We start from the raw sequence: 56,655 nt of genomic DNA, 5'->3' as shown, positions 1-56,655 counted from the left end.
GGCCAGCGGCGTACCGAAGAGGCGGACGGCGTCCGGAGCGGGGAGCAGACCGCCGACGGCGCGCAGCAAGGTCGACTTGCCCGCCCCGTTGGGGCCGATCACCGTGACCCACTCGCCGGTGGCGACGGTCAGGTCGACGCCCGCGAGGATCCGGGTACCGTCCAGGCTGATCCGCAGGCCGCGCAGGTCGACGGCGGGCGCGGCCGACGAGCCGGTCATGTCAGCACCCGCCGGGCCGAGCGCAGCACCACCACGAAGAACGGCCCACCCAGCAGCGCGGTGACCACCCCGATCGGGATCTCCTGCGGTGCGGCGGCGGTGCGCGCCACCACGTCGGTAAGCGCGAGGAAGGCTCCACCGAACAGCAACGACAGCGGCAGGATCACCCGGTAGCTCGCTCCGGCGAGCATCCGTACGGTGTGCGGCACGATGATGCCGACGAAGCCGATCAGGCCGGAGGCGGAAACGGCGGCGGCGGTGCCCAGCGAGGCGGCGGCGATCAGCAGGTACCGGGACCGCTGCGGGTGCAGGCCGAGGCTGGCCGCCTCGTCGTCGCCGACCGAGAGCACGTCCAACTCCCGCCGGTGCAGCAGGATGACCACGCTGGTCAGCAGGAAGTACGGCAGCACCAGCCGGACGTCCTGCCAACCGGCGGTGGCCAGCCGCCCGAGCAGCCAGGAGTACACCTGCTGGATGCTCTCCGCGTGCCGTTGCAGCAGGTACGTCTGCCCGGCGCTGAGGAACGCGGAGACGGCCACCCCGGCCAGGATCAGGGTCGCCGGGGAGCGGCTGCGCCCACCGGCGGCGCCGAGCAGGTAGGTCATCGCCACCGCACCGAGGGAGCCGACGAAGGCGGCCAGCGGGATGGTGGCCGGCAGCCCGCTCAACGCGCCGCCCGCGCCGACGCCCAGGGTCAGCACCACGGTGACCGCCAGCCCGGCCCCGGCCGCGACGCCGAGCAGGTACGGGTCGGCCAGCGGGTTGCGGAACACCCCCTGGTAGGCGCCGCCGGCCAGGGCGAGCAGTCCGCCGACCAGCAGACCCAGCACCGCCCGGGGCAGCCGCAGCTCGGTGACGATGGCGATCTCCCGCTCGGTCAGCCCGCTGTCCAGGCGTACCCCGGGCAGCAGGTTGAGCAGTTCGATCGCGACGCTGCCGGGCGGCAGGCTGACCGGACCAAGCGAGACCCCGGCCACCAGGGCGACGAGCACGGCGAGCACCCCGGCCGCGAGCCAACGTTTCCGCAGGCCCGCCGGCCGGGGCGGGGTGACCGCCCCGGCCGGCGCGACGGGACGACCGCGCTTCACGTCGTGCATGATCCGGTCAGCGACCGGCGGCCATCGTCACGGGGACACCTTGGCGGTGGCGTCCACGATGGTCCGCAGCAGATCCACCACGCGCGGCCCCCACCGGGAGGCGACGTCGTCGTCGAGTTCCACGATCTGGTCCTGCTGCACGGCGGTCAGCGAGCCCCAGCCACTGCGCGCCTTGACCGTCGCGGCGCTCTGCTGGCAGCACTTCACGTCGGAGAGGAAGATGAAGTCCGGGTTGGCGTCGACGATGACTTCCTGGGACAGCTGCGGGTAGCCGCCGTTCTTCCCGTCGGCGTCGGCCGCGTCGGCGATGTTCTCCAGCCCGGCGAGGCTGTAGATCGAACCGATGAAGGTCTTGCTGGTGGCGGTGTACAGCTCCGGACCCAGCTCGTGGAAGTAGGTGGGCGCCTCGGCTCGCTGCGGCACCTCGGCCACGATCTTCGTGATGTCGTCCTTCATCCGCTGGACCACGTCGGCCGCCGCGTCGGGGTTGCCGGTGAGCGTGCCCAGCTCGGTGAGCTGCCGGTAGGAGTCGTCGAGGGTCTGCGCCGCCGGAGCCTGGTAAACGGGGATCTTGAGCTTGGTGAGCTGGTCGACGATCTTGTTGCGGTCGTCGCTGAGCACCACCAGGTCGGGGTCCTTCGCGGCGATCGCCTCGGCGTTCGGCTGGTAGCCGGAGAGATCCGTCTTCGGTGCGTCCGCCGGGAAGTTGGACTGGTCGTCGACCGCGGTGACCTGCGGGCCGGCGTCGATCGCGAAGAGCATCTCGGTGGCCGTCGCCGACAGCGAGACGATCTTCTCGGGTCGCTGTTCCAGGGTCAGCGAACCAACGGTGACGGGGAAGGTGGCGGCGCTCGGGCTGCCGCCGGCGCTGGGGGTGTCGGTGGTCTTCTCGGCGCAGGCGCCGAGCGCGAGCGCAGCCGCCGCCAGGCTGGCGGCGAAGACTGCGGGAGTACGTCTGAACATCGGTCCTCCTGTCGGTCGAGGATGTGCTGCTTCGCCGACAGGGAGCCGGGGCACCCGTCCGCGAGGCGCCCTTCCTCGAGAGCGCGGATCGCGACCGCGCCCCAGGCGACCTGGCTCGTCCCCGGTAACGGGGCATCACAGTTGCGGGACAGCGCCGGTGTCGCACCGGCTTCGCTGGAACGGGTCGGTAAGACCGTAGCGCACGTCGCGTCGGCGCCCCGTTGAGCAGGCCGGTCGCGTTGCCGTAGGCCCGGCGGTGGGCCGCCGGGAGAAAGCCGGTCTGCCCGTTTGGTCCCTGGACGGGGCCCCGCGCGAGGGGGATGGCGGGGCCCCGTTCATCTCAGGAGGAGGTGATGGTGACGTTGTCCACAGCCGCCTCGACGAGGCTGGCGGTCGAGGTGTCCGCGGCCTCCACCAGGATCCGGATGGACTGGCCGGCGTACGGGGTGAGGTTGAGGTTCGACACCGTCCAGGCACCGTTGCGGTTGCTGGCCGCGCCGGACTGGGTGAGCAGCGCCGTGGTGCCGCCGTTGTGCACCACGCTGACCCGGAAGTAGTCCGCCGACGACGCGTTCGAGCCGTGCGCGAGATACCAGGCCAGCGACAGCGTCAACGTGCCGCTGGACGGCAGTGCGACGGCCGGTGAACGGGCACTTGTCGCCCCGCCGTCGATGTCGTAGTCACCCGCGCCGCTGCCCGCGAGCCGGCCGGTCACCAGGTCGTTGCTGCCCGCGTACGGGGTGAGTTGCTTGGCTCCGCTGGAGTTGGTGGCCTGCGCGGCGCCCCGTTCCCACTGGCCGGTGGTCGCGGTGTCGGTGCCGTTGGGGTTGATCGTCCAGCCGGTCGCGGTCTCGAAGGTGTCCGACCAGACCGTGGTCCCCCCGCCACCGGTGCCGCAGTACTGAGCCTGCTTGCCGATGGCCCGGTACGGGCAGTCGGCGTACTCGGAGAGGATCAGCACCGCCTCCCGGTTGCGCGAGGTCTGCTGCGGGATGACCTCGTCGGGCGGGTAGAAGCCGCCGCCGGAGGCCGAGCCCGGGTACAGCTCGAAGGTGTAGGCCCAGATGCCGTGCGTCGCCCACATCCAGTCGATGCTGCTGCCGTCGGTGATGTACAGGTCACTGGACTGCTGCGGGGTGAAGCCGTTGGTCGCCGCCATCTGCTGACCGATGGTGGCGAAGGTGTTGTACTGGTCGGCGCTCATCCCCGGCGCGGTGTTGTTGTACGTGTAGCCGTACGGCCAGAGCACCAGCTCGGAGTAGGTGTGGAAGTCGATGTTGGCCTTGATCTGCTGCACCCCGCCGACAACCCGGCTGTTGACGAAGTTGCGCAGCGCCTGCGTCTCGGGCGCGGAGAACGCCGACGGACCCCGGTAGGTGTCCGAGGAGGTGGAGCCGGACGAGCCGCCGCAGCACCCGAAGTTGTAGCTCCAGTTCCGGTTTAGGTCGGTGCCGACGTACGACGATCCGCTGTTGGGTTGGCGGTTCTTGCGCCACGACCGGTAAGAGCCGGTGGCGATGTCGTACTCGCTGCCGTCCGGGTTGACCGAGGGCACCACCCAGATCTCCCGGCCGTTGACCAGGCTGGTGATCCGCGAGTCGGAGCCATAGTTGTCAGTGAAGAGGTTGAGCAGGTAGATCGCCATCTCGACGGTCAGGTGCTCGCGGGCGTGCTGCTGCGCGTTGAACAGGATCTCCGGCTCGTTCTCGTCGGTGGCGACGTTGTCGGAGATCTTCACCGCGACCAGGTCACGGCCCTCGTACGAGCTGCCGATGCTGATCTTCCGCGCGATCGTCGGGTGATCGGCCACCACCTTGTTGACCGCCGCGATCATCTCTGGGTAGTCGTGGTAGTTGGAGTCGGCCGACGGGAAGCCGAGGACACCGACGTCGCCGTCGGCCTGTCCCCGGTCGGTGGGCAGCGCGGCGATCGCCTCCAGCCGGAAACCGAGCCGGGTGATGGCGGCGGCCTCGGCCCGGGTGGCCGAGACGTGCAGCACACCGTGCTCGGAGTAGTCGATGGCGGCACCCGTACGGGCGACCGCGTTGCGGTCGGCGAGGGTCTTCGGGCCGAGCACCCGGTAGGGCACGGCGGCCGGTTGTTGGTCCCGGTCGGGCGCCGGTTCGGCGGAGACCGGTGGCGCGGCGACGATGAGCAGGCCGAGCCCGGCGGCGACGATGAGCGCCAGGGCACGACGGACGGGAACGGAACGGAAGGCCATGGACAACCTCCTGGAGGCGCGGGGATCCCCCGCTCGGTAGCGGACAGCCCACCACCTGTCACATGGTCATATCAATATTGATCGTTGTTGGGTCCATCCCAACCGGATACTCATGTCGGCGACATGTTTCCGCCCACCGGAACGCCAGATGACCGGAGACCCGGTCACCGGAGCGCTCAGCCCTTCCCGTCGGTCGGCCGATCACCCGTCGCGTCGTCGTCGGCCTGGTCGTCGCCGGCCAGGGCGGACCGCAGCCGCTCCTTCTCCCCGCGACGACGCTCGGCGGCGGCGGCCATCTCCTCGGCCATCTCGTCACGCCAGCCCTTGAGCAGGAAGAACGAGAGGGCTGCGGAGAACAGCAGCGCCAGGATCAACTTGAGGAAGATGTCCATGTCGACCGGCCAGAGGGCCGCCACCACGACCACGAACAAACCGATCCGGCCGAGCGTGTACTTGACCGCCGCACTCACGTTCGTTCGCTCCGCTCGCTCACGTCGTCACTCTGCCTCAGCCGGTCCGGTTGGCCAGCCAGCGCACGCCGGGAAACCAGATCATCGCGTACACCACGGTGAACGTGGTCGCGGCGAGCACGCCGGACAGCAGCGGCGGCAGCGCCCTAGCCACCCCGGCCACCAGCAGCCCGGAGACCACCGCCATCGCCACGGCCACCAGCGCGGCCACCACCCGGGGCGCACCGAAATCCCACGCCCGGAAGTCCTCCCAGAACAGCCAGGCGGGCAGGATCACGGCGAGCCAGCCGTTGGCCTGGCCAAACTCACCGGCACCGAACCAGGCGAAGGCGACGTCGAAGAGCACCAGCACGAGCAGCCCGATGACCACCCCGGCCAGGCCGACACCCACCAGGTCGCCCAGGGTGCGGATCCGCCCCTCGGCGTCCCGGCGGGGAAACGCGCTCTGCTGCTCGGTCATCGTCGTGCCAGGGTACGCGTCGGATCAGGCCCAGACCTGCTGCGGCTCGGCCCGACGCTCGGCCAGCGTGGTGGCCGCGTCGTACTCGCGGACCACCTCGTAGCGGGTGTTGCGCTCGACCGGGCGGAACCCGGCGTCCCAGATGAGGTGCAGCAGGTCGTCGCGGTGCATGGTGTTCGGCGTCCCGTACGAGTCGGCGTCGTGGGTGATCTTGTATTCCACGACCGAGCCGTCCAGGTCGTCGACACCGAAGTTGAGCGAGAGCTGAGCCACCGACAGGCCGTGCATCACCCAGAAGCACTTGACGTGCGGGACGTTGTCGAACAGCAGGCGGGAGACCGCGAAGGTCTTCAGCGACTCGGCCGGCGAGGCCATCGTGGTGCGGGCCTGGATCCGGTTACGGATCTTCCCGTCCGCCGAGTCGACGAAGTCGTGCTGGTAGCGCAGCGGAATGAAGACCAGGAAGCCGCCGGTCTCGTCCTGCAACTCACGCAGCCGCAGTACGTGGTCGACCCGGTGTCGGGGCTCCTCGATGTGGCCGTAGAGCATGGTTGACGGGGTCTTCATCCCCTTGCTGTGCGCCAGCCGGTGGATCCGGGACCAGTCCTCCCAGTGGCAGGCGTGGTCGACGATGTGCTGGCGGATCTCCCAGTCGAAGATCTCCGCGCCGCCGCCGGTAAGCGACTCCAGACCCGCGTCCATCAACTCGTCGAGGATCTCGTCGGCGCCCAGTCCGCTGATCTTCTCGAACCACTGCACCTCGGTCGCGGTGAACGCCTTGAGCTTGACGTTCGGCAGCGCGGCCTTCAGCTCGCGCAGGACCTTGGGGTAGTAACGCCAGGGCAGCGTCGGGTGCAGGCCGTTGACGATGTGCAGCTCGGTGAGCTGCTCGTCCTCCATCTCCTTGGCCTTGCGAACCGCCTCGTCGATACGCATGGTGTACGCGTCCTTCTCGCCCGGCTTGCGCTGGAAGGAGCAGTACGCGCAGCTCGCGCTGCACACGTTCGTGAGGTTCAGGTGCCGGTTGACGTTGAACATCACCCGGTCACCGTTCATCTCGGTGCGCCTGTGGTGGGCCAGCCGCCCCAACCAGGTCAGGTCGTCGCTGGAGTAGAGGGCGATCCCGTCCTCACGAGTCAGCCGCTCCCCCGCGTACACCTTCGCTTCGAGTTCGCGCTTGAGTCCGGCGTCCATCGAAAGCCCCGTCCCCTTCCACCTGCGGTCGCGACCGGAACGCGGTCGCCACCCGAGCCTACGTCGGCCGCGTCGGCAACTCACACCGTGGTGGTCAGCAGCGAACTCTCAGCCTCCCGTTACCCGGCCAGACATCGACAGCAGTGCACCACGTGAGGTAAGACAGGGTGGGGCACGACACACACTGGTAGCGTCCCGAACCGCCGCGCCGACCGGGCGTGGCAGAGCAACGCCGGACGGGGAGCGGAATGATCGACAGCGCGGACGGACGGCAGCGGCGACGAGGCCCGGTGGTCTCACCGGTGCTCCGGCCGGCGCTCTGGTCCGCCCTGCTGGCCGCGGTCGCCAGTACGGTCCTCGCCGCACCGGCCTACGCCGAGCCCGGCATACCCGTGACGGTGCCCGACACCGGTTCCCGTCCCACGGCCACCGGGCCTCTCCAACTGCCCGGCATGCCCGCCGGGACGACCCCGGGCCTGACGCCACCGACGCTCGGCACTCCGGGCGCCAGCGCGTTGGAGACCCGGATCACCGCCGCGGAGGCGCGGGTCGCCGAGTTGGGCACCCGGCTACTCGAACTCGAACAGCAGCGCAACGAGGTGCAGACCCAGTTCCTCACCGCCGAGCGTGATCTGGAGTTTGCCCGGGGCACGGCCCAGCAGGCGCAGCAGCGTGCCGACCAGGCCGCCGCCGAGGCGATCAAGGCCGCCGCCGCGCTACCACCCGGCGGTTTCGCCACCGACCTGCGCGAACTGGACCTGCTCAGCCGGGCGAACCGGGGCGAGAAGGTCGGGCACGACACCGGCCCGGCCACTGGCGAGCTGACGCGCGCCCGCGCCGCCGAGCAGGTGGCGACGCAGGCGCACGCGGCCGCCCAGTCGCGACTTCAGGGCGTTCAGCAGCAGTACACCGCCACCCGGCAGGCGCTGCGCGAAGCCGAGGCGGAACTGATCAAGCTGCGGGACGAGAACTCCGCGCAGTTGGTCGAGTTGGCTCGCCAGCAGGAGGCCGCCGAGCAGCAGATCGGCGCCGACTACGTCGACCAGTCCGCCGGTGGGCTGGCCGCGCACCCCACGGCAAAGGCCGCCGTCGCGTACGCCCGGAAACAGCTCGGCGACCCATACGTCTGGGCGGCCGAGGGCCCGAACTCGTTCGACTGCTCGGGCCTGATGTGGGCGGCGTACCGATCCGCGGGCTACCGACAGCTGCCGCGGGTCTCCCGGGACCAGTACCGCGCAACCAGCTCACGGACGGTGCCTCGCACCGCGCTGCTTCCCGGCGACCTGCTCTTCTTCGCCTCGGGCAGCAGTTGGCAGAGCATCCACCACGTGGGGATGTACGTCGGCGGCGGCAAAATGATCCACGCGCCGACCACCGGTGACGTGGTCAAGATCTCCACGGTTCGCTGGTCGCGGCTCTACGCCGCAACCCGGGTGGTGGGTGCCGTTCCGGCACCGACCTCCTCGCCCACCCCGTCGCAGCCGCCGGCCCCCAAGCCGACGCCCAAGCCGACGCCGACCAAGACGCCGACGCCGACGCCGAAGCCCACCAAGACGCCGAAACCCTCGACCACGCCGTCGGTCAGTCCGACGCCGAGCCCATCGGGATCCACCACCCCGTCGGCAACCCCGCCCGCGACCACCTCGCCCCCGGTGACCACCTCCCCGCCCGTGACCACCTCCCCGCCCGTGACCACGTCCCCGCCGGAGGACACCGAACCGACCCTCGGGGCCAGCAGCGTCGCGCCGCCCACCGCCGCCGGCACCACCGATCCGGCGGCCAGCAGCGCGGCACCCGAAGACAGCGTCTCGGCCAGCCCGTCAACGGTCGGCGGACGGTGACCTGAGCCGACACCGCAGCCGCCCGCAGGCGCCACGAGGCCGAAGCCCATCCATCCCAGTCGATGTCCGAGACGCCGGGCGGCCGGTGACACCGCGACGCGGTAGCGCGCTCCGGGTGTGCCGCACGGGTCGAATGTGGCACGGTGTCACTCAGGCACTCCCGGTCCGACGGTACGGGCCCGGTGGCGAGCGTGGCGCGGAGGCGACGATGACGGAGCAAGAGGTTCCGGCGGGGCCGGTGGGTCCGCCGCCTGCCCCCACCGCCACCGCCGAGCCGGAAGCGACCACCGGCAACGCCGCAGACCAGGCAGTCGACGAGGCACCCGCAGAGACTGCCGGTTCGTCGTCGACCGCCGACCGGCCGACGACGGACGCCGTTGCCCGCCCGACGACGGGTGCAGCCGACCGGCCGACCGGTCCGGTCCAGGGTCGGGCAGGCGTCGCCCAGGTGACGTCACCCGGCGCGGTGGCTCATGGCCACCCATCGGCCACCGCCGGACTTTCCGGAGCAGGAGCAGGCACCACGTACCGGGCCACGGCCACCGCCGGACCGGTCGGCGCGAGCGGAGGTGTCCCGCCCGCCGGATCTGCTTCGGTCACCGGCCCGGCCGGCGTACCGGGGCAGCGGGAGGCAACCCAGCCGGACCGGAAGCCGCACGTGTCGAAGCCGGCCCACGTGTCGAAGCCGGCCCGGGCCAGCGTCCGGATACCTGGACTCAGCCGGGTGAGCGTGGACGAGGCGCAGTCCGCCAGCGGCGGGAAGGCACCCGGCGTATACCGATCCGCTCCGACCGAACCGGAGCCGATCGAGCCTCCCGAGCCCGCTCGGCCACCGGCGCCGGCCCAACCGCCGACGCCACCCGCACCCGAGCCGGAACCCGCACCCCACCCTCCGGTTCCCGGGCCGGTCCCACCTGGGCCGACCCCGCCGTCGCCGGCACCGCCCTCGCCAGCGCCGACTCCACCGACGCCCGGGCCGTACCCGCCCGGACCGGCCCCCGCTCCGCCGCCCGGCCCTCGGCCCACGCCGCCGCCCGGCCCTCGGCCCACGCCGCCGATGCCGGGCCCACCGACACCACCTCCCGGTCCCCCGATTCCGGCCCCACCGCCGCCACCGGGTCCGATGCCGGCACCGCCGTTTCCGCCGCCGCCAGCCGCCGACACCCGTTTCGCTCCGGCGGCCGCCGACACCCGGCCCACGCCGTCCGCTGTCGGGTCCCGAAGCGGCTCGCCCGCCGGCCCTGGCGAAGCCGCCGCGGCTCCCGTCGTGCCGGCACCGGCGCTACCGGTCTGGCCGCCACCAACCAATCCCGGCGGCCGCCGGGACGAGCCCACCCCCAGCTCTCCGGGGGTAGCGCCCCGACCCTCGTCCCGCCCGGGCCTGCGTCCGGGCTCCGCCGGCTCGATCGCCGGCTCCGGATCGCTCGCGAATCCCGCCGGATCGGTCGCACGCCCCGCCGGCTCCGGGTCGATCGTGGGTTCCGCCGGATCGGTCGCAGGCTCACCCGGGTCGCTCGCGGCGGTGGACGTGCCGGGCGGTGATCCGGGTGCGACGCGAAACCAGAGCAGCACGTCCGAACCCGCCGCGTGGGCCGGGACTTCCGCGACCGGGGCGATGGCGGGCGCCCGGCCGCCCGGTGAGGCGGATCACGCGCACCGACCGACCGAGGCAGAGCACACGCACCGACCGGCCGGGACGGAGCGTTCGCACCGTCCGGCAGGGGTAGCACCGACGCAGCGTCCCGGCGGCTCCGACCTGAGCGCGTACTACGCGGGGTTGGAAAGTTCCGCGACGGTGGCCTTCCCGACCGGGGAGCAGGAGACCTCCGGCTCGTTGACCGGGCACATCCTGGCTCAGGGTTGGGCGGACACGGCGGCGGAGCGGTCGCGCAGCACGCTCCGGGTCGTGATCCTGATGGCCGTCGCGCTGGGGGTGCTGGTGGCGATCAGCGTCATGGTGGTGCTCGTCGCAAACGACGCGCTGCCCAGCGCCAGCAGTGGCCTGCCAGGCGACCGACGGCTTCCGGATCGTTGGTGAGTCCGCCCACTACCCGACTCCGGCGCGGGTGGACCCGCGCCGACCGCCGTACACTGGTCGCTGATCATTGACCTGGCGCGTGCACACGCGCCCATGGGCGTTCTTGCGGAAGATCCGGCGGCCACGGCCGCAGCGGGACATCGCGAAGATGCGCCCCGCTCGAAAGGCATTTCTTGACCACCTCCGCTGACCTCGGCATGCCCCCGTTCTCCCCCGACCTTCCCGCCGCGCCGCAGCCGGCCGGCACGACCACCCCGGTCACCTTCGACTCGCTCGGGCTTCCCCGGCAGTTGGTCCGCGCCCTGGACCGGCAGGGCATCACCACTCCGTTCGAGATCCAACAGGCCACCGTGCCGGACGCGCTCGCCGGGCGCGACGTGCTGGGCCGTGGACAGACCGGCTCCGGCAAGACTCTCGCGTTCGGGCTGCCGCTGCTGGCCCGGATCGCCGCCGGTGAGCGGGCCCGGCCCCGGCATCCACGGGCCCTCGTCCTGGTGCCCACCCGGGAACTGGCTATGCAGGTCAACGACGCGCTGCTGCCGCTCGGCAAGGCCGTGGGCGTGTTCCTCAAGACCGCCGTCGGCGGCGTGCCGTACGACCGGCAGATCGATGCCCTGCGGCGCGGCGTCGAGGTGGTGGTGGCCACCCCGGGTCGGCTCGCCGACCTGATCGACCGTGGTGTGTGCCAGCTCGACGACGTCGAGATCACCGTGCTCGACGAGGCCGACCAGATGGCCGACATGGGTTTCCTGCCCGAGGTCACCGAGTTGCTGGCGAAGACGCCGGCGGATGCGCAGCGACTGCTCTTCTCGGCCACTCTGGACGGCGACGTCGACGCGCTGGTGCGGCGGTTCATGACCGACCCGGTCACCCACTCGACCGCCCCGCCGACCGCGGCGGTGTCCACGATGGACCACCACCTGCTGCTCATCCCGCCGCAGGAGAAGTTCCCGGTGACCGCGTCGATCGCCGCGCGGGCGGGCCGGACCATCGTCTTCGCCCGTACCCAGTTGGGCGTGGACCGGCTGGTCACGCAGCTCGCCGCCGTCGGCGTACGGGCTGGCGGGCTGCACGGGGGCAAGACGCAGCGGATGCGCACCCGCACGCTTGCGGAGTTCCGCGAGGGCCGGACCAACGTCCTGGTCGCCACCGACGTCGCGGCGCGGGGCATCCACGTCGACGGGGTCTCCCTCGTGCTGCACGTCGACCCGCCGAAGGACCCGAAGGACTACCTGCACCGTGCGGGGCGTACCGCCCGGGCCGGTGAGGCCGGCGCGGTGGCCACTCTGGTGCTGCCGAAGCAGCGCCGCACCACCCTGGCCATGCTGGAGAAGGCCGGTGTGGAGCCGGCCCAGTCCCGGGTACGCGTCGGCGACCCCGTACTGGCTGAGCTGACCGGGGCGCGGGAGCCGAGCGGGGTGCCGGTACGCGACGAGCCGGAGCAGCAGCCCCGGCGCGGCAGCCGGCCAGGTGGCCCCCGTCGCTTCGGCGACCGGCCGACCGGCGAGCGCCGCTACGCCGATCACGGTCACCGGGGCGAACGTCGCTTCGCGGAGCAGGCACCGGGCGACCGCCGGTACCACGACAACCCGCGCGGCGAACGCCGCTTCGGCAGCGACCGGGGCGGCCGGTCGGACGGTTGGAACACGCACGACCGGCCACGCGAGGACCGCCGTGGGACGGGCGGCCGACCACGGGTTCGCAGCTACTGACCAACCGCGTTCCGCGCGCGGTGCTGATCCTCGGCGCATACGCTGCCCGGCTCCGCCGGGTGGCGTAACGTCCGGCTCATGCCGACCACGCCGAAGTCACTGCTATGGACCCGTACGGACACCGCCGGTGCCGAGCACGCCCTGGTCGACGACGGCCACGGCTTGGCGGCGCAGGGCACCCAGTTGGCCGTCGACCCGGTTCCCTACACCTGCCGCTACCAGGTGACCACCGATACCGACTGGGCCAGTGTCCGTCTTGAGGTCGAGGTCGAGGGCGCCGGTTGGCGGCGCAGCGTACGGCTGGAACGGGCGACGCAGCGGTGGCGGGTGACCGCCGCCGAGCAGGGTGACCTCGACGCGGTCCTGACCGCCGCCGGGCACGCCCCGGCCGGGCTGCCCGGCGTGGAGGACCCGGATCGGCTCGCCGACGCCCTCGACGTGGATCTGGGTGGCTCCCCGCTGTTCAACACCCTGCCGCTGCGCCGGCTCGGCCTGGACTCGGCACCCCCCGACACCGCGCACTCGATAAGCGTTGCCTGGGTGTTGCTGCCCAGCCTCACCGTGCTCCCCACCGAGCAGCTCTACACGGGGTTGGGCCCGAACCGGTTCCGGTACGCCAGCGGCGGCTTCAGCGCCGAGGTCGAGGTGGACGCCGACGGCTACGTCCTGCGTTACCCGGGTCTGGCCGAGCGCGCGGCCCCCCGCTGAGCCTTCCGCCGCGGGCCGCCGTGCGTCCCGGCCCTTCGGCTGCCAGCCGTCGACGGACAGCCCACACCCGCCCGCAGGCGGGATCGCTCTTCCCCTCCTTGCGGTGCCGCCTGCCCGCACGTCCGATGACCACCCGACCACGGTCGGGGAAACGTTATCCACCATTCGGTGATTGACAGCGCCGATTGCTTCTCAGAAAAAGCAACAATTGCAGCGTTGTCACTTTCCCGACAGTCCCGTCGGTGGGACCGCATCGATTGCCGGAGTAGGGTTCGCGTAATCAATTCGCACCCGGCTTATCGCTTCTGACTTGAGATGCAAATGCATCACCCAAGTCGACGGCCCGACGCGCAGAAGGGGGAGCAAACGTGACGGAGCATTCCGGCGTCACACAGATTAGAGTCAACCGAGCCACCTTGTGGATCGGCGGCGACGTTTATCAGCTCAGCAGCATCGCTCGCGTCCGATCGCTGATGTCCGAACCGGACCGTCGGGGCATCGGGCGCGCGATCGCCCGAGCCTGTGGCTGGTTCGCCGGCGGAGTGCTGCTGCTCTGCTGCGTCGGGCAGATGGAACTTCCGGGTTTCGCGCTCGTCCTGGTCGCCGCCGCCGTGCTCGGCGTGATCGCGTATCACGTCTGGCAAGCGATCCGGCTAGCCCGCCAGGCGACCCAGTACGCATTGGTGGTCGAGACGAACGGGGCTACCAGTGCGGCGCTTGTGAGCACCGACCGCGCCATGGTTGAGGGTCTGGTCAACCTGATCGCGAACGCTCTCGAGAATCCGCCGACCCGGGAGATCGTCCAGAACATCGACAACCGGAAGCTGGTATTCGGAGACGAAATCAACATGATGGGCGGCGGCGTCCAGATCGGGAAGGTAGCACGCGGTGACTGAGCATGTCCACGGCGACCAGATAAACATGAGCAACGGCCAGGTACAAATCGGCAAAATCGTCGGACCAGCGTTGTCCGAGCTGATTGAGCTGATTGCCGTGCTACAGGAGAAAGGACACGTCGACAACCACGGCAACGTCGTCGACCCAACAGCCGCCGCCGCTCACGTCGGCGCGGAGAAGGGCCGCTTCGGCAACCTCGGTCGGGCGGTCGGCAGCGGATTGGGGCCGGTGTTGCAGAACACGATCGCCGGCACCGCGGCCCAGTTCATCGTGCGGCTGTTCCAGTGAGCGCTCCTGGCCGGCGGCTCAGGTCGGCGGTCAGGTCGGCCAGGAGCCGTCGGCCAGGAAGCGGTCGACGGTGGCCAGGTGCGGCGTCAGGTCGAGGCCCTGCCCGGCCACCCACTCGTCGGCGTAGTAGGTGTCGGCGTACCGGTCGCCCGCGTCGCAGATCAGGGTGACCACCGAGCCCGTCCGGCCGGCGGCCAGCAGTTCGGCGATCAGGCCGAAGGCACCCCACAGGTTGGTGCCGGTCGAGCCGCCCACCCGCCGGCCCAGCACCGCCGAGGCGGCTCGCATGGCCGCCAGGGAAGCCGCGTCGGGCACCTGCACCATCCGGTCCACCACCGAGGGCAGGAACGACGCCTCGACGGTCGGCCGGCCGATGCCCTCGATCCGGGAGCCCCGACCGGTGCGCACCGACCAGTCGGCCGCCTGCCAGGCGGGGTAGAACGCGGAGTTCTCCGGATCGACCACGCAGAGCTTGGTGGGCAGCCGCCGGTAGCGGGCGTAGCGGCCGATGGTGGCGCTGGTGCCGCCGGTACCCGCGCCGACCACGATCCAGGCCGGTATCGGATGCCGTTCCAGGGCGAGCTGCGCGTAGATCGACTCGGCGATGTTGTTGTTGCCCCGCCAGTCGGTGGCCCGCTCCGCGTAGGTGAACTGGTCCATGTAGTGCCCGCCGGAGTCCTCGGCGAGCCAGCGTGCCTCGATGACCACCTTCGCCGGGTCCCGGACGAGATGGCACCGGCCGCCCTGGAACTCGATCTGGGCGATCTTCTCGGGCGAGGTGGAGGCGGGCATCACCGCGATGAAGGGCAACCCGAGCATCCGGGCGAAGTACGCCTCGGAAACCGCAGTCGAGCCGGAGGACGCCTCGACGATCGTGGTGGCCGGTCCGATCCAGCCGTTGCAGAGCCCGTACAGGAACAAGGAGCGGGCCAGCCGGTGCTTCAGCGACCCGGTCGGGTGGACCGACTCGTCCTTGAGGTAGAGGTCGATCCCCCAGTGCCGGGGCAGCGGGAACGGCAGCAGGTGGGTGTCGGCGGACCGGTTCGCGTCCGCCTCCACCGCCGCGATCGCCTCGGTCACCCACCGCCGGCTGGCCTCGTCGCACCGGTCGAGATGAGTCACGCTCGGAAACCTAGCAAGCCGACCTGGGGTGCGCCGGCTCAGGCCGTCGGCGGAGCCACCGACTGCGGGCGGTTCTCCCACTTGGTCGACAGCGCGATGCCGGTACGGGTGGAGGCGACCCCGGGTGTCCGGTTCAGCCGTACGATCAACTGCTCCAGCTCGGCGATGGTGCCCACCCGGGCCTTGAGCAGGAAGGACTCGACGCCGGCCATGAAGTAGCAGGATTCGATCTCGGGTATGGCCCGGAACGCCTCCAGCACGTCGTCGGTGTCCGCCCCGGAGTCCTCCACGATGCCGATCAGAGCGGTCACGCCCAGCCCGATGGTCTCCGGCTCGACCTCCGCGCGGTACGCCCGGATGACGCCCCCGGCCTCCAGCTTCCCGACCCTTTCGTGCACCGCCGGAGCGGAAAGGCCGACCTGGCGGGCCAACTCGGCGTACGACAGGCGAGCGTTGCCGCGGAGCAGGTCCACGAGATTGAGGTCGATGGCGTCCACGGACTGTGACCCTAGTCGGCGCTGCGTGACACCCGGACTCCGGTATCCGTTTGATCTGGCGGCGGGTGACAGTTCGCATACCCGGGGTTCGGAGGGCGCGACGCCGGTACCATTTACTAACTTCCCACTCAGTGCGTTTTTCGCGTTTGGCGGACACGCCAGGTCGCTGGTGCTGTAATTGCCATACGTCCCTCATGACGGCTCTGGGCTCGCACCGGCCGGGGGCAGTGTGTTCAGCCGGGGGCTTCGTCGACGCGAGGAGGGGGCTGTGGACACTGGAGATCGCCTGCTGACACCGGGTGAAGTCGCCGCACTGTTTCGGGTGGACCCGAAAACCGTGACGCGATGGGCGGCGGCGGGCCGGATCGGGAGCATCCGGACTCCAGGAGGGCATCGCCGGTTTCGGGAATCCGAGGTGCGAGCCCTGCTTGAAGGGGAGGGCATGCTGGACGAGGCGGACGAGATGGGTAGACCGCGCAATGCGGGCCCGGCCGCTTCGACCGGCCCTGCGGGCCCGGCAAATGCCGGCATGTACTGAAGTGCGGGTCGGGACGCGGACCGGCCGTCAGGTCCGGTCCGCGTTCAACTTTCCGGCCCACCGCTTGAACAGGGTGTGCGGTACATCGAGGGCGTCGAGCACCTTGCCCGCCACGAAGTCCACCAACTGGGCTCCGGAGGCGGCGGCACCCGCACCGTAGAAGCCGGGACTGGCCGGCAGCACCACCGCGCCGGCGTCATGCAGCGCGATCAGGTGTTCCAGGTGACTTCGGGTCACCGGCGTCTCCCGGGGCACCACGACCACCCGCCGACGTTCCTTGAGATTCACCTCGGCGGCCCGCTGCAACAGGTCCTTGGACAGGCCGATGGCGATGCCGGCGCAGGCCGCCGTGCTGGCGGGCACCACCACCATCCCGCGTACCGGGTAGGAGCCGCTGCTCGGTCCGGCGGCGAGGTCGCCGGCGGGCCAGTGGCGCAGGTCCGCCGTGGCGGTGTCCCGCCCGAGCCAGACGGCCAGGTCCTCGGCCCAGTGGGCGTCCCGGAACGGCCGTCCGGTCTCGTCGAGAACGGTCAGCCGGGCGGCCCGGGAGACGATCAGGTCCACCGGCTCCCCGGCGTCGAGCAGCCCCCGTACGACTGCGGCCGCGTACGGCGTGCCGGATGCCCCGGACACCCCGACCACCCATGGTTCGCGCATGCCCTCAGCCTGCCTGGTCACCGTCGGCTCCGGTCGAGCACCCCGGGAACCCTGTCCGAGGTGCCCATGATCGCCGCAGGCTGAGCCGTTACGCCACCGTTGCCCGGCGGGTCTGCGGCGACCACCGCAAGCTGGCATGCTGCCGGGGACCGAAAGCACCGTGGGGCCGACCGGAAGGACGTGGGACCATCTCGTCGTCGGCCGGCTCCGCCCGCCACATCCTGCCGTCGCTGCGTGCCGCCTGCCCCATCGCGCCACAGCTCTCCCGGTACGCCGACGAGGTGCAGGCTTGGCTGGTGTCCGGGCTGCCGTTGGACACGCCGACGCGGGAGCGGCTGGGGCGGGCCGGTTTCGCCCGCTACGCGGGGCGGCTCTACCCCGATGCCACCGAGGCCGACCTGCGTACCCTGACCGCGCTGTTCACCTGGTTCTTCCTGGTCGACGACGCCTGCGACGGGCCCGAACGGACCGGCCCGGACGAGATCCGTGCCCTGCGGGACGGCGCGGTCGCGCTGCTGCGCTTCCGGCTGCGGCACCCGGGGCTGACCGGTCCGCTACGCCAGTTGCTGGTCAGCGCCTGGCGGGAGCCGCACCGTCGGATGCCGGCCCGCTGGCGGCTGCGCTTCGCCGATGCGGTCGCCCATCACCTCGACGGCACCTGGCGGGAAGCGGTCAACAAGGTGACCGGGTACGCGCCCGACGTCGAGGAGTACGTCGAGCTGCGCCGGGCGACCTCGGCGGCGTACGTGTCGTATCCGCTGGTGGAGTTCGTCACCGGCCGGCCGCTGCCCGAACCGGTCTATCACCATCCACGGCTGGCCCAGCTCCGCGACGCCGGCAACGACCTGCTCTCCTGGTTCAATGACATCGCCTCTCTGGATCGGGACGCGGCCGTGTCCGGCGGGCACAACCTGGTGCTGGCGCTGGCTGCGGCACATCGGGTGCCGGTCCCCGCCGCCGTCGAGCTGGCGGCCCAGCGTTGGCACGAGTCGATGCACCGGTTCGTCACCCTGCGCGCCACGATGCCCTCGTTCGGTCCGGCGCTGGACCCGGCTGTCACCGCCCATCTCGACGGGGTGTCCCGGGCCGTCCGCGGCACCATCGACTGGACCATGGAGAGCGCCCGCTACGCCGTGCCGTCCGGCAGGTGATCGGGAGACGGCGAGCCGGTCAGGCGCGCAGGCCGAGCCGGAAGACCAGGTCGAGCAGGGCGAAGGCGAACAGTGCGATGCCGACGAAACCGTTGGCGGTGAAGAACGCCCGGTTGACCCGGCTCAGGTCGGCCGGCGTGACCACCAGATGCTGGTAGCCGAAGGCGACGGCGGTGAAAGCCAGCCCGATCCACCAGAGCCAGCCGAAGCCGACCAGCACGCCGAACCAGCCGAACAACGCGAACGTGACCACGTGCGCGACGGTGGAGGCGTGCAGGGCGAAACGCAGCCCGTAGCGGGCCGGCACGCTGTGCACGCCGATCTCGCGGTCGACCTCGGCGTCCTGGCAGGCGTAGATCAGGTCGAACCCACCGATCCACAGGCCGACGGCGGCACCGAGCAGCCAGGCCGGTCCCGAGCCGGCGAAGGTGCCGGTCACCGCGAGCCAGGCACCGACCGGCCCGACCATCTGGGCGACGGCCAGGATGGCGTGCGGCCAGTTGGTGAACCGCTTGCCGTACGGGTAGACCACCAGCGGCACCACGGCCAGCGGCGCGAGCGCCAGGCAGAGCGGGTTGAGCAGGGCGGCGGCGGCGAGGAAGACCGCCAGCGCGACGCCCGCGCCGGTCCAGGCCGTCCGCAGGCTCACCGCCCCGGTCACCAGTTCCCGATTGGCGGTACGCGGATTCCGCGCGTCGATCCGCCGATCCAGAATCCGGTTCGCCGCCATCGCGAATGTCCGCGCCCCCACCATCGCCACAGTGATCAGGAGCAGATCCACCCACCGAACCCGCCCCCCGTCCACCCACATCGCCGCCAGCGCCGACAGATACGCGAACGGCAACGCGAACACCGAGTGCTCAATCGCCACGAGCTTGAGGAAGGACTTCACGCGCCCGGGGCGCTCGGTCGGCTGCACAGCGGCGGCGGTGGCCATCAGATGCCGTACTCCTTCCAGCGCTTGTCGACCAGGGAGACAACCTCGGGGGCCATGGTCATTTCTTCGGGCCAGCCGCGGTGGTAACCCTCCTCGGGGAGCTTGCGGGTGGCGTCGATGCCGGCCTTGCCGCCCCAGAACTGCTGGTACGACGAGTGGTCCAGGTGGTCCACCGGGCCCTCGGTGAGCAGCAGGTCCCGGGCGTAGTCGACGTTGCCGAACGCGCGGAAGGCGACCTCGCGGTAGTCGTGCACGTCGCAGTCCTCGTCCACGATCACGATCAGCTTGGTCAGCGACATCATGTGCGCGCCCCAGATCGCGTTCATCACCTTCTGGGCGTGCTTCGGGTAGCGCTTGCGGATCGACACGATCGCGCAGTTGTGGAAAACGCCGGCAGCCGGCAGGTCGTAGTCGACGATGTCCGGGATCAGGAACCGCAGCAGCGGCGCGAAGATCCGCTCGGTGGCCTTGCCGAGCCCGTGGTCCTCCTGCGGGGGCTTCGACGTGACGATCGAGTGGTAGACCGGGTCGCGCTGCATGGTCATCGCCTCGACGTGCAGCACCGGGAACGGTTCGACCGGCGTGTAGAAGCCGGTGTGATCGCCGAACGGCCCCTCCGGCAGCCGCTCGCCCGGTTCGAGGTAGCCCTCCAGCACCACCTGGGCGTGCGCCGGCACCTGCAACGGCACGGTGAGGCAGTCGACCATCTCCACCCGCTCGCCGCGCAGGAAGCCGGCGAACAGGTACTCGTCGATGTCGGCGGGCAGCGGAGCGCTGGACGCGTAGCTGACCACCGGGTCGCAACCGATGGCGATCGCGACCGGCAGCCGCTGACCGAGTCGCTCGGCGACGGCGTGGTGCGCGGTGGAGTTCTTGTGGATCTGCCAGTGCATGCCGAGGGTGTTGTGGCTGTGCTGCTGGAGCCGGTAGAGGCCCAGGTTCCGCTTGCCGGTCTCCGGGTGCTTGGTGTGGGTCAACCCGAAGTTGTGGAAGATCCCGCCGTCACCCGGCCAGACCTGGAGCCCGGGCAGCCGGTTGAGGTCGACGTCGTCACCCCGGTAGACCACCTGCTGGCAGGGCGCGGTCTTGACCTTCCTGGGCGGCATCGACTTGAGCTGCATGACCTTGCCGAGGCCGCCCATCATGCCGGAGAAGCCCACCGGCAGCTCCGGCTTGAGCATCTCGCCGATCCGGTTGCCGATCTCGTCAAGCGACTCGACGCCGAGCGCCATCGCGGTGCGCTTCTCCGTGCCGAACAGGTTGATCGCCAGCGGCATCTCGCCCCGGGTGGGCTGCTCGAACAACAGCGCCGGCCCGTCTGCCCGCACCGTCCGGGTGACGATCTCGCTAATCTCCAGCGTCGGGTCGACCGGGACGCTGACGCGCCGCAGTTCGCCCGCGCGCTCCAGCGCCGCGAGAAAATCCTTCAGATCGGTGTACGGGAAGCCACGAGCCGCCATGCCCGCAAGTCTGTCCTACGCTCTCTGGTCCTGCCCACGCCGGGTGGCCGTACGCCCTGTGGCGCGCCCCACCCCCGCGGCGCTCGGTACCGGCCGGGTCGGGCTGGCGGGGTCTCGTGCGGCCGGGCCGGCTGCGACGGAGCCAGCTCGCACGGACTGAGCGGGTTCGACCCGGTCGAGCTGAGCGCGAACGCATCGCGGGGGACACCGCGACACGGCAGATCCTGCGATGCTTGCGTCGCCCGCCTGCGGTGCCGCAGCAGGGATCTCTGCGTTCCGCCGTGGCCGCATTCTCCCGAGGAGTGACAGATGGACCAGGACCGGACGAACCTCTCCCGCTTCGCGCGGCCGGGCCGACTGACCTCCGCCGGGCCGTTCGCCGCGCTGCTCGAAGCGGTGCCGTCCGACCCGGCGGAGATCGCCCGGACGATCCAGGGGCTGCTGATCCACGAGCACATCGCCGGGGCGTACGGGGTCACGTTGACCGAGGCCGAGCGGCAGACCGTCCACCTGCGGCCCGCCGACGAGATCCTCGCCCGCATCGCGGATGGGCCGGACGACCCGCCGCTGACCGTTGCGCGGATTCCTGAGCAGCGGGTGGCCGGCAACTGCCGGCACTACTCGCTGCTGCTGGTCACGGCGCTGCGCGCCCGGGGGGTGGCGGCCCGTGCCCGCTGCGGGTTCGGCGACTACTTCATCGACGGCAGGTACGAGGACCACTGGGTCGCGGAGTACTGGCATGCCGAGCAACTGCGCTGGATCATGGTCGACGCACAGCTCGACGAGCGCCAGCGGGAGCTGTTCGGGATCGACTTCGACACCACCGACGTGCCCCGGGACCGGTTCCTGGTCGCCGGTGAGGCGTGGGTCCGCTGCCGGGCCGGTGCGGCCGACCCGGACGCCTTCGGGCTGAGCGTGATCAACGAGGGCGGCTGGTGGTGGATCGCCGGCAATCTGATGCGCGACGCCGCCGCGCTGCACGCGGTGGAGCTGCTGCCATGGGACGTCTGGGGCGCGATGCCCGCCCCCTTCGAGAAGCTCGACGATGAGCGGATGGCCCTCTTCGACGAGCTGGCCCGGCTCACCCGCGAGCCTGACGAGCACGCGGAAGAGCTGCGCCTGCTGTACGCGGACGAACGGCTCGTGGTCCCCGCCACCGTGCGCAACGAACTACGCGACCGCGACGAACCGATCTGAACCGCTGCGGCAGCCGGTGCCGGCACCGGATACTGCCCGAGGTGCGGTCGGAGACGGCTGGCGGTCAGGGCCGGGACGTCGACCGCACGAACGCCCGCCAGGCCGCCGGGCCGAAGGTCAGCACCGCGCCGTCGCGGTCCTTGCTGTCCCGGACCGCGACCAGGCCGGGCAGGTTGTCGGCCACCTCGACGCAGTCTCCGCCGTTGGTGCTGCTCCGGGTGCTGGTACGCCACCGGGCGTCGGTCAACTCCGCCATGACTCCGCCACCTCCGTCAACAACTCGATCGACTGCCGGGGCGGCAGCGCCTCGCCCTGGATCGCCTCCCAGGAGGCCCGGATCGCCAGCACGTCCTCGGTGTGGTCGATCACCTGGCCCTTGAGCTGATCGTCCAGATAGGCCACATCCTCCCCACCGGGAAGGGTAGCCAGCACGAAGGCCCCGGCAACACCCGGATACGCGCCGACCGAGGCGGGCACCACGTGCAGCCGTACCCGGGCGTGCTCGGTGGCCAGCTTGACCAGCCGCCACAGTTGCTCGCGCATCACCACCGGCCCGCCGACCGGCCGGCGCAGCACGTGCTCGTCGAGCACGGTGACCAGCTGCGGCGGTCGCTCGCCGGTGAGCACCGCCTGCCGGGCCAGTCGCGCCTCCACCCGCCGCTCCACCTCCGCCTCGTCGTAGAGCCCGACGCTGCGGAACAGCGCGCGGGCGTACGCCGAGGTTTGCAGCAGCCCCGGCACCACCGTGTTCTGGAACGAGCGCAGCACCGTGGCCTGCCGCTCGTTGGCCTCCCACTCCCGCATCCACTGCGGCGAGCCGAACCGGGCCAGCATCCGGACGAACGCGCCGCCGGTGTCGAGCGCACCGTCCACCAGCTCCCAGAAGTTGGGCGGCGGCTTACGCGCCTCGGTCTCCACCATGGCCACAGTGGACGGCGAGTAGTTGATCGCCCGTGCCAGGTCCTCCTGGGTCACCCTGCGCGCCGCCCGCATGTGCCGCAGCTCCTCAATCAGCACCCGCGACCGCTCGTCCACCCGCACCACTCCTCACCAGCACGCCCGCCGTTCTCACCGCCCTCACCGGCGGCCACGCCAGGCACACAGGGCGATCGGTTGCCTTCCGAGCGTAGTCGGCGTTTGCCCAGACTGTCCCCATCGGAACCGCCCGGATCCGACCCGAAAAGGACGGGCGCAACCGAAGCGGGGCCGTCCGGCACGTCGGCGACGGACGGCCCCGCCTCCAGCCCGGGTCACGGCGGGTGCCGGCCGACGCACCGACCCAGGTCATGGACGTCGAGCCGGCGCTCGGCGGCGCATCGTGCGGGCGGACCCCACCGCACCCCGCGAGACCCACGCCACGCAGGAAGGAGGACCCGGATGACGCCGCAGCTTCACGCACCGCTTCGGCCGCTCTGGCTGTGTCGGGCCTGCGCCGCACCATGGTCCTGCGCGACGGCCCGGCTGACTCTGCTGGCCGACTACCGGGACAGCCCGGTCGTCCTGTCGATCTACCTCGGCGGGATGCTGTACGACGCCGTCGAGGACCTGTACCGCCTCAACCCGCACGACGCACCGAAGCCCGCTGCGCTGCACGACCGCTTCCTCGGCTGGGCCGCCCCACGAGCCCTTCGCCCACAGCCCACCGACTGACCGCCGCCGCACCGCGATTGGTCGTACGCTCGCACCTCATGACGATCGTCCCTGCCGACCGGCCCCACTCCGACACCGAGCCGGCGGTGGTCGAGGAACTGGGCGCGGCGGTCACCTCCCCGGAGTCTGTGGCCGAGGCGGAGCGGATCCAGCAGGAGTTGCGGCAGCGCCTCGACCTGGTCGACTGCCTGGACGTCGCGCCGAGGCTGGTCGCGGGTGTGGACGTGTCGTACCACAAGGAATCGTCGCGGATCGTCGCCGCCGCCGTCGTCGTCGACCTGAGCACCGGCGTCGACGTGGAGTCGGCCGTGGTACCCGGCACGGTGAGCTTCCCGTACGTGCCGGGGCTGCTGGCCTTCCGGGAGGTGCCGATCCTGCTCACGGCACTGGGCGGGCTCCGCCATCGTCCCGACGTGGTGGTCTGCGACGGGTACGGCATCGCCCATCCCCGGCGGTTCGGGCTCGCCTGCCACCTGGGCGTGCTGACCGGGCTGCCCACCTTCGGGGTGGCGAAGACGCCCTTCGTCGGTGCGTACGACGATCCGGGCACCCGGCGGGGCGACTGGTCGGCACTGTGCGACGGCGACGAGGTGCTGGGTCGGGTGCTGCGTACGCGGACCGACGTCAAGCCGGTGTTCGTCTCGGTCGGTCACCGCACCAGCCTCGACCAGGCGACCACGATCACGCTCGACCTGAGCCCGCGCTACCGCCTGCCCGAGGTGATCCGCCGAGCCGACTTCCTCTCCCGCCGAGCCCTCCGGTGACCGCCGGCACTCACTATGTCGAGCAATTCTTGGACACTTTCCGTTAGCGAATAACGGGAAATGTCCAAGATCTCGACGCACCTGGGGGAAATCTCACCAGTGGTGGACCGGGACGGCGGGCGACGACAGCATTGGGCAATGCCGGATGCGTACGTCGTGGGTCAGCCGGACGGGCTGTCGCCGCTACAGGTCGAGCTGCGCGACGCCATCGCCCGTGAGTTGCACGCACAGCTCGCCCTGCGGTCCGAGCGGATCGAGCTGTCCGATGTACCGGAGGTCGCCTACCAGGTAACCCTGCGGGTGAGCGACACGCTGCACCGGCCGCTGTCGGCCCGACATTGAAGCTGAGACGGCAGCATGGTGCCCATGGGTGCGCGCCTCACCGCAGCATCGGGCGGAACATCGACAGATCCAGGTGACGGGTCAGTCGGCGGTGTAGAGACGCGTGGGGTCGACGAGAAGCACGTCGGACCGGTGGCGGCTGGCCGCCCACAGGTCATCGGTGAACCCCGCGCCACTGGCCAGCAGCAACCGGGTGTCCCGGGCGTCCAGACCGGGACGAGCGACGAGCAGGTCTCGCGCCCGGGCGAGCCGGTCCAGGTCAGCCAGGCCCAACATCCGCCCCCACTTGACTTCGCCGACGGCGAGCAGCGGTCGTGGCCCGTCGCCGAGTGGCGGCTCGCCGAGCGCGACGAGGTCCAGTTCCAGACCGGTCCGGCTGACCGGATCGACGAGAACGGCGGGACTCGCCTCGGCGGCGATGCCGCCAAACGTCTCGGGAGCGGCGAAACGTACTGCCCACTGCCGGACGACCTCTTCGAACGACGGACCGAGCACCGCGCTGGCGTACCGCCGCTGGGAACGTCGCCAGACCTCCGGGCCCCGCCGCTGCTCCAAGGCAGTCCAGGCCGGCCGCATGACCGCCTGATAGAAGGTGATCAAGGGCTCGTTGATGCGGTAACGGCTACGGCCGCTACGCAGCGGGTCCGGCTCCCGAACCAGGAGGCCGGCATCCTCCAGCACGGTGAGCGGGTGGTGCAGGTCAGTGCTCTTGCGCCCGATGAAGCCAGCGATCCCGCCGCGCGTGCCGTTCCCCTCGGCCACCGCCGCGAGAACGGAGTGATAGAGCGCCGCGTCCCGCAGATCCGGATCCTCAGCGAGGAGATACCGCGCCTCGCGGAAGAGCGGCCGGGCGGGATTCAGCACGGCACGCACCACCCAGTCATCGAAGTCGTCAGGCCCTTCCGGTGCGTCGTCCTGGACGTACTCCCGGCGATAGGCCGGTGTGCCACCCACGATTGCGAACACCTTGGCCGCGAGCAACGGATCACTGATCTCCCAGAAGGCCGCGGCCGCCCGATAGTCGAGGGGAGCGACCGGCAGTTCGAGCCCGGCCCGCCCCCGGAGCGGCGCGGAGCCGGCCAGCAACCCGCCCATGAAGGAAAGCGCGGAGCCGCAAAGTAGAAGGCGGGTATGCGAGCCGGTCCGCTCGGGTCGGCCCGGCGTGAACGCATGCTGGATCACCGACGGCAGGTCGCGACTCGCCCGAGCCAGGTAGGGGAATTCGTCGATCACCACCGGGACCGGCCGAGACCGGCCCAGGGCCAACAGCGCGTCGACAGCACTCGACCAGTCCGCCAGGTGCACCGGACCTGGACTGTCCGTGTACCGGCCAAGCGCCTCCCCGAGCCGCCGAAGCGATTCCGTCGAAGTCGCCTCGGTAGCCCCGAAGTAGAAGCCGCCCGTGGCGCGAGCCAACTCGTACAGCAGGAGGGTCTTCCCTTGCCGGCGGCGTCCGCTGACCACGCCCAACGTGGCGCCGGGCCGTTCGTCGGTGGCGAACCGGGCCAACTCGGCCCACTCGACGTCTCGATCGAAGATCTCCGGAGGCTTGATGAGGCTCACGACCACCACCCTGCAAGATGTATAACCACAGTTATTATAAGTGCAGTTATACCTCTTGCGGGTCAGAGGCCGCCGTAGGAGTGCAGGCCCTCGAAGAAGATGTTCACGCCGAAGAGGTTCATCAGCACGGTCAGGAAGCCGAGGATGGCCAGCCAGGTGGCGGTGCTCCGGCGCACGCTCGGCGTGGCGCGGGCGTGCAGGTAGCCGGCGTACACCACCCAGGAGATGAACGCCCAGGTCTCCTTCGGATCCCAGCCCCACGGGCGGCCCCAGGCCGCCTCAGCCCAGATCGCCCCGGCGATCACCGCGAAGGTGAAGATCGGGAACGAGAAGGCGTGCAGCACGAAGGTGAGCCGTTCCAACCCGGCCGCCGCCGGCAGCCGCTTCGCCAGCGTGTACGGGAAGCTGCGCTTGCCGTTCTCGTACCCGGCCCGCATCAGGTACGCCGCCGCCGGCACCACGCCCAGCAGGAACAGGCCCGAGGCGAAGACGATCGTCGACACGTGCACGACGAACCAGTACGAGTTGAGCGCGGGGACCAGCGGCACGATCGGGGTGTAGAGCACCAGCTCGGCGGTGGCCACCAGCAGCACCATCACCAGCGTCAGGAACAGCCCGAGGCGGCGCAGGAACGGCCACTTCACCAGCACTGTCAGCCAGGCGGCGACCCCGATGAACGAGACCGTGAGCACGAACTCGTACATGTTGCCCCACGGCATCCGGTCGGCGGCGAGGCCGCGGGTGACCAGGGCCGCCAGGTGCAGCGCGGCGGCCACGGCGGTCAGCCCAACCGCGATCCGGCCGCCCAGCTCCGCCCGCCGCGCGGTGCGCTCGGCCCGACTCGACGCCGCCGTGCTCCCCACAACGCCACCGCTCGTGCCACCAGCCACCAAGGTGTCGCCGGCCGCCACCGAACCGGCCGCCACCGTGCCGGTCGAGACTGCGCCCACCGCCGCGCCGGCCAGCTCGCGGGCCGGTGCCGCGACCGCCCTGGCGCGCGAGTTGCCCAGGGCGTACTCGACGGCGTGACTGATCATCGCCAGCAGGTACACCAGCGTGGCGATCGACACCAACTGATCGGAGAGTGCGGACATCACTCGGCTCCTTCCCGCGCCCGGGCCGGCGTGCCCGGGTCGGTGCCGGCGTCGCCGGTTCGTTCACCGGCGCCGATCGCGGCGACCAGTTGGGCGAACTCGGCGGCGAACCCGGGATGCTCGGTACGCGGCAGACCAGCCACCTCGACCAAACTACTACCGCCCGTCGGAGATCCACCGTCGGGGTCGCCCGGACCGGCGGGCAGCAACCGGACGAACACCCGCCGACGCCTGACGAAGAGCGAACCCATCAGCCCCAGCACCAGCCCGATGGAGCTGACCAGCAGCAGCATCGTGCCCGGGTCGTGCCGTACCGACAGCACGATGTACCGTTCCGTGCCCACGAACTCGACTGTGGTGCCGTCGTCAAGCGTCCAGCTCTCGCCGATCCGCAGTTGCTTCGCCCCGATCTCGGTGAGCCGGCCGTTGCGTAGCTGACGCTTGTCGAGCTGGTAGACCGAGCCGGGGATACCGGCGTCGAGCCCCAGATTGCCCCGGTACCCGACCAGGTCGAGCAGCGGGTTCTGCTCGGTCGGATGCTCCGAGCGGACGAACGGCGGCTGCTGCGGTGCGGTCGGCAGGTACAGCCCGGAGAAGGCCACCTGGAGGTCCGGGTTCCGCTCGCCGGTCTCCGGGTCGACGTTGGCATCCGGGAAGGCAGCCAGCCCTTCACCGGTCAGCCCGATGTCGCCGGTGGTGAGGAACGGCACGGCGCTGGTCTGCGTGCGCCCGAACCGGTCGGTGTACCGGATCAACGGGACGTAGCCGTGCCCGAGCAGGTAGACGTTCGCGCCGTCGAGACGCAACGGCGAGTTGACCGAGAACTCGGCCTGGCGCGGCGCGCCGCCGTCCTCGTCCACGGTCACCTTCGCATTGAACGAGGACGCCTGGCCGTTCGGCAGGAACTGCGCGTCGAACTCGTCCAACTGCATGCAGAACCGGGGCAGGTCGTCGCCGACGCGCGGGCCGAGCTTGGCCTCGGCATACTGCTGGCGGGTGTTGCAGAAGACCTGGTCGGCACCGGCGACGAGGAGCCGGTTGCCGTGCCAGCCGTACCACGAGCCGAGCGCGACACCGACCAGCACCAGCACCATCGAGGTGTGGAAGATCAGGTTGCCGGTCTCCTTGAGGTAGCCCTTCTCGGCGGAGACCTCGTCGCCGCGTACCGCCACCCGCCACCGCCGTCGCCGCAGCGTCTCGGCGACCGCCGCCGCGCCGCCCTCGGACGCGGGCACCACCGCGTGCTGCGGCAGCCGCTCCAACCGCTTCGGTACGGCCGGCGGACGCGCCCGCAGCGCCCGGACGTGGTCGCGCAGCCGGGGCGTGATGCACCCGATCAGCGAGGTGAACAGCAGCAGGTAGATCGCGGAGAACCAGGCCGAGCTGAACGCCTCGAACGCGCCCACCCGGTCGAGCACCGGGGCCAGTTCGGGGTTGGCGGTGTAGAAGTCGCGTACGTCCTCCGGGTTGACCCCACGCTGCGGCAGCACCGAACCGGGAATCGCCGCGACCGCGAGCAGGAAGAGCAGCACCAGCGCGGTACGCATGCTGGTCAGCTGCCGCCACGAGTTGCGCAGCAACGCGAGCAGCGGGTTGGGCCGGCGGCGGGGTGCCTCGGCCGGTGTGGCGGGCCGGTCCTCGACGGCGGTCATCAGATGCCCACCTCGAAGTTGCCCACCCCGACGGTGGTCTGCAGCCAGATCACGACGTTGGTCCAGCCGCCGGTGACCAGCGCCAGCCCGATCAGGATCAGCAACGCCCCGCCGATCCGGGTGACCCAGCGGCTGTGCCGGCGTACCGTCCGGAAGACCCCGAGCAGCCGGTTGAAGCCCAGCCCGAAGATGACGAACGGCAGACCCAGCCCGAGGCAGTACGCCACGGCCAGCACCACCGCCCGGTCGGTCTGCCCGCTGGTGGTGGCCATGCCGAGCACCGCGGCCAGCGTGGGCCCGGTGCAGGGAACCCAGCTCAGCGCGAACACGGCACCGAGCACGGGCGCGCCGACCAGGCCGGCGGCGGGCAGCCTGTTGATCCGGAACTCACGCTGGAACCCGGGCAGCGCACCGAGGTAGCCCAGACCGAGCACGACGATGAGCCCGCCGACGATGATCTCCAGTGTCCGTTCGTGGTCGAAGAAGACCCGACCGACGCCGCTGAACAGGACCGCGGTGGCGGTGAACACGACGGTGAAGCCGGCGATGAACAGCAGCGTCCCGGCCAGCACCCGACCCTTCACCGCCGGGGCGACCCGGGCGCGCTGACGTACGGCGGTGCCGACGCCGCCCCCGTCGCCCGGTGTCTCGTGCACGGCGGGCGACTCGCGACGGCCTTCGAGGTCCGTCCCGGCCAGCCCCGTGACGTACGAGAGGTAGCCGGGCATCAGCGGCAGCACGCACGGGGACAGGAAGCTGACCAGACCGGCCAGCGCCGCCGCGCCCAACGCCAGCAGCAACGGGCCGGACTCGGCGAGCTGACCGAATGTCGTACCCATCAGCGCTGACCGGCCGGTGCGCCCGCCTCGGCGGCGATCCGCTCGACGATCGGTTGCAGCCCCTCCTGCCGGACCGCCGCCCGGACGACGGTGGCGATGCGTCCCTCCCGGTCCAGCACGATGGTGGCCGGGATGGTGTTCGGCGGGATGTCCATGTCGAGGGCGAGCCGGCTGCCCGGGTCGAAGATGCTCGGGTAGCTGACCCGGCCCTCCTCGAAGGCGATCGCCTTGTCCCGGCTGTCCTGCACGTTGATGCCGAGGAAGGTCACTCCGGCGTCCTGCGTCGCCTGGTAGGTGTTCTCCAGGTCGTCGGCCTCGGCCCGGCACGGCGCACACCAGGAGCCCCAGAAGTTGACCACCACGACCTTGCCCCGCTGGTCGGCCACGTCGTAGGACCCGCCGGCCAGCAGCTCACCGGCGATCTTCGGGGCGGCGGAGCGCTGCTCCGGGGCACACTCGACGATGCCGCCAGCGCTGTCGCAGTCGGATCCCCGGCCGTCGCCCGTACAGCCGGTCAGGAGCACCGCGGTGGTCGCGGCGGCGAGCAGGCCGGCAGCCAGCCTCCGGACGCCCATCTCAGGCCCCCTTGGCCGTCCGCGCGGTCGGCGACATCGCCACCAGGTGTGCGGCCGGCTCGGAGTAACCGATGCCGACGATCTTGGCACCGTCGAAGTGGAAGGTGGTGAGCGAGGCCAGCGCACACTGCCGGCGACGCGGGTCGTGCCACAGCCGCTTGCGCTCCACGTAGCGGCGCAGCGTCCAGATCGGCAGCTGGTGCGAGACCAGGACGGCCTCCCGGCCCTCGGCGGCGATCCGGGCGGCGTGCAGCGCGCCGAACATCCGCTCGGCGATGGCCCGGTACGCCTCGCCCCAGGACGGGGTGACCGGATCCCGCAGCACCCACCAGTTACGCGGGTCGCGGAAGGAGCCGTCGCCGGGCGAGACCTTCTTGCCCTCGAACCAGTTGGCGCTCTCGATCAGCCGCTCATCCACCCCGACCGGCAGCCGGAACTGGGCGGCGATCGGCTCGGCGGTCTGCTGGGCGCGTTCCAGCGGGCTGGCCGCCACATGCACGACCTCGCGTTCGGCGAGCCCCTGCGCGGCGGCCTTGGCCATCTGGACGCCCAGTTCGCTGAGGCGGAAACCGGGCAGGCGGCCGTAGAGGATGCCATCCGGGTTGTACACCTCGCCGTGCCGGAGCACGTGGACCACCGTCTTGCCCATTGCTACCCCCCGTGACCTGCCGCTGCCGCCGCGTTGGCCGCCGTCGGCAGCGCGGCGGCGATCTGTTCCAGGGCGGCATCGTCGATCGCCGCCGAGACGAACCAGGACTCGAACGCGCTCGGCGGCAGATAGACCCCGGCAGCGAGCATCGCGTGGAAGAACGCCTTGAACGCCGGCACCTGCTGGGTGCGGGCGCTGTCGTAGTCGACCACGTCGGCGTCGGTGAAGAAGATCGAGAACATGTTTCCGGCGTACGACAGCCGGTGCGGGACCCCGGCGGCGGCCAGCGCGTCGGCGGCCAGCCTGCCCACCACGGCGGCGGTGTCGTCCAAGCGGCGGTAGAGCGCGTCGTCGGCGAGCCGCAGCGTGGTCAGCCCGGCCGCGCAGGCGAGCGGGTTCCCGGAAAGGGTGCCGGCCTGGTAGACGGGACCGGCGGGAGCCAGTCGCGACATGATCTCCGCGCGCCCGCCGAACGCCGCGGCGGGCAGGCCGCCACCCATGACCTTGCCGTACGTCCACAGGTCCGCCTCGACCGGGTCGAGGCCGTGCCAGCCGGCGCGGGAGACCCGGAACCCGGTCATCACCTCGTCGATGATCAGCAGTGCGCCGTGTGCGTGCGCGATGCGGGCCAGCTGTGCGTTGAACCCGTCCCGGGGGGCGACCACACCCATGTTGCCCGGCGCGGCCTCGGTGATCACCGCGGCGATGTGCTGGCCCTCGGCGGCGAAGGCGGCCTCGACGGCGGGCACGTCGTTGTACGGCAACACGATCGTCTCGCTGGCCGCCGCGCCGGTGACCCCCGGCGAGTCGGGCAGACCGAGCGTGGCCACGCCGGAGCCGGCGGCGGCCAGCAGCGCGTCGACGTGCCCGTGGTAGCAGCCGGCGAACTTGATGATCTTCGAGCGTCCGGTGTACCCGCGCGCGAGGCGGATCGCCGACATGGTCGCCTCGGTGCCCGAGTTGACCAGCCGGACCTGCTCGACCGGGGTACGCGCGACGATCTCGTCGGCCAGTTCGACCTCGCCGGGCGTGGGCGTACCGAAACTGGTGCCGTGCGCGGCGGCTGCCTGCACGGCCGCGACCACCTCGGGGTGGGCGTGGCCCAGAATCAGCGGACCCCAGGAGCAGACCAGGTCGACGTAACGGCGACCGTCCGCATCGTGGAGCCAGGGTCCCTCACCGCGGACCATGAAGCGTGGTGTGCCGCCGACCGCCCGGAAGGCGCGCACAGGGGAGTTGACCCCGCCCGGCACGATGGCGCAGGCGCGGTCGAACAGGGCCGCTGAGGCCGGCGCGTCGACCGGGTAGCGGTCGGATCCGGCGGTAAACACCTCGGTCACGATGCCGCCATTGTGTCAGCGCCCGGTGGCGGATCGGCAGCCACCCCGGCACGGGGTTACCGGGCTCACCCCCGGCACGCTGCACGGGGACGGCGCGCCCTCGACAGGCCGGTCGACGGAGATCGCGATAGGCTGACCCGGTGGATCGTGCCGAACTGTCCATCACCGTACACCGAACGGGCGACGAAGCAGTCCTCCGCCTTGCCGGTGAGATCGACATGCAAACGGCCGCCCAGCTATCGACCGTCGTCAACGAGGTTCTCACCGAGCCCCCGCCCCGGATCGTCCTCGACCTCGGCGGCGTGACGTTCTGCGACTCGCAGGGCCTGGGCACCCTGGTCGTCCTCAGCCGCAAGGCCAGTCACGCGCAGAGCCTGCTCGTGCTGACAAATGTCGGCGAGTTCCTGCTCCGCGTCCTGGACATCACCGGCCTACGCAGCGCCCTGATGATCCGCAACGACACCCCCACCCCCTAACCCGCACCCACCCACTGACGTGCGTTGATCATGAGGTTAGCGGCGATTTCGATCTTCAAATCTGCCGCTAACCTCATGATCAACGGGGAGGGTTTGGGGGGTGGGAGGGGAGGGTGGGGTGGGGGTTGAGGGGTGGGGTATCAGTCGGGGGTGGTGCCCCAGCGGGCTTGTTCGAGGAGGGCTACGGCGCGGGCGTGGGCTTCGGGGTTGTCGGTGTTGCGGAGCAGGGTGGTGGCCTCGTCGACGGCATCGGTCAGCATCCGCCACTGGGCGTCACGCTCGCGGACCATCTCGGACTGTGCCGCCAACTGGCGGGTCTTGGTCCACAACTCGACGAAGACGGAGACCTTGGCCCGCAGCACCCACGGGTCGAACGGCTTGGTGAGGTAGTCCACCGCACCGGCCGCGTAGCCGCGCAGGGCCAGTTGAGCGTCCCGGTCGGCAGCGGTCAGGAAGATGATCGGAACGTGCCGGGTACGCTCCCGCCGCTTGATGTGGCTCGCCGTCTCGAACCCGTCCATGTCCGGCATCTGGGCGTCCAGCAGGATCACCGCGAAGTCGTCCACCAGCAACTGCTTCAGTGCCGCCTCACCGCTCTCCACGGCGACCGACTGCACCGGCAGTCCCTGGAGGATCGCCTCCAGGGCCATCAGGTTCTCCCGGCGATCATCGACCAGCAGCGCCTTCGCCACCTGCGTCACGAGCCCTCCTCGGTACGGCTGCCACTGATCCAGGTACCCATCAGCTCGATCAGCTGGTCCAGGTCGACCGGCTTGGTGATGTAGTCGCTGGCCCCGGCCGCGATCGCCGACTCCCGATCCCCTGGCATCGCCTTCGCCGTCAGGAACACGATCGGCAGGTCCGCGAACCGGTGATTGCGCCTGATCTGTCGAGTTGTCTCGTATCCGTCCTGATCGGGCATCATCGCATCCATCAGGACGATATCGACCTCCGGGTGTTCGGCCAACAGGCGAACCCCGTCGGTGCCGTTGTCGGCGTACAACACGGTCATGCCGTGCAGTTCGAGCGCGCTGGTCAGCGCGAAGACGTTCCGCACGTCGTCGTCGACGATCAGCACGGTCGCGCCGTCCAGCTGACGGGTCTTCGGCGCCTCGGGCGCCTCCGACAGCAGCTCCATCGGCGGCATCAACAACGACGACGGCAGACCCGCCCGCTGCGGTGACGGTGGCGCGGGTGCCACCACCGCGTCCGGCGCCAGTACGTCCGGCAGGTACAGCGTGAACGTCGAGCCCTGGCCCGGTGCCGACGCGACCGTGATCGTGCCTCCGATCAGCCGGGCCAGGTCGCGGCTGATCGACAGGCCCAGCCCGGTACCGCCGTACCGGCGGCTGGTGGTCCCGTCCGCCTGCTGGAACGCCTCGAAGATCAGCGACAGCTTGTCGTCGGAGATCCCGATGCCGGTGTCGATCACCGTGAAGGCAATCACCTGCCGGGCGTTGGTCAGCGCCGGCACGTCGAACACCGCGTGCTCCGGCGCCCGGGAGATACGCAGGGTCACCGCGCCGTTGTCGGTGAACTTGACCGCGTTCGACAACAGGTTACGCAGCACCTGCTGAAGCCGCTGCGCGTCGGTCACCACGGCCGGCGGCAGGTCCTTGCCGATGCGTACCTGGAAGTCCAGGCCCTTCTCCTCGGCCTGCGGGGCGAACGCCTGTTCCACGTAGTTGCAGACCTCGGTGAACCGGACCTCGGTCGGCTCGACGTCCATCCGCCCGGCCTCGATCTTGGAGAGGTCCAGGATGTCGTCGATCAGGCGCAGCAGGTCCGATCCGGAGCCGTGGATCGTGCGGGCGAACTCGATCTGCTTCGGCGTGAGGTTCTGCTCGGAGTTCTCCATCAGCAGCCGGGCCAGCAGCAGCAGCGAGTTCAGCGGCGTACGCAGCTCGTGGCTCATGTTCGCCAGGAACTCCGACTTGTACGCCGAGGCCCGGGTGAGCTGCTGCGCCTTGTCCTCCAGGCCCAGCCGGGCCAGCTCGATCTCCCGGTTCTGGGTCTCGATGTTCGCCTTCTGCTCCGACAGCAGTTTGGCCTTGTCCTCCAGCTCGGCGTTGGTCCGCTGCAACTCCGCCGACTGTTCCTGCAACTCGTGCGCCAGCCGCTGCGACTGGGCGAGCAGTTCCTCTGTACGCCGGTTCGCCTGAATGGTGTTGACCGCGATGCCGATTGTGGAGACCAGCCGCTCCAGGAACGACAGGTGCAGCTCGGAGAAGGGCGTGACGGTGGCGAACTCGATCACGCCGAGCAACTCGCCCTCGAAGAGGACCGGCAGGACGACCAGGTCCGCCGGTGGCGTGTCGGCCAGGCCGGAACGCAAGGTGATCCGGCCGTCCGGTACGGCGCCGACCCGGATGGTGCGCCGGGACAGCGCGGCCTGGCCGACCAGCCCCTCGCCCGGCCCGAAGGTCACGTCGTGCCCCCGGGAGACGTAGCCGTACGAGGCGGTCAACCGCAGCCGCATCACGCCCTCGGAGTTGTCCACCAGGAAGAAGGCACCCAGCTGCGCGTCGACCAGCGGCGTGACCTCCTGCATGATCATCCGGCAGACCTCGCCGAGATCACGCTGGCCCTGGAGCAGGCCGCCGATGCGGGCGAGGTTGGAGTCGAGCCACCCCTGCTCGGCGTTCTTGTGGGTCGTCTCCCGAAGGGTGACGATCATCTGGTTGATGTTGTCCTTCAGCTCGGCGACCTCGCCCTGCGCCTTCACCGCGATCCGCTGGGTGAGGTCGCCCCGGGTCACCGAGGTCGAGACGCGGGCGATCGCCCGTAGCTGGGTGGTAAGCGTCGAGGCGAGCTGGTTGACGTTCTCGGTCAGGTCGCGCCAGGTGCCGGAGACCCCCTTCACCTGGGCCTGGCCGCCCAGCTTGCCCTCGGTACCCACCTCACGGGCCACCCGGGTCACCTCGTCGGCGAACGACGACAACTGATCCACCATCGTGTTGACGGTGTTCTTCAGCTCCAGGATCTCGCCCTGCGCGTCGACCGTGATCTTCTGCGACAGGTCACCGTTGGCCACCGCTGTGGTGACCGAGGCGATGTTGCGTACCTGGCTGGTCAGGTTCGACGCCATCGAGTTCACGTTGTCGGTCAGATCCCGCCAGGTGCCGGCGACGCCACGCACCTGCGCCTGGCCGCCCAGCTTGCCCTCGGTACCCACCTCACGGGCCACCCGGGTCACCTCGTCGGCGAACGACGACAGCTGATCCACCATCGTGTTCACCGTCGACTTCAGCTCCAGGATCTCGCCCCGGGCATCCACCGTGATCTTCTGGCTCAGGTCGCCCCGGGCCACCGCGGTGGAGACCTGTGCGATGTTGCGCACCTGGGCGGTCAGGTTCGACGCCATCGAGTTCACGTTGTCGGTCAGATCCCGCCACGTGCCGCTGACGCCCTTGACCTGCGCCTGACCGCCGAGGTTGCCCTCGGTACCCACCTCACGGGCCACCCGGGTCACCTCGTCGGCGAACGACGACAGCTGATCCACCATCGTGTTCACCGTCGACTTCAGCTCCAGGATCTCGCCCCGGGCATCCACCGTGATCTTCTGCGACAGGTCGCCCCGCGCCACCGCCGTGGTGACCGAGGCGATGTTGCGTACCTGGCTGGTCAGGTTCGACGCCATCGAGTTCACGTTGTCAGTCAGATCCCGCCACGTGCCGCTGACGCCCTTGACCTGCGCCTGACCGCCCAGCTTGCCCTCGGTACCCACCTCACGGGCCACCCGGGTCACCTCGTCGGCGAACGACGACAACTGGTCCACCATCGTGTTGACGGTGCTCTTCAGCTCCAGGATCTCGCCCCGAGCGTCGACCGTGATCTTCTGGCTCAGGTCGCCTTTGGCGACCGCCGTGGAGACCTGGGAGATGTTGCGGACCTGGCTGGTCAGGTTGCCGGCGAGCTGGTTCACGTTCTCGGTGAGGTCGCGCCAGGTGCCGGAGACGCCACGCACCTGCGCCTGACCGCCCAGCTTGCCCTCGGTACCCACCTCACGGGCCACCCGGGTCACCTCGTCGGCGAACGACGACAACTGGTCCACCATCGTGTTGACGGTGTCCTTGAGTTCCAGGATCTCGCCCTGCGCGGCCACGGTGATCTTCTGCGACAGGTCGCCCCGGGCCACCGCGGTGGAGACCTGGGCGATGTTGCGCACCTGGGCGGTCAGGTTCGACGCCATCGAGTTGACGCTGTCGGTCAGGTCCTTCCAGGTACCCGCGACGCCCGGCACCTCCGCCTGACCGCCCAGCTTGCCCTCGGTACCCACCTCACGGGCCACCCGCGTCACCTGCTCGGCGAAGAGGCGCAGCGTGTCGGTGAGCGAGTTCATCGTGTCGGCCAGCTCGGCGACCTCGCCACGAGCACTGACGGTGATCTTCTGCGAGAGGTCACCCTTGGCCACCGCGGTCGCCACCTGGGAGATCGACCGGACCTGCCCGGTCAGGTTCGACGCCATGGTGTTCACCGAGTCGGTGAGGTCCTTCCAGGTGCCGGCGACGCCGCGGACGTCGGCCTGACCACCCAGCTTGCCCTCGGTGCCCACCTCCCGGGCCACCCGGGTCACCTCGTTGGAGAACGACGAGAGCTGGTCGACCATGGTGTTGACCGTGCGGCCGATGCGCAGGTATTCACCGCGCAGCGGGCGGCCGTCGATCTCCAGCGCCATGTGCTGGGTGAGGTCACCGTCGGCGACCGCCACGATGACCCGGGCGATCTCGGTGGTGGGGCGGCCCAGGTCGTCGATAAGCGAGTTGACCGCCCGCTGCCCCTCCGCCCAGGAGCCGTCGAGCCCTTCCTCGTCCAGCCGCTCGGTCAGCCGACCGTCGCGGCCCACGACCCGACTGATCCGGCGCAGATCCAGGTGCTGCCGCTCCTGGAGCGACACCACGTCGTTGAAGGCGTCCGCCACCTCACCGGCCGCACCCGAGCGCCGGGGCAACCGAACCTTCAGATCACCGCCACGGACCCGCCGTAGCGCCTCCGCCAGCTCGGTGAGGACCGCCTCGTGGTCGGCGGCGGCGGAGGTCTCCGCGGTCACCGACTGTTTCGCCGTGGTCATCATTCCTCGCTCACCTCGGGGTACACCGGCTCCCACCGGCCACCCCATCATTGTCCCCGTGACCTCGATAACGCCACGGCACGGCACCGTCCGACGGCAAAGACCCGGTGATGATCGGCTTGGCACTTCAGAGGTGTCGGTGGAGGATACGAGGGTGTCAGCGGAGGCAGGGCCCGCGGCGAAGACGGGCCCAGACGAGCACGCGCGGCGCGTTCGGCTTCCCGCCGACCGCCGTACGCCGGCCGCCGCGCGCGCGGTCGTCCGGTCCGTGCTCGCGGAGGCGGACCTGGACGAACTGCTCAACGAGGCACTTCTGTTGACCACGGAGCTGTCCACAAACGCGGTCGAGCACGCCCGCACCGAACTGGACATCGAGGTCACCGCCGACCAGGCGGGGCTGACCGTGACGGTCTCCGACTTCGCCGCCGGCCCGGTCGACGAGCTGACCGTCGGCGTACGCAACCAGGCGACCGACATCGCCGAGGTCGCCGAACGGGGGCGCGGGCTGCTGCTGGTCGACCACTTCGCCAGCCGCTGGGGCACCACCTACCTGCGCACCGGAAAGGGCGTGTGGTTCCGGCTGGACCGGTCCGATCGCAAAGGCAACGGACCGGCCACCCCCGCGCCACCCGCGAGCGCCGCCCAACGGGACAGCGCCGGACAGACCGCCGTGCCCAGCGCCGGTGCGATCAACGCGCTGATGCAGACCACCCCCGACCCGTACGCCGAGGACCCGCTGCCGGACTTCGCCGCCGGCCTGCTGACCCGGGTGGCGGAGATGGTCGGCGCCGCCGGTGGGGTGGTGCGGCTGGACCGCGGCGACGGCCAGGGTCCCCAGATCCTCGCCCGGTACGGCCGCCAGCCCCGGTCCGGTAACGACCTGCTCCGGGTGCCGCTGGCCGTGCACCGCCCGTACACCGGTGAGCTGGAACTGGACGCCGCGCCCACCGCGTACGCCCAGCCGCTGGCGGTGCTGACCGCCGAGCGGCTCTCGCTGCATCTGGAGAACGACCGGCTGCGCCGCGCGGACGTACGCCGGCAGGCCTGGCTGACCTTCCTCGCCGAGGCCAGCGAGTTGCTCGCCCAGTCGCTGGACGTGGAACTGACCATGGCGCTCGTCCCGCAGCTGGTGGTGCCCCGGCTCGGCCAGTGGTGCGCGGTGCACACCACCGACGAGTGGGGTCGGCTCCGGCTCGCGGCGGCCAGCCACGCCGACGAGTCGATGTTGCCGCAACTGCACGCCACGCTCCGCGAGGCCGGCCCTGACTCCATCCTGGCTCGGCTGCGTGAGGCCAGCCGCAACGGCACCCGGACCCCGCTCGGCGCGCCGATGGAGGGCTTCGCCGTACCGTTGATCGCCCGCGGGCAACGCCTCGGCACCCTGGCCGTCGGACGGCACCAGCGGCACCGGCAGGATCCGGACGAGATCGCGGTGCTGGAGGACGTGGCCCGGCGGGCCGCCCTCGCCATCGAGAACGCCCGCATCCATGCCGAGCGCCGCCGGGTGGCCCAGACCCTGCAACAGTCGTTGCTGCCGCCGGTGCTGCCGGTGGTGGAGGGCATCGGCTTCGCCGCCGAGTACGTGCCGACCGGCGGGGACGTCGACGTCGGCGGCGACTTCTACGACGTGGTGCCGCTGCCCGATGGGCGCTGGCTGGTGGTGATCGGCGATGTCTCCGGCAAGGGAGTGCAGGCGGCGGCGGTCACCGGGCTGGTGCGGGACGTCATCCGGGTGCTGGCCGGCGACGGCAAGCCGCTGCCCGAGGTGCTGGCCCGGCTCAACGAGACGCTTGTGGATCGAGGGGCCGGCCGCTACTGCACGCTGGCGCTGGCGGCGGTCGGGCCGGGTGAGGGCGACCGGCTCGACGTCGGGCTGCACCTGGCGGGGCACGACCGGCCGGTGCTGCTGCGGTCCAGCGGCGGTCCGGCCGCGTTCGTCGGCACCGGTGGTACCGCACTCGGGCTGCTCGACGCGATCACCTCGCCCACCGCGCACCTCGCCCTGGATCCGGGCGACTGCCTGATCTTCTACACCGACGGGGTGACCGAGCGCCGCCGGGGCCGGGAGTTGTTCGGCACCGGACGGCTACGCGACGCCGCCGCGCCGCTGGCCGGCTACTCGGCGGACGTGGTGGCGGCCCGGTTGCGCTCCACCGCGATCAACTTCTCGGTCGAGGAGCCCCGCGACGACATCGCCATCCTCGTCCTCCGCAACGACGTCGCCTGACCGGTGTATCGGCCTAGAGGCCGCCGGGGAGACGGCCGGGGGCTAGGCGGTGGGTCGGGTCCAGGTGCTGCTTGACGGCGCGTAGCTGGGCCAGGTCGGCCCGCTCGCCCCACAGGTCGACGGTGCGGCGGACGGCCGGCGGTGCGGCGAGCACCACGCACCGGCCCTGTCGGGCGAGTAGCACGCCTCGCACCGCGGCCAGGATCGACGCGACCCTGCTCGGTGCCAGCGCCCCGGGCAGGGCGGCGTGCACCACGCCGAGCCCGGCCGAGCCGCGTACCGGCACCGGCCCACCGGCCGCGTCGCGTAGGGCGTAGACGGCGGCATGCAGGTCGGTGGTCGGCACCTCCAGTCGCAGGGCCGTGTCGCCGGGGGCGAAGGGGTAGCTGCGCCACCACGAGGGTGCCGCCCGGGCGACCACCGTGCGGGGGCCGAAGAGACCGAGCAACCGGTCGGTGCGCTCCGCCACCTCAGCGGGGCCGCCCTCCAACAGCACCACCAGCGCACCGGTGCCCGCCGGGCCGGTCGACGCGCGCGCCGTCATCGACGGGTGCAACGCCATCGACTCGGCGCGGCGATCCCGTCGAGGGCGGCAGCCCGTGCCCACCGGCAGGTCGAGCTCGATCGCGGCCGGGTCGAGCCGGGCGGCGAGCACCGCCCGGATCAGGTCGTGCACCTCCAGTGGGGTCCACACCGGTCGGGTCACCCACACCCGGGCGGCCGGCACCGCCTGCACCCGCAGCGTCGCGCTGACCAGCACGCCGAGTGCTCCCTCCGAGCCGCACAACAGTCGCGTCTCGGCCAGCCCGGCCGCCCCACCGCCCGCCTCGGCCAGCTCACCGTCGGCGGCCAGGTAGCGCAGGCCGACGAGCTGGTCGCAGGCGGTGCCATGCCGGTGACGCAGCGGGCCGGCCTCGTCCGCCGCCAGCACCCCGCCGAGGGTGGCGCCGGGCGAGGGGGCGTCCAACGCGAGCCGCCGGCCGGTGCGTTCCAGGGTGGCCTGCACCGCGCGCAGCGGCGTACCGGCGCCGATCTCGGCCGTGCCCCGATCCGGCGGCTGGTGGCCGATGCCGGCCAGTCTCCCGGTGTCGAGCATGATGTCGACCCGTTGGGGCGGCGCACCCCAGTCGATCTTGGTGCCGGCCCCGCGGGGCACCACGCTCAGGTCGTGCCGGGCCGCCAGCCGCAACACCTGCGCGGCGGCGTACGGACTGCCGGGCACCGCCACCCAGCGGGCCGTGCTCCCGGCCACCTCGTCGGCGGGGCCGGCACGGCGGGCGAAGCGCGGACCGCAGATTTCGGTCAGTCGGCGGGTGATGTCGCGAACACCGGACGTACCGGCGGAAGGGGGTGGCACCATGCCGGCGATCGTACATGTGTTCGAACAATCGGAGGTGGAATTGCACCGCGCCACATGTCGCTACGGCCGGTAACGTGGCGCCGTGACCACCGAGACCCCCGTTCCCGCGGCCAGGCGGGTGCCGACCGAACGCGTCCACCACGGCGACACCGTCGTCGACGAGTACGCCTGGCTCGCCACCAAGGACGATCCGGAAACGATCAACTATCTGAACGCCGAGAACGCCTGGACCGAGGCCCGGACGGCGCACCTGTCGGGGCTGCGTACGAAGTTGTTCGAGGAGATCCGGCGACGTACCCAGGAGACCGACCTGTCCGTGCCGACCCGCAAGGGCCAGCACTGGTACTACACCCGCACTGTCGAGGGCCAGCAGTACGGCGTGCACTGCCGTCGGGCGGTCCGCCCCGACGAGACCACCCCGCCGATCAGCACCGACGGTGCCCCGCTCGACGGGGAGCAGATCCTGCTGGACGGCAACCAGTTGGCCGAGGGGCACGACTTCTTCTCGCTCGGCGCCTTCGACGTCAGCCCCGACGGGCGCTACCTGGCCTACTCCACCGACTTCTCCGGTGACGAGCGGTTCACCCTGCGGGTGAAGGACCTCAGCACCGGCGAGCTGCTGCCCGACGAGATTCCCGGCACCTTCTACGGCACCGCGTGGGCCGCCGACGCCTCGGTGCTGTTCTACGTCACCGTGGACGAGGCGTGGCGACCCAACCGGGTCTGGCGACACGTCATCGGCACCGCCGCCACCGAGGACGTGGTGGTGCACACCGAGGACGACGAACGGTTCTGGGTCGGTGTCGAGCTGACCCGCTCGGAGCGGTTCGTCCTCATCGACATCGCCAGCAAGCTCACCAGCGAGGTACGGGTGATCCCGGCCGGCAACCCGACGGGTGAGCCAGCGGTGATCGCACCCCGTCGGCAGGGTGTCGAGTACTCGGTGGAGCACCACGGCCACCGGTTCCTGATCCTGCACAACGACGACGCCGAGGACTTCGCCCTCGCGTACACCTCGGCCGACGCCCCGGGCGACTGGGTGTCGCTGATCGAGCACTCCCCGGGCACCCGGCTGGAGTCGGTCGACGCCTTCGCCGACCACCTGGTCGTCACGGTACGCAGCAACGGCCTGACCGGGCTGCGGGTGCTGCCCGTCGGCGGCGGCGACGCCCACGACATCGAGTTCCCGGAACCGCTGCACACGGTCGGCCTGGACGCCAGCCCCGAGTACCGCACCGGGCGGCTGCGGCTGCGCTACACCTCGCTTGTCACGCCCGACTCGGTGTACGACTACGACCTGGTCACCCGCGAGATGACGCTGCTGCGGCAGCGCCCGGTGCTGCCCGGGCCGGACGGTCAGGTGTACCGCTCGGAGGACTACGAGCAGCAGCGCGACTGGGCGCTGGCCGACGACGGCACGAAGGTGCCGATCTCCCTGGTCTACCGGCGCGGCACCCCCCGGGACGGATCCGCGCCCTGCGTCATCTACGGCTACGGCTCGTACGAGGCGAGCATGGACCCGTGGTTCTCGGTCGGCCGGCTGTCCCTGCTGGACCGTGGGGTGATCTTCGCGGTGGCCCACATCCGGGGCGGCGGCGAGTTGGGTCGCCGTTGGTACGACCACGGCAAGATGCTCGCCAAGAAGAACACCTTCACCGACTTCGTGGCCTGCGCCCGGCACCTGGCCAAGGCGGGCTGGACGGCACCGGACCGGCTGGTCGCCCGGGGTGGCTCGGCCGGTGGGCTGCTGATGGGCGCGGTGGCCAACCTGGCACCGGACGCCTTCGCCGGCATCGTCGCGCAGGTGCCGTTCGTGGACGCGCTCAACACGATCCTGGACCCGTCGCTGCCGCTGACCGTCACCGAATGGGAGGAGTGGGGCAACCCGCTGGCCGACCCCGAGGTGTACGCGTACATGAAGTCGTACACCCCGTACGAGAACGTCACCGCGCTGGACTATCCCGCGATCCTGGCGATGACCAGCCTCAACGACACACGGGTTCTCTATCACGAGCCGGCGAAGTGGATCGCGCGGCTGCGGGCGGTCGCGCCGCAGGGTGACTACCTGCTGAAGACCGAGATGGAGGCGGGTCACGGCGGGCCGAGCGGGCGTTACGACGCCTGGCGGGAGGAGGCGTTCATCAACGCCTGGACCCTGGACCGCTTCGGCCACGCCTGAGGCGTCGACCGGCCTGGTGTCTCAGTGACGCGACCGTGTCGCCGGGGCATCAGGCCGGGCCATTTGCTCCGCCTCGGGACGAGGACCGAGTCCGCTGCCGATCACGACCGTCCAGAGCAGGAACGGGAGCACGGCCACCCGTTCCATCCCGCCGACGCCGAAGCCGAGATCCACCTGCCCGAGGAAGAGCAGCGTGCCGGCGACCCCGGCCAGGCCGAGCAGGAGATTGACCCGACGCGCCGGACCGAGCACCGCTGACCGCTGGGGCAGCGCCGCGATCAGTAGCGCGCCGTTGCCCGCACCAAACACCAGCAGCGCGGCCAGGAAGTGCCGATTCTCGTCGACGTCCGCCGGGTAGAGGCCGGCCAGGACGTACCCGCCGGCACCTGCCAGCGCCGTCAGCTGCACGGCCCGTACGGCCGCACCACGGCCGAGCATCGACCAACTGAGCAGCAGGCCGGCGATGACGAGGAGCCCGGTGGCGATCATCGTGCCGTTCATCAGCGGGTGCCACGGCGAGCAGACCGGACGCGGTCGGCTGCTGTCCCAGACGCCGCAGGCGACGTTCCCGAGGTCACTGATGTTGTGGGTACGCCAGTCGTACGGCGGCTGCCGCCACCCCCGTGCGGTCACCGCGATCCCGGCGGCGAACAGTGGCGCGGCGAGCAGCAGGGCGTAGGAACCCAGACGGTGCACAGGCATGTCTCCACTTCAGTCGATGCGCTGGCGTGGGCGCACTACCGCTGCGCCGAGGACCGAGGTAGTGCTGGCCATACCCGAGACACGGTGTCCAGCGGGCTGGGGCCGTCCCGGTCGGATCACTAGCGTCGGCGGCATGACATCAGCCGCGCCGACCCACCTCGCCCAGGCCCTGCGGCGGCCCCGTTACCCGCTGACCGGCTGGCCGTGGCGCGCCCTGGCGTACCTGTTCACCAGCGTGCCGCTGGCCGGTGTGCTCTCGCTCGGGCTGCTCGTCCTGCTGGCACCACTTGTCGCCGCCACGAACGCGGCACGGCAGGGCCGGCCCGTGCCGCTGGCGCTCACCGTTTTCCTGACTGTCGGCGCACTGGGCATCGTGGCGCTGGCGCCGCTGCTGAGCGTGCCGGTGGCGGCGTTCGAACGCTACCGGCTCGGCCTGGTCGACAACCGACCCCTGCCCACGGTGCCGTGGCGCGGTCTCGCCGCCCGCTACACCACCGGCACCGCCTGGCGGGAGGCCGCCTACCTGTTCGTCCTCGGCGGCCTGGTCCCGGCCGTGTACTGGCTGTTCACCATGCTGGTGCTGCTGGACGCAGTCCTGCTCGTCAGCCCGTTCGTGGTCGGCAACGGCGACGAGGTGGTCCTGCTCTGGGCCACCGCGGACACGGTGGCCGAGACGATCCCGCACGCGATCGTCGGCGTGCTGCTGGTGCCAATCCTCTGGTACGCGGCCGGGGCGCTCGCCATGGCTCAGGGCACCATCGCGCGGTGGTTGCTCCGGGGCACCCCGGACGGCCTCGCGCTGCGCGAGGTGACCCGGTCACGTGCCCGGCTGGTCGACGCGTACGAGACCGAACGCCGACGCATCGAACGTGACCTGCACGACGGCGCGCACCCCCGGCTGACCAGTCTCAGCCTGCAGATCGGCCTGGCCCGGCTGGACGTGCCGGAGGACTCGCCGGCCGCCCGGCCGCTGACTGTGGCGCACGAGCAGGCCAAGGGGCTTATGGTGCTGCTTCGGCAGATCGTCCAGGGCATCCGCCCGCAGAGCCTCACCGACCTGGGGCTGGCCGGCGCGGTCCGGGAACTCGCCGACGAGGCGACCATCCCCGTCGAGGTGCGCGCCGAGTTGCATCGTGCGGTGCCGGAGATGGTCGAAACCACTGCGTACTTCGTGGTGTCGGAGGCACTCGGCAACGTCGCCCGGCACGGCGAGGCGACCCGCGCCGAGGTCCGGCTGAGCGACACCGGCACCCGGCTGGTCGTCGAGATCAGCGACGACGGCCGGGGCGGCGCGGACCCGGCCCGGGGCACCGGATTGACCGGGCTCGCCGACCGGGTGGCCGCCGCCGAAGGCCGGCTGCTGCTGGCCAGCCCGCCGGGCGGCCCCACGATCGTCCGGGTGGAGCTACCGTGCAACGCGTGACCCGGGTCGTACTCGCCGAGGACGAGGTGCTGCTGCGGGAGGGGTTGGTGGCCCTGCTCGCCCGCTTCGGCTTCGACATGCTCGACGCCGTCGGTACCGCCCCCGCACTGGTGGACGCCGTCCGGGCACACCGGCCGGACCTGGTGGTGACCGACATCCGGATGCCGCCCCGGCATCGTGACGACGGGCTACGCGCGGCGGTGGAGCTGCGCGCCGAGCAGCCCGATCTGGCCGTGGTGGTGCTCAGCCAGCACGTGCAGCCCGAGTACGCCTCCGCGCTGCTCGACAGCGCCGACGGTCGGCGGGTCGGCTACCTGCTCAAGGACCGGGTCGCCGAGGTCACCGAGTTCGTCGAGAACCTGCGTACCGTCGTCGGCGGCGGCACGGTGGTCGATCCGGACGTGGTCCGCCGGTTGCTGCACCGCCCCCGCGATCCGCTCGCCAACCTCTCCGCCCGCGAGCGGGAGGTGCTGGTGCTGGTCGCCGAGGGGCGGTCCAACGCGGCGATCGCCGGCCGCCTGCACGTCACCGAGGCGGCGGTCGGCAAGCACATCGGCAACATCCTGGCCAAGCTGGGCCTGCCGCCGGACGACGGCACCAACCGCCGGGTGTTGGCGACGCTGACCTACCTGCGGGCCGCTCCCACCTGACCGCCAGCGCGGTGCCCGGGACCGTCGGTGCTGCCCCGGCCGGCGTTCCCGGCGCTGGGTCTAGCCGGCCCGCAGTTCCGTCACCTCGGTGGCGGACCGCAGGAACAGCAGTCCCAGCCCGATCACGACAAGCACTGCGACGATGGCACCAGCACCCTGCACCGCCAACTGCTCCAGCGGTACGTCGGGTGTCCGACCGTCCTGGCTGAGGTCGCCGGTGAGCAGCCGACCGATGGCGTACCCGGCGCCGAGCGCGATGAGCACCGCCGGCACCACGGGGGCCAGGATCTGCCAGGCGATCGAGGTGCCGATGGTGGCCCGGGGCACGCCGGTCGCCACCAGGGCGGCGTAGGTCCGGCGGCGGGAGACGATTCCCTCCACCAGCGTGACGAGCAGACCGGTGGCGGCGATGGCGACCGCCACGGCCACGGCGAGGTCGACCAGATCCATGGTGTTCAGATAGAAGGAGTCGGGCGAGCCGTCGCCACCGAAGCCGGCCAACCGGTTCTGCTCCTGTTCCAGTTCGGCCCGGAGCTGGAACGAGGCCCGGAAGGCCGCCGCGCCGCCAGCGATGATCAGAGCAGCCAGCAGGGCGGCGAAGGTACGGCTGCTGGCCCACGGGTCGTCGGTCAGCCGGCGGGCCGCCAGCAGGGCGGCCGGACGCCGGGCGTGACGGTGCAGCGTCCGCCCGGCCAGATGCGAGATCCAAGCGGTCCCGAAGATCACCCCCATCACCGCACCGAAGATGCCGAGCAGCACGACGAGGGCCAGCCATTCGACGGCGGCGCCCCGCAACGCCCACTGGATCGGTTCGACCATCGTCGCCGCCAGCACGCCGAGCCCGATGAGCAGCGCCGGCCACGGGCGGGGCGACCCGGTGCGACCGGCCCGGCGGATGACGCCGAGCGGCGTGGTGGCGACCCGACGCAGCAGGACGAGGGTGGCCGCCGCGGCGAGCAGCGGCAGGCCGAGCACCACGATCGCCATCGCCGGTACCGGCGGCAGCACGTCCGTGGGCAGGGCCAGCTGGCCGTTGGCGTCGGGACGGCGCAGCACCGACCGCCCGACGAGGTAGCCGGCCAGTCCGACCAGGGTGCCGACCAGGCCGGCGAGCCCGGTCTCCAGCATCGCCACCCGGGTCACCTGGCCGGGGGTCGCACCGGCCAGCCGGAGCGCGGCAAGCCGACGGTCCCGCGCCGGCGCACCCAGCCGGGCGCTCTGCCCGGCCAGGGCGAGTACCGGGATGGTCAGCAGCACCAGCGCGAACGCCGTCCCGCCGCGCAGCCCCGGCTCGCGCAGCAGCGCGCTGACGTACTGCTCGGACTGCTGCCACGGGTCACCCGGTGGCCTGGGGATGGCCAGCACCGTCAGGGCGGCGAGCCCGGCGAGGCTGGCCAGCAGGGCGCTCAGCGCGGTCAACGCCACCCGGGCGGCGTCGGTGCGGTTGCCGGCGAGCGCCAGCCTGGTCAGGGTCGCGAGGCTCACCGGGAGCCGCCGGCGAGCGGCGCGTCGAGGCCCAGCCCGGTGTGGTCGATCACGCCGTCACGCAGGACCACCTCACGATCGGCGTACGCGGCGATCCGTGGCTCGTGGGTGACCAGGACGACGCTGGTGTGCTGCTCCCGGGCCAGCCGGACCAGTTGGGTGAGCACCTGCTCCCCGGCGAGGGTGTCCAACGCACCGGTCGGCTCGTCGGCGAAGAGCACCCGTGGTTCGGTGACCAGTGCCCGGGCGGTGGCGCAGCGCTGCTGCTGACCGCCGGACATCTCGCCGGGGCGCACGTCGGCGCACTCCGCCACACCCAGCCGTGCCAGCCAGGTGAGCGCCGCTGTCCGTGCCGCTCGCCGCCCCGTGCCGGCGAGCAACAACGGAAGGGCGACGTTCTCCGCCGCGGTCAGCTCGGGGACGAGCTGCCCGAACTGGAACAGCACCCCGAATTCGGTACGCCGCAGCCGGGACCGGGCCGCCTCGGACCAGGTGTCCAGCCGGTGCCCCCGCCAGTTCACCTCACCGGCGTCCGGCCGCAGGATGCCGGCGAGGCAGTGCAGCAGGGTGGACTTGCCGCAGCCGCTCGGCCCGGTCACCGCGACGATCTCCCCCTCGTCGATGCCGAGGGTGATGCCCCGCAGTGCGGGTGTGGGTCCGTACGACTTCACCAGACCGCGAGCCTGAAGTAGCGTCACGAGTGCACCTCCCGGTGCCAGTCGGCGACCCGGTCCAGGGTGGTGTGCAACCACCGCAGGTCGGCGTCGAGATGGGCGATGGCGAAGTCGGCCGCCACGACGTCGTCGACGCTGGCCGACGGGGCCGTCTTCAGCGCGGTCAGCTCACGCAGCCGCTCGGTGTGCGCGCGCCGCTGCGCGACGAGGTACGACCGCGCCCGGTCCACGTCGGCCACCAGCAACGCCACCACGACCTTCGCGAACAGCGGACTGTTCACGTACGGCATCGGCGGCTCGACGCTGCTGAGCCACCGGTCCAGCGTGGCCCGCCCCTGCTCGGTGAGCGTGTACGCCGTCCGGTCCGGGCCGGCAAGGCGCTCCGGGCCGGTGGGCGCCACCAACCCGTCCCGCAGCAGCCGACCCAGCGTGGCGTAGACCTGCCCGAACGCCAACGGGCGGGCCTGCGGCAGCCGCGTGTCGTGGGCCCGCTTCAACTCGTAACCGTGCATGGTGCCGGCGGCGAGCAGACCCAACAGCAGGTGCGGTGTGGACACCACGCCACTATTCACTGAGTGAATAGTGGCGTCAAGGTGGCTACCGGCGGGTCGCCGGTCAGCCGACCGGGGACCAGGCCGGGTCGCGGCCGGTCATGCCGAGCAGCCGAGGCAGGTCCGGCGGGCCAGCCTCGACCGGCACCGCCTCGGCGAACACGCCTGTCTGCCGCGCCGTCGGACCGAGCTGGCGGGCCAACTCGTGCAGCGCGGGCAGCACCTCGGCCGCCGCACCGTACGGCTGACCTGTGGCGACCGCGAGGTCCCAGCCGTGCACTGTCAGGTCCAGCAGCGCCATCCCACCCACCACCTGCTGAGGCATCCCCATCCCCGGCGAGACGCCCTGCTCGCTGGCCGGGTCCGACCACGCCTCGACCAGTCGGCGGGTCTCGGCCTCGAACCGGTCCCGCCAGCCCTCGGTGAGGTAGTCGGGCTTGTCGGCCCAGGTCACCGGCGAGCGACGGGCGAGGGTCTGGAAGTTGACCACCACCTCGTACAGATGGTTGATCAGGTCACGGACGCGATAGTCCCGACAGGGAGTCGGCAGGTCGAGCTGGTCATCGGTGATCTGCCGAACCACCGCCACGGTTCGCGGTGCCGCAGCCGCCAGCAGGTCGCTAGTGTGAGTGGCCATAGGGCCAGCGTATGAGGGTGGTCTTGAACGAATGCGACAGCCGCGCGCAGATTACCGGGGCATCCTCGACCCGGCCCGGTTGCAGCGGCGGGTGCGGTTCCGACGGCACCCGCCCGCGGTTCCGTTGCGCCACTGGGTGGAGCACTACTGGCTGATCGACTGGGACCTCACCGAACCGTTCGAGCAGCGGATCGTCCCGCATCCGGCGGTCAACGTGGTGTTCCAGCGCGACGGTGACGGCCCGGAGCGCGCGGAGGTGGCCGGCGTCGGCACCGAACTCTTCTCGATCACTCTGACCGGCTCCGGGCGGGTCAGCGGGGTGCAGTTCCGGCCCGGCGGGTTCCATCCGTTCTGGCGGCGGTCGGTCGCCGAGCTGACCGGCCGACGGCAGCCGCTCCCCGGTACCGCACCCGATCACATGGTCTGCGCCGGTACGGACACCGAACGTTGCCAGGCGCTGGACATCTTGCTGACCGGCTGGGCACCCCGAGCAGATCCCGTCAACGACGAGGTGATGCGCCTGGTCGAGACGATCCGGACCGACCGGAACGTACGCCGGGTCGACGAGTTCGCCCGCGAGCACGGCGTCTCCGTCCGCCGGTTGCAGCGGCTCTTCCTCACCCACGTCGGGATCGGTCCCAAGTGGGTGATCCGCCGCTACCGACTGCACGAGGCGATCGAGCGGGCGGCGGACGGGCCGCTCGACTGGGCCGGGCTCGCCGCCGAACTCGGCTACAGCGATCAGGCTCACCTGATACGCGACTTCACCGCGACGACCGGCGTCTCCCCCGCCGCGTACGCCCAGAGTCGACGTTAGGAAGGGCCACTCGCCACCGAGGGCGTCGCACCTCAGCGGCGACGGAGGACGACCACGGCGACGTCGTCCTGGATCTCGTCCGGAGCCAGTTCGACGAGTAGCCGTTCGCAGTACCGGTCGAGGTCGTCGTCGACCTGGGCGGCACACGCCGCGAGGGCGGACAGTCCCTCGTCGATCGTCGCGTCCCGTCGTTCGATCAGGCCATCGGTGTAGAAGACCATCGTCGCCCCGGCCGGCAGCACGAACTCCAGATCGGCGGGGCGGGGCGCACGCACCCCGAGCAGCGGCGCGGCATGCTGCACGTACTCCACCTTGCCGTCCTGAATGATCAACGGGGGTAGGTGGCCGGCGCTGGCCAGCCGGATGTGACCGGTGGTCGGCTCCAGCAGCAGCACGCAGATCGTCGCCAGCTCGCTGGGCAGCAGCGTACGCATCAGCTCGTTCACCCGGTGCAGGATCTCGCCCGGCTGGTGCCCCTCCACCGCGTACGCCCGCAGCGCGTGCCGCAGCTCGGCCATGATGGTTGCGGCGTGCAGGGAATGACCGGCCACGTCGCCGATGGCCAACAGCAGGTGACCGTCGAGCATCACCAGCTCGTAGAAGTCGCCGCCCACCTCGGTCCGGGCGCTGGCCGGCTCGTAGCGCACGGCCAGGTCGAGGCCGGTGATCTGCGGGATCTGCCGGGGCAGCAGGCTGCGTTGCAGCGTCACCGCGATCCGGTGTTCCTCGTCGAAGGAGCGTTGCGCCTCCACGGCGGAGGCCACCGCCTGGGCGAGCTGGACCAGCACCGGGGTACGGGCGGTCTGCGTCGCGGTGGGCACCACGACGTAGAGCGGCGCGCGGTCCTCGCGCAGCCGGGCGGCGGCGACGGTGACGGTGTCGCCGGCCGGCCAGTCGACAAGCGACCAGCCGTCCGGCTCCTGCACCACGACTGTGGCACCGGTCGGCACCCCGGTGTCGTCGACGACCCAGGGCACGACGCGGGGTACGGCACCGGGCCCGGCGCAGACCCCGGCGAGGCAGTCCCCGTCGAAGGTCTCGGCGATCACCGCGGCGGGGCTCTTGAAGATTCTTGCGGCGCCGGACGCGGCCGCCTGCAGCAGCTTGGTGAAGCTCGGCGCGGCGTGCACCGCGACGCTCGTGTCCGCCAGCCCGGTGAGCCGCTCGGCGAGCAGCTCGGCCCGCTGCCGGGCCTGGTAGTACCGCAACACCGACTGGGTGGTCGCGACGAGTTCCTCCGGCTCGATCGGCTCGGCCAGGTAGGCGTCCGCGCCTCGGGTCAGGCCCTGGGTCCGGTCGTTCGTGTCGACCGCGTGCGCGGACACGTGGATCACCGGCAACGCCGGGTGCGCCGACTTGATCCGCTCGCACACCTCGAAGCCGCTGAGGTCCGGCAGCCGGACGTCGAGCACGACCAGGTCGATCGGGTCCACCCCGACCCGGCTGAGCGCCTCGCCACCCGTCTCCGCCTCCAGCACCGTGAAGCCGGCCCGGGTCAGCCAGTTCACCAGGAGGTAGCGCTTGGTCCGACTGTCGTCAACCACCAGCACTGTCGCCGCGCCGTCCACGTCACGTCCCGTCCGTGGGCAGCCGCACCGTGAAGGTGCTGCCGCGACCCGGCTCGCTGGCCAGGTCGAGAGTGCCGCCGAGCAGGTTCACCAGCCGCCGGGCGTACGGCAGGCCGAGGCCGGTACCGCCGACCCGGGTCGGGCCGGGCGCCTGGTAGAACTCCTCGAACACCCGGTCGTGCAGCTCCGGCGGGATGCCCGGCCCGGTGTCGGAGACGATCAGCCGCCAGCCGTCACCGTGCCGCTCCGCCCGCAACCGGACCTCGCCCTCGGTGGTGAACTTCAGCGCGTTGTGCAGCAGGTTGCGCAGCACCTGAGCCAGCAGCACCTCGTCGGTGCGTACCGTGGCCGGCGGGGCCGGCTCCTCGACCAGGAGTTCGACCCCGTCGGCAGTGGGCAACGCCCGCAGCGTGCCGCGCAACTGGCCGAAGACGACCCGCAGGTCCACCTCGGCCCACTCCGGCTCGATCCGGCCCGACTCCGCCTTGGCCAGGTCGAGCAGCTCGTTGACCAGCGTGAGTAGATCCGACGCCGAGGCACGGATGAGGCCGACCTGGCGTTCCTGCTCGGTGGTGAGCGGGTCGGACGCCGAGTCGCCGAGCAGGCGGGCCAGCCCGATGATCGCGGTCACCGGTGCCCGCAGCTCGTGGCTGACGTTGGCCAGGAAACGGCTTTTGGACTCGCTCGCCGCCCTCAGCTGCGCCGACTTCTCGTCCAGCTCCGCGTAGAGGGCCACCACGCCCTGGTTGGTCGCCTCCAACTCGTCGGTGAGCTGCTGGTAGAGCGCCATCACGCCCCGGTTGGTCTGCTCCAGCTCCTCGTTGAGCCGGGCCAGCTCGTCGCGCTGGTTGCGTACCTCGTCCAAAGCGTTGATCAATTGAAGGTTCTGGGTGGCGAGTTCCTCCTCGGCGGTGCCCGGGACGCTCTCGCCGAGCTGGGCGCGCAACTCCGCCAGACGCTCGGGGGTGAGCGTCCGGGCGGTTGTCGGAACCCGTCGTGACATCCTGACGACCGTATCCCGCTCGACCGTCAGCACGCTCAATGTGTCCACCAGGCGTGCCACCGCGCCCGACTCCGGCTCGTACCGCCCACCTGGCAGGGGTGCCACCGGAGTGAGATCGACACGCAGGTGACCACGCCCGTCCGGCGTGTCGGCAACGGCGAACACCACGTCGGCACCGCCGGCCGCCCGCAGCAGGTCACGAGCGACCTCGCTCAACGCGGTGGCGATCCGGACCTGGTCCTGATGCTCCAGGCCGACCGCTGCGGCGACCTCCCGGCCGCGCTGGCGGACCACGAAGATGTCCTGCTCCACCCGCAGGGTCATCTGTAGCAACGGTGTCGTGGTCATGACCAGAGCCTCGCCACCAGCACCCCGGCGTCGTCGCGCCGGATGCCGGCGTCACGCAGCAGGGTGGCGGCCACCACCAGGGGCGCCCGCCCGGTCAGACCCGGGTAGTCGGCGAGCTGCCACCTGTCGACCACGCCGTCGGTGTGCATGACCAGCAGGCTGTCCGCCTCGAAGGGATAGTCGTACTGCCGGATCACCGGTCGTTGGTGCCCGGCGATGCCGGGCAGGGAGACCAGACCGCGACGCCGACCGTCACCGGTGGCCACGACGCCGGTGATGTTGCCGAGCCCGGCGTACCGCAGCACGCCGGCCGCCGGGTCCGGCTCGGCCACGGCGAGGGCCGCACCGCGGGTGTGCGACATCGCCCGGTGCAGGTGACCGACCACCTCAGCCGGCGACGCCGCCGGGGCGTTCCGAAATGCGGCGAGCGCCGCATCGGTGGCCGCCGCAGCCAGCGGCCCGTGCCCCAGACCGTCGCTGACCAACACCTGACGGCGATCGTCCACGACGCGGAACGCATAACCGTCCCCGCTGACCGTCTCCCCGGTCAACGGTCGGGTCAGCCCACCGACCCAGGATGCTGCGGTGTCCGGGGCGGCGAAGACCCGTACGGCGATCACCGTCCCCCGGCCCGGCCGCGAGTACGCGTCGAACCAGCTCGCCTGCCGGACTATCGCGCCGAGACCGATGCCGAGCGTCCCGGCGGTGGAGTGTCCGTCGCGGGCGGAGTCGGCGAGATCGACCATGCCCGGTCCGTTGTCGACCGCGATCATCTCCACGCCGGCGTCCAGCTCCCGGCGTACCGGGCGGAGCAGCAGCAACCCGTCGTCGGCGTGCTTGATGAGGTTGCTGGTCAGTTCGGCGGCCACGATGGCCAGGTCGGCGATCCGCCCGGCGGGCAGGCCCAACTGGCTGCCCAGCCGCTCGGCGGCCCGTCGCACGGCGCTACCGGCGCTGCCGTTCTCCACCCGGAACCAGGTGCCCCGGTCGGCGACCGGTTCGACGGTCACCGGGACCACTTGGTGATCGTGATCCTGGTGCCCTGACCGGGCGCGGTCTGGATGTCGAATTCGTCGACCAGTCGGCGGGCACCACTGAGGCCGAGGCCCAGGCCACCACCGGTGGTGTAGCCGTCGGTCAGCGCGAGATCCAGGTCGGCGATGCCGGGACCGGAGTCGGCGAAGACGATCTGGATGCCGGGTCGCCGACCGTTGTCGATGGCGCTCACCTCGACCGTCCCACCGCCGCCGTAGACGAGTGTGTTGCGGGCGAGTTCACTGGCGGCGGTGACCACCTTCGTCTGGTCGACCAGGGAGAGTCGGACGGCCACGGCAACGGTACGCACCAACTGGCGGACGCGTACGACATCCTCGTCGCTGCCGACCGACTGCGTCTGGGGGCGGCCCAGGTCGACCCCGCTGGTCACGGCGACGCCGTCGGCTCTGGGACTGGATCGTCGTCCGGATTGTCGTGGTCGTGAACCCGGTCCATCGCGATGAGTTCCATCCCCCGCTCGACGTTGAGGGCGGTGCGGATGCCGTTGAGCGACAGCCCCAACTCGACCAGGGTGATCGCGACGGCTGGGCGCATTCCCACGACCACCGTCTCCGCGTCGAGCACCCGGGAGATCGAGGCGATGGTGGAGAGCATCCGACCGACGAAGGAGTCGACGATGTCCAGCGCGGTGATGTCGATGATCACCCCGTGGCAACCGGTCGCGACGATCCGCTCGGCCAGATCCTCCTGGAGCGCGACCGCCGTCTGGTCGGACATGTCCACCTGGATGGAGACCAGCAGGATGTCGCCGATCTTGAGGATCGGCACCCGCTCCATCACGCCTCCCGACGCGACTGGCGGCGGGAGGTCTCGACCCCGGTGAGCCGCAGCACGTGCCGCAGCGCGTCGGCGAGACTCGCCTTGGTGGCGATGTCGCCGAACTCGATGCCGAGCGCGACGATGGTCTGCGCGATCTGCGGCCGGATGCCGGAGATGATGCAGTCGGCACCCATCAGTCGGGCGGCCACCACGGTCTTCAGGATGTGCTGGGCCACCTGCGTGTCCACCGCCGGTACGCCGGTGATATCGATGATCGCGTACGGCGAGCCGGTGTCGACCAGGGTCTGCAACAGCCGCTCCATCACCACCTGGGCACGGGCCGAGTCGAGCGTGCCGACCAGCGGCACCGCCACCACGCCCTCCCAGAGCTTGACCACCGGGGTGGAGAGCTCCAACAGTTGCTCGGCCTGGTCGGCGATCAGGCTCTCCCGGGTGCGGACGAAGGTCTCGAAGGTGAACAGACCCATCTGATCGACAAGCGCGGAGAAGGCGACGTAGTCACGCAGGGTCGCCACGCTCTGGTCGGCCTCCAGTGCGGTGAGCAGCGCCTCCTTGAGGGCGAACACGCCGGTGGCGGTCTCGGTGGCGGAAAAGCCCTGCCGGGCCTGCCCGCGGGAGAACTCGGCGAGCACGGCCCGCAGCTCGGTGGCGTCCTCGGCGTTCAGGTCGACCGCGCCCTTGCTGAGGGCGTCGACCAGGGCGCGATGAAGTTCCTGAACCTGCCGGACCAGTTCGGCCTGGCTGAGCCGGCCCCGCAGCTGCCCGGCTAGGACCTCGGTCCACCGCTGGGTGATCTGGTCGGCGCGGCTGGTCAGCAGCTCACCCAACCGACCGCTCTCGTCAGCGCTGAGCGCCATGGCAATACCCCCTAGACCTGGACCGGCCGGACTCTATCACCGGGGCCCGACGAACTACTTGTCGCAGAGCAACGGAATGATCGTGGCCACCTGATCCTGCTCCCGTTCTGCGTATCACGGTCCGGGTGGGATACCGTTCCACCGATAAACAGGAGGTCTGGCGAATGTCCTTGACGGTGCACACGGAACAGCGCGGTGACGTGGTCGTCGTGTCGGTCGCTGGCGAGCTGGACATGGCCACCGCACCGCAGTTGCAGGACCAGATCACCGACCTGCTCGACAAGGGGCGCAGTCGCCTCGTGTTCGACCTGTCGGATGTCTCATTCTGCGACTCTACCGGTCTGTCGGTGTTCGTCCGCGCGAAGAACAGCTGCGACGAGGCCGGCGGAGTGGTCCGGCTTGCCGCGCCCCAGCGCGGCGTCCTGCGGATCCTGGAGGTGAGTGGCCTGGTTGAGGTGTTGCACACCTATCCCACCGTCGAGCAGGCGGTTGCCGGCGATCCGACGCCGGCCTCCTCCTGACCCCGGCGGCTCAACGCTCGTCCTCGATGTAGCGGGGGCGAGCGATCAGCACGCCCGCGCAGGTCTGCACTGCCAGGGCGATCAGTAGGAAGCCGATCGGCGCCAACCATCCCCCGGTCGCGTCGTGGAGAATCC

55 protein-coding genes and 1 riboswitch (2 of these 56 only partly in view) are annotated in these 56,655 nt (G+C 71.1%); of the genes, 19 read left to right on the top strand and 36 right to left on the bottom strand.

The window, feature by feature from the left end:
* The 7 genes from O7601_RS08500 to mqnE form a co-directional block, all read right to left on the bottom strand.
* Positions 1-219, bottom strand: partial view of an ABC transporter ATP-binding protein gene (locus tag O7601_RS08500; RefSeq protein ID WP_281565648.1) — the 5' portion only. 579 nt of this gene lie to the left of the window's left edge; 219 of the gene's 798 nt are visible here — the first part of the coding sequence; its start codon is at positions 217-219; its stop codon lies off the left edge, out of view.
* Positions 216-1,316, bottom strand: coding sequence for an iron ABC transporter permease (locus O7601_RS08495; protein WP_281565647.1), 1,101 nt, complete (start codon positions 1,314-1,316; stop codon positions 216-218). Before O7601_RS08495 ends, O7601_RS08500 begins: the two co-directional genes overlap by 4 nt.
* Positions 1,317-1,343: 27 nt before the next feature.
* The gene (locus O7601_RS08490) at positions 1,344-2,279 is read right to left on the bottom strand and encodes an ABC transporter substrate-binding protein (RefSeq protein WP_281565646.1); all 936 of its coding nucleotides are present in this window, start codon (positions 2,277-2,279) and stop codon (positions 1,344-1,346) included.
* Positions 2,280-2,388: 109 nt separating this feature from the next.
* A riboswitch (cobalamin riboswitch) is annotated at positions 2,389-2,449 on the bottom strand.
* Positions 2,450-2,619: 170 nt separating this feature from the next.
* Positions 2,620-4,500 carry a M14 family zinc carboxypeptidase gene (locus O7601_RS08485; protein ID WP_281565645.1) on the bottom strand — a complete coding sequence of 627 codons (1,881 nt, stop codon included), beginning with the start codon at positions 4,498-4,500 and terminating at the stop codon, positions 2,620-2,622.
* A 176-nt stretch (positions 4,501-4,676) separates the two neighbouring features.
* On the bottom strand, positions 4,677-4,970 hold the full coding sequence (locus O7601_RS08480; protein ID WP_281565644.1) for a DUF4229 domain-containing protein: 294 nt from the start codon (positions 4,968-4,970) through the stop codon (positions 4,677-4,679).
* A 37-nt stretch (positions 4,971-5,007) separates the two neighbouring features.
* Positions 5,008-5,430 carry a hypothetical protein gene (locus O7601_RS08475; protein ID WP_281565643.1) on the bottom strand — a complete coding sequence of 141 codons (423 nt, stop codon included), beginning with the start codon at positions 5,428-5,430 and terminating at the stop codon, positions 5,008-5,010.
* 24 nt (positions 5,431-5,454) lie between these two features.
* Positions 5,455-6,624 (bottom strand): aminofutalosine synthase MqnE, encoded by a 1,170-nt coding sequence (gene mqnE, locus O7601_RS08470; protein ID WP_281565642.1) that lies wholly within the window; start codon positions 6,622-6,624, stop codon positions 5,455-5,457.
* A 248-nt stretch (positions 6,625-6,872) separates the two neighbouring features.
* Between mqnE and O7601_RS08465 the strand changes: the two genes are divergently transcribed.
* The 6 genes from O7601_RS08465 to O7601_RS08440 all read left to right on the top strand — a co-directional run bounded on the left by O7601_RS08465 (position 6,873) and on the right by O7601_RS08440 (position 14,108).
* Positions 6,873-8,465 (top strand): NlpC/P60 family protein, encoded by a 1,593-nt coding sequence (locus O7601_RS08465; protein WP_281565641.1) that lies wholly within the window; start codon positions 6,873-6,875, stop codon positions 8,463-8,465.
* Positions 8,466-10,242: 1,777 nt separating this feature from the next.
* Positions 10,243-10,503 carry a hypothetical protein gene (locus O7601_RS08460; RefSeq protein WP_281565640.1) on the top strand — a complete coding sequence of 87 codons (261 nt, stop codon included), beginning with the start codon at positions 10,243-10,245 and terminating at the stop codon, positions 10,501-10,503.
* Positions 10,504-10,676: 173 nt separating this feature from the next.
* Positions 10,677-12,215 (top strand): DEAD/DEAH box helicase, encoded by a 1,539-nt coding sequence (locus tag O7601_RS08455; protein WP_348650238.1) that lies wholly within the window; start codon positions 10,677-10,679, stop codon positions 12,213-12,215.
* Between the two features lie 78 nt (positions 12,216-12,293).
* Positions 12,294-12,923 (top strand): putative glycolipid-binding domain-containing protein, encoded by a 630-nt coding sequence (locus O7601_RS08450; protein WP_281565639.1) that lies wholly within the window; start codon positions 12,294-12,296, stop codon positions 12,921-12,923.
* Between the two features lie 368 nt (positions 12,924-13,291).
* The gene (locus O7601_RS08445) at positions 13,292-13,819 is read left to right on the top strand and encodes a DUF6232 family protein (RefSeq protein ID WP_281565638.1); all 528 of its coding nucleotides are present in this window, start codon (positions 13,292-13,294) and stop codon (positions 13,817-13,819) included.
* Positions 13,820-13,844: 25 nt separating this feature from the next.
* Entirely contained in the window at positions 13,845-14,108 is a 264-nt protein-coding gene (locus tag O7601_RS08440; protein WP_281565637.1) for a hypothetical protein, read from the top strand.
* Between the two features lie 30 nt (positions 14,109-14,138).
* Here O7601_RS08440 and O7601_RS08435 read toward each other — a convergent pair whose 3' ends face one another.
* Together O7601_RS08435 and O7601_RS08430 are read right to left on the bottom strand one after the other, a co-directional pair.
* Positions 14,139-15,230: a PLP-dependent cysteine synthase family protein gene (locus tag O7601_RS08435; protein WP_281565636.1), complete on the bottom strand. Its 1,092-nt coding sequence runs from the start codon at positions 15,228-15,230 to the stop codon at positions 14,139-14,141.
* Between the two features lie 38 nt (positions 15,231-15,268).
* Entirely contained in the window at positions 15,269-15,727 is a 459-nt protein-coding gene (locus tag O7601_RS08430) for an Lrp/AsnC family transcriptional regulator (RefSeq protein ID WP_281565635.1), read from the bottom strand.
* A gap of 268 nt (positions 15,728-15,995) precedes the next feature.
* Between O7601_RS08430 and O7601_RS08425 the strand changes: the two genes are divergently transcribed.
* A complete protein-coding gene (locus tag O7601_RS08425) occupies positions 15,996-16,265 on the top strand; it encodes a BldC family transcriptional regulator (RefSeq protein ID WP_281565634.1) in 270 nt (89 codons plus the stop codon).
* 27 nt (positions 16,266-16,292) lie between these two features.
* On the opposite strand, the gene O7601_RS08420 is transcribed toward O7601_RS08425, so the two are convergent.
* A complete protein-coding gene (locus O7601_RS08420; protein ID WP_281565633.1) occupies positions 16,293-16,922 on the bottom strand; it encodes a UbiX family flavin prenyltransferase in 630 nt (209 codons plus the stop codon).
* 281 nt (positions 16,923-17,203) lie between these two features.
* On the opposite strand from O7601_RS08420, the gene O7601_RS08415 reads away from it, so the two are divergent.
* On the top strand, positions 17,204-18,073 hold the full coding sequence (locus O7601_RS08415) for a terpene synthase family protein (protein WP_281565632.1): 870 nt from the start codon (positions 17,204-17,206) through the stop codon (positions 18,071-18,073).
* A 19-nt stretch (positions 18,074-18,092) separates the two neighbouring features.
* Here O7601_RS08415 and mqnP read toward each other — a convergent pair whose 3' ends face one another.
* Positions 18,093-19,010: a menaquinone biosynthesis prenyltransferase MqnP gene (mqnP, locus tag O7601_RS08410; RefSeq protein WP_281565631.1), complete on the bottom strand. Its 918-nt coding sequence runs from the start codon at positions 19,008-19,010 to the stop codon at positions 18,093-18,095.
* Positions 19,010-20,470 (bottom strand): menaquinone biosynthesis decarboxylase, encoded by a 1,461-nt coding sequence (locus O7601_RS08405; protein ID WP_281565630.1) that lies wholly within the window; start codon positions 20,468-20,470, stop codon positions 19,010-19,012. Before O7601_RS08405 ends, mqnP begins: the two co-directional genes overlap by 1 nt.
* 309 nt (positions 20,471-20,779) lie before the next feature.
* Between O7601_RS08405 and O7601_RS08400 the strand changes: the two genes are divergently transcribed.
* Entirely contained in the window at positions 20,780-21,667 is an 888-nt protein-coding gene (locus O7601_RS08400) for a transglutaminase domain-containing protein (protein ID WP_281565629.1), read from the top strand.
* A 64-nt stretch (positions 21,668-21,731) separates the two neighbouring features.
* Here the strand turns inward: O7601_RS08400 and O7601_RS08395 are convergent, their stop codons facing one another.
* Both O7601_RS08395 and O7601_RS08390 read right to left on the bottom strand, forming a co-directional pair.
* Positions 21,732-21,923, bottom strand: a complete 192-nt coding sequence (locus O7601_RS08395; protein ID WP_281565628.1) for a DUF397 domain-containing protein — start codon at positions 21,921-21,923, stop codon at positions 21,732-21,734.
* Positions 21,911-22,702 (bottom strand): helix-turn-helix transcriptional regulator, encoded by a 792-nt coding sequence (locus O7601_RS08390; protein WP_281565627.1) that lies wholly within the window; start codon positions 22,700-22,702, stop codon positions 21,911-21,913. Before O7601_RS08390 ends, O7601_RS08395 begins: the two co-directional genes overlap by 13 nt.
* A 342-nt stretch (positions 22,703-23,044) precedes the next feature.
* Between O7601_RS08390 and O7601_RS08385 the strand changes: the two genes are divergently transcribed.
* The 3 genes from O7601_RS08385 to O7601_RS08375 all read left to right on the top strand — a co-directional run bounded on the left by O7601_RS08385 (position 23,045) and on the right by O7601_RS08375 (position 24,423).
* The gene (locus tag O7601_RS08385) at positions 23,045-23,317 is read left to right on the top strand and encodes a hypothetical protein (protein WP_281565626.1); all 273 of its coding nucleotides are present in this window, start codon (positions 23,045-23,047) and stop codon (positions 23,315-23,317) included.
* Positions 23,318-23,445: 128 nt separating this feature from the next.
* The gene (nfi, locus tag O7601_RS08380) at positions 23,446-24,081 is read left to right on the top strand and encodes a deoxyribonuclease V (protein WP_281566845.1); all 636 of its coding nucleotides are present in this window, start codon (positions 23,446-23,448) and stop codon (positions 24,079-24,081) included.
* A gap of 138 nt (positions 24,082-24,219) precedes the next feature.
* Entirely contained in the window at positions 24,220-24,423 is a 204-nt protein-coding gene (locus tag O7601_RS08375) for a hypothetical protein (protein ID WP_281565625.1), read from the top strand.
* Between the two features lie 81 nt (positions 24,424-24,504).
* On the opposite strand, the gene O7601_RS08370 is transcribed toward O7601_RS08375, so the two are convergent.
* The 7 genes from O7601_RS08370 to hemL all read right to left on the bottom strand — a co-directional run bounded on the left by O7601_RS08370 (position 24,505) and on the right by hemL (position 32,135).
* Positions 24,505-25,986 (bottom strand): ATP-binding protein, encoded by a 1,482-nt coding sequence (locus O7601_RS08370; protein WP_281565624.1) that lies wholly within the window; start codon positions 25,984-25,986, stop codon positions 24,505-24,507.
* A 62-nt stretch (positions 25,987-26,048) separates the two neighbouring features.
* Positions 26,049-27,080: a c-type cytochrome biogenesis protein CcsB gene (gene ccsB / locus O7601_RS08365; RefSeq protein ID WP_281565623.1), complete on the bottom strand. Its 1,032-nt coding sequence runs from the start codon at positions 27,078-27,080 to the stop codon at positions 26,049-26,051.
* Positions 27,080-28,732, bottom strand: coding sequence for a cytochrome c biogenesis protein ResB (locus tag O7601_RS08360; protein WP_281565622.1), 1,653 nt, complete (start codon positions 28,730-28,732; stop codon positions 27,080-27,082). Before O7601_RS08360 ends, ccsB begins: the two co-directional genes overlap by 1 nt.
* Entirely contained in the window at positions 28,732-29,571 is an 840-nt protein-coding gene (locus O7601_RS08355; protein WP_281565621.1) for a cytochrome c biogenesis protein CcdA, read from the bottom strand. Before O7601_RS08355 ends, O7601_RS08360 begins: the two co-directional genes overlap by 1 nt.
* Complete coding sequence (locus tag O7601_RS08350) at positions 29,571-30,146, bottom strand: TlpA disulfide reductase family protein (protein WP_281565620.1); 576 nt, start codon at positions 30,144-30,146, stop codon at positions 29,571-29,573. The genes O7601_RS08355 and O7601_RS08350 overlap by 1 nt, the downstream gene beginning before the upstream one ends.
* Before the next feature lies 1 nt (position 30,147).
* Positions 30,148-30,795 (bottom strand): histidine phosphatase family protein, encoded by a 648-nt coding sequence (locus tag O7601_RS08345; protein ID WP_281565619.1) that lies wholly within the window; start codon positions 30,793-30,795, stop codon positions 30,148-30,150.
* A gap of 2 nt (positions 30,796-30,797) precedes the next feature.
* On the bottom strand, positions 30,798-32,135 hold the full coding sequence (hemL, locus tag O7601_RS08340; RefSeq protein ID WP_281565618.1) for a glutamate-1-semialdehyde 2,1-aminomutase: 1,338 nt from the start codon (positions 32,133-32,135) through the stop codon (positions 30,798-30,800).
* Between the two features lie 140 nt (positions 32,136-32,275).
* On the opposite strand from hemL, the gene O7601_RS08335 reads away from it, so the two are divergent.
* Positions 32,276-32,611 (top strand): STAS domain-containing protein, encoded by a 336-nt coding sequence (locus O7601_RS08335; protein WP_093403944.1) that lies wholly within the window; start codon positions 32,276-32,278, stop codon positions 32,609-32,611.
* Between the two features lie 140 nt (positions 32,612-32,751).
* On the opposite strand, the gene O7601_RS08330 is transcribed toward O7601_RS08335, so the two are convergent.
* Both O7601_RS08330 and O7601_RS08325 read right to left on the bottom strand, forming a co-directional pair.
* A complete protein-coding gene (locus tag O7601_RS08330; RefSeq protein ID WP_281565617.1) occupies positions 32,752-33,312 on the bottom strand; it encodes a response regulator in 561 nt (186 codons plus the stop codon).
* On the bottom strand, positions 33,309-37,682 hold the full coding sequence (locus tag O7601_RS08325) for a HAMP domain-containing protein (protein WP_281566844.1): 4,374 nt from the start codon (positions 37,680-37,682) through the stop codon (positions 33,309-33,311). The genes O7601_RS08330 and O7601_RS08325 overlap by 4 nt, the downstream gene beginning before the upstream one ends.
* A gap of 154 nt (positions 37,683-37,836) precedes the next feature.
* On the opposite strand from O7601_RS08325, the gene O7601_RS08320 reads away from it, so the two are divergent.
* Positions 37,837-39,909, top strand: a complete 2,073-nt coding sequence (locus O7601_RS08320; RefSeq protein WP_281565616.1) for a SpoIIE family protein phosphatase — start codon at positions 37,837-37,839, stop codon at positions 39,907-39,909.
* 13 nt (positions 39,910-39,922) lie between these two features.
* Here the strand turns inward: O7601_RS08320 and O7601_RS08315 are convergent, their stop codons facing one another.
* Positions 39,923-41,269, bottom strand: a complete 1,347-nt coding sequence (locus O7601_RS08315) for an FAD-binding oxidoreductase (protein ID WP_281565615.1) — start codon at positions 41,267-41,269, stop codon at positions 39,923-39,925.
* Between the two features lie 82 nt (positions 41,270-41,351).
* Between O7601_RS08315 and O7601_RS08310 the strand changes: the two genes are divergently transcribed.
* Positions 41,352-43,448 carry a S9 family peptidase gene (locus tag O7601_RS08310; protein ID WP_281565614.1) on the top strand — a complete coding sequence of 699 codons (2,097 nt, stop codon included), beginning with the start codon at positions 41,352-41,354 and terminating at the stop codon, positions 43,446-43,448.
* Between the two features lie 21 nt (positions 43,449-43,469).
* On the opposite strand, the gene O7601_RS08305 is transcribed toward O7601_RS08310, so the two are convergent.
* On the bottom strand, positions 43,470-44,150 hold the full coding sequence (locus tag O7601_RS08305) for a DUF998 domain-containing protein (protein ID WP_281565613.1): 681 nt from the start codon (positions 44,148-44,150) through the stop codon (positions 43,470-43,472).
* Between the two features lie 133 nt (positions 44,151-44,283).
* Here O7601_RS08305 and O7601_RS08300 point away from each other — a divergent pair, with 133 nt between their 5' ends.
* On the top strand, positions 44,284-45,573 hold the full coding sequence (locus O7601_RS08300; RefSeq protein ID WP_281565612.1) for a histidine kinase: 1,290 nt from the start codon (positions 44,284-44,286) through the stop codon (positions 45,571-45,573).
* Complete coding sequence (locus tag O7601_RS08295; protein ID WP_281565611.1) at positions 45,561-46,223, top strand: response regulator transcription factor; 663 nt, start codon at positions 45,561-45,563, stop codon at positions 46,221-46,223. The genes O7601_RS08300 and O7601_RS08295 overlap by 13 nt, the downstream gene beginning before the upstream one ends.
* A gap of 60 nt (positions 46,224-46,283) precedes the next feature.
* Here O7601_RS08295 and O7601_RS08290 read toward each other — a convergent pair whose 3' ends face one another.
* From O7601_RS08290 to O7601_RS08275, 4 genes are read right to left on the bottom strand one after another with little or no spacing between them, the layout of a single operon-like run.
* Positions 46,284-47,708: an FtsX-like permease family protein gene (locus tag O7601_RS08290; RefSeq protein ID WP_281565610.1), complete on the bottom strand. Its 1,425-nt coding sequence runs from the start codon at positions 47,706-47,708 to the stop codon at positions 46,284-46,286.
* A complete protein-coding gene (locus O7601_RS08285) occupies positions 47,705-48,406 on the bottom strand; it encodes an ABC transporter ATP-binding protein (protein WP_281565609.1) in 702 nt (233 codons plus the stop codon). Before O7601_RS08285 ends, O7601_RS08290 begins: the two co-directional genes overlap by 4 nt.
* Positions 48,403-48,939: a PadR family transcriptional regulator gene (locus O7601_RS08280; protein ID WP_281565608.1), complete on the bottom strand. Its 537-nt coding sequence runs from the start codon at positions 48,937-48,939 to the stop codon at positions 48,403-48,405. The genes O7601_RS08285 and O7601_RS08280 overlap by 4 nt, the downstream gene beginning before the upstream one ends.
* Positions 48,940-48,997: 58 nt before the next feature.
* Positions 48,998-49,570 (bottom strand): TIGR03086 family metal-binding protein, encoded by a 573-nt coding sequence (locus tag O7601_RS08275; RefSeq protein WP_281565607.1) that lies wholly within the window; start codon positions 49,568-49,570, stop codon positions 48,998-49,000.
* A gap of 31 nt (positions 49,571-49,601) precedes the next feature.
* On the opposite strand from O7601_RS08275, the gene O7601_RS08270 reads away from it, so the two are divergent.
* Complete coding sequence (locus tag O7601_RS08270; RefSeq protein WP_281565606.1) at positions 49,602-50,387, top strand: AraC family transcriptional regulator; 786 nt, start codon at positions 49,602-49,604, stop codon at positions 50,385-50,387.
* Between the two features lie 32 nt (positions 50,388-50,419).
* Here the strand turns inward: O7601_RS08270 and O7601_RS08265 are convergent, their stop codons facing one another.
* From O7601_RS08265 to O7601_RS08240, 6 genes are read right to left on the bottom strand one after another with little or no spacing between them, the layout of a single operon-like run.
* A complete protein-coding gene (locus O7601_RS08265) occupies positions 50,420-51,955 on the bottom strand; it encodes a SpoIIE family protein phosphatase (protein ID WP_281565605.1) in 1,536 nt (511 codons plus the stop codon).
* Position 51,956: 1 nt separating this feature from the next.
* The gene (locus tag O7601_RS08260; protein WP_281565604.1) at positions 51,957-53,306 is read right to left on the bottom strand and encodes a sensor histidine kinase; all 1,350 of its coding nucleotides are present in this window, start codon (positions 53,304-53,306) and stop codon (positions 51,957-51,959) included.
* Positions 53,303-54,316 (bottom strand): SpoIIE family protein phosphatase, encoded by a 1,014-nt coding sequence (locus tag O7601_RS08255; RefSeq protein ID WP_281565603.1) that lies wholly within the window; start codon positions 54,314-54,316, stop codon positions 53,303-53,305. Before O7601_RS08255 ends, O7601_RS08260 begins: the two co-directional genes overlap by 4 nt.
* The gene (locus O7601_RS08250) at positions 54,313-54,732 is read right to left on the bottom strand and encodes an ATP-binding protein (RefSeq protein WP_281565602.1); all 420 of its coding nucleotides are present in this window, start codon (positions 54,730-54,732) and stop codon (positions 54,313-54,315) included. Before O7601_RS08250 ends, O7601_RS08255 begins: the two co-directional genes overlap by 4 nt.
* A complete protein-coding gene (locus O7601_RS08245) occupies positions 54,729-55,139 on the bottom strand; it encodes an STAS domain-containing protein (RefSeq protein WP_281565601.1) in 411 nt (136 codons plus the stop codon). Before O7601_RS08245 ends, O7601_RS08250 begins: the two co-directional genes overlap by 4 nt.
* Positions 55,139-55,999: an STAS domain-containing protein gene (locus tag O7601_RS08240; protein WP_281565600.1), complete on the bottom strand. Its 861-nt coding sequence runs from the start codon at positions 55,997-55,999 to the stop codon at positions 55,139-55,141. The genes O7601_RS08245 and O7601_RS08240 overlap by 1 nt, the downstream gene beginning before the upstream one ends.
* Positions 56,000-56,163: 164 nt before the next feature.
* Here O7601_RS08240 and O7601_RS08235 point away from each other — a divergent pair, with 164 nt between their 5' ends.
* Complete coding sequence (locus tag O7601_RS08235) at positions 56,164-56,520, top strand: STAS domain-containing protein (RefSeq protein WP_093403921.1); 357 nt, start codon at positions 56,164-56,166, stop codon at positions 56,518-56,520.
* A gap of 10 nt (positions 56,521-56,530) precedes the next feature.
* On the opposite strand, the gene O7601_RS08230 is transcribed toward O7601_RS08235, so the two are convergent.
* Positions 56,531-56,655 carry the 3' portion of an MFS transporter gene (locus O7601_RS08230; protein WP_281565599.1) on the bottom strand. It continues 1,249 nt past the right edge of the window, so 125 of the gene's 1,374 nt are visible here — the last part of the coding sequence; its start codon lies beyond the right edge, outside the window; it ends in the stop codon at positions 56,531-56,533.

Source organism: Verrucosispora sp. WMMD573 (assembly GCF_027497175.1).
In the GTDB taxonomy this organism is placed as follows: domain Bacteria; phylum Actinomycetota; class Actinomycetes; order Mycobacteriales; family Micromonosporaceae; genus Micromonospora.
Note: the sequence above shows the minus strand (reverse complement) of the source record. Positions and strands in the feature narration are given on the sequence as shown.

Excerpts from the sequence above, each read along its gene's own strand:
- O7601_RS08450 (WP_281565639.1), top strand. The coding sequence starts at position 12,294 with ATGCCGACCACGCCGAAGTCACTGCTATGGACCCGTACGGACACCGCC.
- O7601_RS08260 (WP_281565604.1), bottom strand. The coding sequence starts at position 53,306 with ATGACCACGACACCGTTGCTACAGATGACCCTGCGGGTGGAGCAGGAC.
- O7601_RS08325 (WP_281566844.1), bottom strand. The coding sequence starts at position 37,682 with ATGACCACGGCGAAACAGTCGGTGACCGCGGAGACCTCCGCCGCCGCC.
- O7601_RS08475 (WP_281565643.1), bottom strand. The coding sequence starts at position 5,430 with ATGACCGAGCAGCAGAGCGCGTTTCCCCGCCGGGACGCCGAGGGGCGG.
- O7601_RS08490 (WP_281565646.1), bottom strand. The coding sequence starts at position 2,279 with ATGTTCAGACGTACTCCCGCAGTCTTCGCCGCCAGCCTGGCGGCGGCT.
- O7601_RS08345 (WP_281565619.1), bottom strand. The coding sequence starts at position 30,795 with ATGGGCAAGACGGTGGTCCACGTGCTCCGGCACGGCGAGGTGTACAAC.
- mqnE (WP_281565642.1), bottom strand. The coding sequence starts at position 6,624 with ATGGACGCCGGACTCAAGCGCGAACTCGAAGCGAAGGTGTACGCGGGG.
- O7601_RS08395 (WP_281565628.1), bottom strand. The coding sequence starts at position 21,923 with ATGGCGGAGTTGACCGACGCCCGGTGGCGTACCAGCACCCGGAGCAGC.
- O7601_RS08350 (WP_281565620.1), bottom strand. The coding sequence starts at position 30,146 with ATGGGCGTCCGGAGGCTGGCTGCCGGCCTGCTCGCCGCCGCGACCACC.
- O7601_RS08375 (WP_281565625.1), top strand. The coding sequence starts at position 24,220 with ATGCCGGATGCGTACGTCGTGGGTCAGCCGGACGGGCTGTCGCCGCTA.
- O7601_RS08300 (WP_281565612.1), top strand. The coding sequence starts at position 44,284 with ATGACATCAGCCGCGCCGACCCACCTCGCCCAGGCCCTGCGGCGGCCC.
- O7601_RS08465 (WP_281565641.1), top strand. The coding sequence starts at position 6,873 with ATGATCGACAGCGCGGACGGACGGCAGCGGCGACGAGGCCCGGTGGTC.
- ccsB (WP_281565623.1), bottom strand. The coding sequence starts at position 27,080 with ATGTCCGCACTCTCCGATCAGTTGGTGTCGATCGCCACGCTGGTGTAC.
- O7601_RS08420 (WP_281565633.1), bottom strand. The coding sequence starts at position 16,922 with ATGCGCGAACCATGGGTGGTCGGGGTGTCCGGGGCATCCGGCACGCCG.
- O7601_RS08405 (WP_281565630.1), bottom strand. The coding sequence starts at position 20,470 with ATGGCGGCTCGTGGCTTCCCGTACACCGATCTGAAGGATTTTCTCGCG.
- O7601_RS08440 (WP_281565637.1), top strand. The coding sequence starts at position 13,845 with ATGAGCAACGGCCAGGTACAAATCGGCAAAATCGTCGGACCAGCGTTG.
- O7601_RS08305 (WP_281565613.1), bottom strand. The coding sequence starts at position 44,150 with ATGCCTGTGCACCGTCTGGGTTCCTACGCCCTGCTGCTCGCCGCGCCA.
- O7601_RS08275 (WP_281565607.1), bottom strand. The coding sequence starts at position 49,570 with ATGGCCACTCACACTAGCGACCTGCTGGCGGCTGCGGCACCGCGAACC.
- O7601_RS08495 (WP_281565647.1), bottom strand. The coding sequence starts at position 1,316 with ATGCACGACGTGAAGCGCGGTCGTCCCGTCGCGCCGGCCGGGGCGGTC.
- O7601_RS08315 (WP_281565615.1), bottom strand. The coding sequence starts at position 41,269 with ATGGTGCCACCCCCTTCCGCCGGTACGTCCGGTGTTCGCGACATCACC.
- O7601_RS08385 (WP_281565626.1), top strand. The coding sequence starts at position 23,045 with ATGACGCCGCAGCTTCACGCACCGCTTCGGCCGCTCTGGCTGTGTCGG.
- O7601_RS08235 (WP_093403921.1), top strand. The coding sequence starts at position 56,164 with ATGTCCTTGACGGTGCACACGGAACAGCGCGGTGACGTGGTCGTCGTG.
- O7601_RS08400 (WP_281565629.1), top strand. The coding sequence starts at position 20,780 with ATGGACCAGGACCGGACGAACCTCTCCCGCTTCGCGCGGCCGGGCCGA.
- O7601_RS08355 (WP_281565621.1), bottom strand. The coding sequence starts at position 29,571 with ATGGGTACGACATTCGGTCAGCTCGCCGAGTCCGGCCCGTTGCTGCTG.
- mqnP (WP_281565631.1), bottom strand. The coding sequence starts at position 19,010 with ATGGCCACCGCCGCCGCTGTGCAGCCGACCGAGCGCCCCGGGCGCGTG.
- O7601_RS08270 (WP_281565606.1), top strand. The coding sequence starts at position 49,602 with ATGCGACAGCCGCGCGCAGATTACCGGGGCATCCTCGACCCGGCCCGG.
- O7601_RS08485 (WP_281565645.1), bottom strand. The coding sequence starts at position 4,500 with ATGGCCTTCCGTTCCGTTCCCGTCCGTCGTGCCCTGGCGCTCATCGTC.
- O7601_RS08240 (WP_281565600.1), bottom strand. The coding sequence starts at position 55,999 with ATGGCGCTCAGCGCTGACGAGAGCGGTCGGTTGGGTGAGCTGCTGACC.
- O7601_RS08245 (WP_281565601.1), bottom strand. The coding sequence starts at position 55,139 with ATGGAGCGGGTGCCGATCCTCAAGATCGGCGACATCCTGCTGGTCTCC.
- O7601_RS08360 (WP_281565622.1), bottom strand. The coding sequence starts at position 28,732 with ATGACCGCCGTCGAGGACCGGCCCGCCACACCGGCCGAGGCACCCCGC.